Here is a 57,671-nt window from a genome sequence, read left to right on the forward strand (position 1 = left end):
CCGGATGCGATCGCGCTGGTGTTTGGCGATGCGGAGCTGAGCTATGGCGAGCTGAACACGCGCGCCAACAGGCTGGCGAGGGGCTTGCGGGATTACGGTGTCGGCACGGACGTGGTGGTCGGCCTGGCGCTGGAGCGCGGCGTCGCGATGATGGTGGCGCTGCTGGCGGTGCTCAAGGCCGGCGGCGCCTATCTGCCGCTCGATCCGGATTATCCGCCGGAGCGGCTTTCGCACATGCTGCGCGACAGCGGCGCAGCGCTGGTGCTGACGCAGACGTCGTTGCTGGAGCAGTTTGCTCCCGTGCTCAAGGAAACCGGTGCCGAGGCGTGGCTGCTCGACGAGGCGGCTGGCGGTGAGGGTGGTAATGCCGACAATCTTGATCTCACGATCCATCCCGAGAGCCTGGCCTATGTGATCTACACCTCGGGTTCGACCGGCCTGCCCAAGGGCGTGATGGTTCGCCACGACGCGGTGACGAACTTTCTGGCGACGATGTCGGAACAGCCGGGGATGACATCGCAGGACCGCGTGCTGGGCCTGACCTCGCTGTCGTTCGACATTGCGGTGCTGGAACTGTGGCTGCCACTCACGCTGGGGGCGCGCGTGGTGCTGGCGGATCGCGCCGCCGCGCATGATCCGGGTCAGCTCAAGGCGATGGTGGCGGCGCAAGGCGTGACGATGATCCAGGCGACGCCGTCGACCTGGCGGATGCTGCTCGATCACGATGGGCCACAGCTTCCGCAAAGCTGCCGCGTGCTGTGCGGCGGCGAGGCGCTGCCGCCGGATCTTTCGCGTCGGCTGGTAGCGCAGGCCGGCGAGGTCTGGAATCTGTACGGCCCGACCGAGACCACGGTGTGGTCGGCCCGTCATCGCCTCGACGCGCAAGACGATAGGCCTGTGCTGGGCGGCCCGATCGGCAATACCACGCTGCACATCCTGGACAATGATCTCAATCTTGCGCCGGTCGGGGTTGCCGGCGAACTCTATATCGGCGGCGAGGGACTCGCGCGCGGCTATTGGCGGCGCGGCGCGCTGACGGCGGAACGTTTTATTCCCGATCCGTTCGGCACTCCCGGGGCACGGCTTTACCGCACGGGCGACGTCGCGCGGTGGCGGGCCGACGGCGTGATCGAATATATCGGCCGCTCGGATCACCAGGTGAAGATCCGCGGCTTCCGGATCGAGCTCGGCGAGATCGAGGCGCGGCTGATGGAGCAGGCTGCGGTGCGCGCAGCCGTGGTGGTGGCGCGTGAGGTTGGCGCTGGCCGCCAGCTCGTGGGCTATGTCAGCGGCGAGGCGTCGCTGGACGGCTTGGCGCTCAAGACGGCGCTGTCATCGGTGCTGCCGGACTATATGGTGCCGGCGCGGATCGTGGTGCTGGATCGCTTGCCGCTGACGCCGAACGGCAAGATCGACCGCAAGGCGCTGCCGGCGCCGGATCAGCTCGGCGCCGCCGAGCATGTCGCGCCGCGCACGCCAACCGAGGCCGCGCTGGCCGCGATCTGGGCCGACCTGTTGCGCCAGCCCAATGTCGGCGTCACCGACAACTTCTTCGAGCTCGGTGGGGATTCTCTCACCGCCGTTCAACTCATCAGCCGTATCAAGCGCGATCTCGGCCATGACCTGCCGCTGAACCGCCTGTTTGAAATGACGACCGTCGAAACCATGGCTGCCAGCCTCGCCCCGGAGATTCAGGTCGACAAGCGCGGCGATGACATCGCCGCGATGCTCGACATGTTGAAGGAAGTCGAATTTTCCGATGAGTGACACCGCCACCACGCAGAAGCAGCAGCTTCGCGACATCTCGCGGCGATTGATGCGCCTTGATGCGAGCAAGCAGCATGCGTTCCTGACGCAGCTGGCGGCCAAAGGCGTTAACCTGGCCATGCTGCCGATTGCGCGCCAGGAACGGACACGCGCGCCGCTTTCCTTTGCGCAGTCGCGCCTCTGGTTCCTGTGGCGAATGGATCCTGATAGCGCAGCCTACAACATCTCGGCGACCGTGCGGGTGCGCGGTAAACTCGATGTGCATGCGATGCAGCAGGCGTTCGACAGGCTGGTTGTCAGGCACAGCGCACTTCGTACGGTGTTTCGGCAAGAGGGCCGGGATGCCGAGCAGATCGTGCTCGATCCGCAACCGGTCGAGATCAGGCACGTCAAGGTGGACGGCCGCGACCGCGAACAGCAGGCTCACCTGCTGGCGCGCGAGGAAGCCGCGCGCCCCTTCGATCTCGAGGCCGGCCTGCTCATGCGGGCCGCCGTGCTGACGCTGGAAGAGGACGACAGGTTTGTCGTGGTCAGCCTGCACCATATCGTCGCCGATGGCTGGTCGATGGCGGTGCTGGTCGAGGAGTTCTGGCAGCTGTATGCGGCCGTTGCGCGAGGTGAGGCGCCGGCGCTGCCCGAACTTGATGTTGAATACATCGATTATGCCGAATGGCAGCGGCTCTGGATGAGCGTGGTCGACGGCGAGCGACAGATAGATTACTGGACGACGCGCCTTAGGGATCCTGCGGTGCTGCAGCTCCCCATCGATCGGGCGCGGCCGGCGGAGCCCGACCTTGCCGGCGCCGCGGTTCGCATGGAGCTTGATCCGAGGCTCGCCGATGCCCTGCGTGCTTTGGCGCGCACGCACAAGACGACGCTGTTCGCCATCCTGCTGGCGAGCTTCAAGCTGCTGCTCTATCGCTACACCGGCCAATCCGACATCGGCGTCGGTGTGCCGGTTGCCAATCGTCACCGGGACGAGACCCGGGGGATGATCGGACTGTTCGTCAACACCCAGGTGCTGCGCACGCAGCTTGACGGGCGCGCGGCAATCGCGGACTTCATCGCAACCGTCCATGCAGCCACGATCGAAGCCCAGGAGAACCAGGATCTCCCGTTCGAGCGGCTATTGGAGGTACTGCAGCCCAAGCGCAGCCTGAGCCAGAATCCTCTCTTCCAGGTTCTCTACAACCACCAGCGCCGCCGGACATCGGACAATTCGACCGGCCTGACCGGCCTGCAGATCGAAAAAATCGACCCCAATATCGACACCGTCAAGTTCGATCTGGCGCTCGACAGCGAAGAGGGACCGTCAGGAGAGATACGCGCGATATTCACCTACGCAACGGCTCTGTTTGACGCGGCGACGATCGAACGCCTTGCGGCGCATTGGATCACGCTCCTCAAGGCGATGGCTCAGGATTCGTCGCAGTCTATCGCCGGAATCGCGCTGCTTTGCGAGCAGGAACTGACTCAAATCAGGAGCTGGAACGGAGCAGACGCCGGTTCGGCGACGCCGTTCACGCCCGTGCATCAGACGGTAGCCCGCTTTGCCGCGCAAACGCCAGACGCGCCGGCGCTCGTCTTCGGCGACGACGTTATCTCGTATGACGAACTCAACCGTCGCGCTAACCGCCTTGCGCATCGACTGATCCGTCTTGGTGTCACCAGTTCCGACCTGGTCGGCCTGTCGGCGCAACGTTCGCCATCTCTCGTCGTGGCGCTGCTGGCCGTACTGAAGACGGGCGCGGCCTATCTGCCGCTTGATCCCGACCACCCGGTCAAGCGGCAGCTCGCCACCATGCGCGATGCCGGCGTGCGTTTTGTGCTGACGGATACGGCCAGTGAAGCGCTGACCTCGCAACCGTCTGGGGTCAAAGTTGTTCTGCTTGATGTAGTTGATCCTGATCAGGAGACGGAGAGCGATCCTGCGATCGCCGTGGGAACGCAAAGCCTCGCCTATGTGATCTACACGTCGGGTTCGACCGGACTACCGAAAGGTGTCGCGGTCGAGCATGGACCGTTCGCGATGCATTGCGAGGTGACTGCCGGCCTCTACGACATGGACCGGCATTCCCGCGAACTGCACTTCCTGTCCTTTACGTTCGACGGAGCGCATGAACGGCTCTGGACCGCGCTGACCTGCGGCGCCGCGCTGGTGATGCGGGACGAGAATCTATGGTCAGCCGAACAGACGCTGGACGTCATGCGCAAGCAGCGCGTCACCAACGCCGGCTTTCCACCAGCTTACCTGCAGCAGCTCGCCGACTTTGCTGAGTGGCGCGGCGATCCACCGCCGGTCTCGCTCTATTCTTTCGGCGGCGAGGCGATGCCGAAGGCCGGCTTCGACAAGGTCAAGCGCGCGCTCAAGCCAAGGACGTTGATCAATGGTTACGGCCCGACCGAAACCGTGGTGACGCCGCTGGTCTGGAAGGTCGATGCCAGCGAAGAGATTGAGGGCAATTATGCGCCTATCGGTCGCCCGGTCGGCCGGCGGTCTGCCTATGTCCTCGATGCTGATCTGAACATCGTGCCGGTCGGCGTAACCGGCGAACTGTTCATCGGCGGCGAAGGGGTGGCGCGGGGCTACTGGCGGCGCGGCGCGCTGACGGCGGAGCGATTTATCCCCGACCCCTTTGGCGCGCCGGGCATGCGGCTATACCGCACCGGCGATCTGGCCCGATGGCGTCCGGATGGCGTGATCGAATATCTCGGCCGCTCCGATCATCAGGTCAAGATTCGCGGTTTCCGGATTGAGCTTGGCGAAATCGAGGCGTGGCTGATGCGTCAGCCCGGCGTGCAATCGGCGGTCGTCATCGCCCGCGACGCCAGGGCAACCCATCAGCTGGTGGGTTATGTCTGTGGTGAAGGGGCGTTCGACGAGACGGCAATGCGCGCCGCGCTCGCGGACGGGCTGCCGGATTACATGGTGCCGGCCCGCATCATCAGACTTGAAAGCCTGCCGCTCACCGCTCATGGCAAGGTGGACCGTGAGGCGTTGCCGGTCCCCGACATGCACGCCGCCGCTGCACACGTCGCGCCGCGCACCGCGACGGAGACGACGCTTGCCGCGATCTGGGCGGAGCTTCTTGGCCAACCCCTGATTGGCGTCGACGACAACTTCTTCGAACTCGGCGGCGATTCAATCATCTCGCTGCAGATGGTGGGTCGCGCCCGGCAGGCCGGCCTGCTGATCGAGCCGCGTGACGTTTTCCGGCACCAGACATTGCAGGAACTGGCACTGGCGGCGCGTTCGGAACAGGCGATGCCATATGCCGAGCCCGAGAAGGATCTGGCGGGGAGCGAGCACCCGCTGTTGCCGATTCAAATGCGTTTCTTCGGCGAGGACGCCGGCGAACGCCACCACTGGAACCAGGCTGTGCTGCTGATGCCGCAGTCGCGGCTGGATTGGGCGATCGTGGAACGCACGGTCGCCGCTGTCGTGGCGCATCACGATGCGCTGCGTCTGCGTTTCGAAGAGATCGATAGCGTCTGGTGGGCGTCCTATGGCGCCGCGCCCCCGGTCTCCGAAATATTCTGGATTCGAAGCGGCATGCGCGATGCGGCCGAGGTGACGGCGCTGGCGTCAGCGGCCCAGGCGAGCCTGTCATTGCAAGGACCGCTGTTGCGCGTGGTCGGAATGGACCTTGCCGACGGCAGCCAGCGGCTCCTGATATCGGTGCATCATCTCGTCATCGACGGCGTGTCATGGCGGGTGCTGCTGGAAGACGTCGCATCGGTTTACGGCCAGATGGCGCAGGGCGCGGCCTCCGTTGCGTTGACGCCGAAGAGCCAATCCTATTCGTCCTGGGCCGCGCGCTTGAAAGCGCATGCAGGCAGCGTCGAACTGGCGGCCGAACTGCCGTATTGGATCGAACGCAAGCCCAACGCCGATCTGCCCTGCGACAACGATCATGGCGACGTCGATCGGGTTGCCGAGGGCGAGGAAATCTCGCTGACATTCGACGCGGGCCTGACGACGCGGCTGCTCAAGGAAGCGCCGTCCGCCTACCGCACCCAGGTCAACGATCTGCTGCTGGCGGCGTTGGCGCGCGCGGTATCGTGCTGGAGCGGGATTGACGATGTCCTTGTCGAACTCGAAGGCCATGGCCGGGAAGACATCTTCCCGGGTACGGAAATTTCACGCACGGTGGGCTGGTTCACCACCGCGTTCCCTGTTCGCCTGCCTAGAGGTTCGGGCGACGACGCTGCGCTGATCAAGGCCGTCAAGGAAGAGCTGCGGGCGATCCCCGCGCGCGGGCTGGGCTACGGCATTCTGCGCTATCTCGGCACCGAAGCGCAGCGCCATGCGCTTTCCGCAATCCCCGAGCCGCGTATCGTTTTCAATTATCTCGGCCAGTTCGATGCGAGCCTGGGTGAGGGGGCCTCGTTCAAGGTTGCGCCCGAGAGCGCCGGCGCCGCACGCAGTGCGAGCGCCCCGCTTGGCCGCTGGCTCAGCATCAACGGCCAGGTGCGCGACGGACTGCTGCGGCTGTCGTTCATTTTCGGTCGCAAGCGCTACCGGCGCGCGACGGTGGAACGCCTCGCAGAGTATTATGCGGCAGCCCTGCGCGAGCTGGTGGACCATTGCACCGGCGGCGCGCATGGGATTACGCCGTCGGACGTCGAACTCTCCCGTTTGAGCCAGGCCGACCTCGACGTTCTGACTGCGACGATCGATTGTCGTGAGATCGAGGACATCTATCCGCTGTCGCCGATGCAGCAGGGCATGCTGTTCCATGCGTTGCGCGATGGCGAAAGCGGAAATTATGTCAACCAGGTCGGCCTGGAAATCCGTGGCATCGATTCCGGCAGGCTGCGAGCGGCCTGGCAGGAAGTAAGCGCACGGCACGCGGTACTGCGCACTGGTTTCGCCTGGCGCGAACTGTCGGGCGCGGCCCAGCAGGTGGTGTATCGTCATGTGACGCTGCCGTTCGTCGAAGAAGACTGGCGCGAGCGGGCGGCCAGCATGGACCGCAGCGAACTCGAGGCCGCGCTGGCGTTGGCGTCGCAGGCCGAGCGGGCTGAAGGTTTCGATCTGTCGGATGCGCCCTTGCAGCGGGTGCGGCTAATCAGACTCGAGGAAGGCCGCCACTGGCTGATCTGGACGCATCACCACATCCTGCTCGACGGCTGGAGCTCGGCGCGACTGGTGGCCGAGATACTGCAGCACGAACGCGGCGGCCGATTGCCCGCCGTGCACGGCCGTTACCGTGACTATATCGGCTGGCTGCAAAGGCAGGATCGCGACGCATCGGCGGCGTTCTGGCGTACCGCCTTGGCCGAGTTGGACGAGCCGAGCTTCGTGGTGGATGTGCTGGGAGGACCTTCGAGCACAGGCGCAGCCGGTCACGGTTCGCTGGATCTGCTCCTCACTCCTGATCTGACCGCAAGATTACAGGCGTTTGCCAGGCGCGAGCGCGTGACGTTGAACACACTCCTGCAGGGTGCGTGGGCGCAACTGTTGCGGCGTCATACCGGACAGCGCGTTGTGTGTTTCGGAGCGACGGTGTCCGGCAGGCCAGCGGAGATCGCTGGGTCCGAGGAAATGGTCGGCCTCTTTATTAACACGCTGCCGGTAGTCGATCAGGCAGATCCGCAAGCCGAAATCGGCTCTTGGCTTCGCGGCTTGCAGGAGCGCAACATTGATCTGCGCGACCATGGCTGGATGCCGCTCTACGAGATCCAGCGCCTGGCCGGACGATCCGGCCGGCCGCTGTTCGACAGCATCCTGGTGTTCGAGAACTATCCGATCGATGAGGCCCTGCGCGGCGAGAATGAAAGCGGTTCGCGCTTTGGACGGGTCGAGCAGGTCTCGATCACTAATTATGCGCTCACGGTAGCGGTATTCGCCAAGACCGACGGCATCAATCTCGGTTTCCGCTATGACCGCGGCCGGTTCGACCAGGACCAGATAAGATATCTGCAAGCCTGCTTGTCGCGCCTGCTCGCGCAGATCGTGACGGATGCCGCCGCTCCGCTTGGCGAACTCACCGGGCTTGATGGCGATGAGGTCAGGCAAATGCTCGCCTGGAGTGGCGGCGCAATCGAGCTCGACAAGATTTCGGATTTTGGTGGCGGAACCGTTGCCCGCATCGAGGCGCAGGCCGCTGCTTCACCGTCCTCAATTGCGTTGGTCTTCGGCGATCAACGGGTCAGCTATGGCGAGTTGAACGCTCGCGCCAATCGTCTGGCGCGACAGTTGCGGGACCGCGGTATTGGCCGCGACCAGCTGGTGGGTGTCGCGCTGGAACGCAGCGTCGAATTGATCGTTGGTGTGCTCGCCGTCCTCAAGGCCGGCGCGGGCTATCTGCCGCTCGACGCGGATTATCCGGCTGATCGGCTGCTGCATATGCTGCGCGACAGTGACGCCGGGCTGGTGCTTACTCAAAGCCGGCTGCTTGAACGCCTCGCGCCCGTGATTGCGAAAGCGGCCGCGGAGGCCTGGACGATCGACGCGGAGAATAAGGCCGGGGCAGCGGAGCAGGGCAATCTCGATATCGCGCTTGATCCGGCCGGTCTCGCCTATGTGATGTACACGTCGGGATCGACGGGCATGCCAAAGGGCGTTGCCTGCTCGCATGGCGCGCTGGCCGCACGGCTCGGCTGGATGCAGGCGGAATACCGCCTCGATGCCAGCGAGACCCTGCTGCAGAAAACACCGTTCAGCTTCGACGTGTCGGTGTGGGAAATTCTGTGGCCGCTTGCGGTCGGTGCGCGCCTTGCGATCGCCGCGCCGGGTGCACATCGCGAACCGCGGCTTCTCATTGACGCGGTCGTTGCCCACGATGTGACGACGCTGCATTTCGTGCCGCCAATGCTCGAGCATTTTATTGCTGAGCCGGAGGTGGAACGCTGCGTGACGCTCAAGCGGCTGTTTGCCGGCGGCGAAGCCTTGTCTGCGGAGTTGAAGGCGCGCGTGCTCGCAGCCTTCCCCGACGTTCGCTTCGACAACCGCTACGGTCCGACCGAGGCCCTGATCAACGCGACGTTCTGGAATTGCCGCGACGACGGCGCGGTGCGCGTGCCGATCGGGCGACCGATCCCGGGCACGGCCATTCGCATCCTTGACGCCGCGCTGAACCTGGTTCCGGCCGGGGTGATGGGCGAGTTGTTCATCGGCGGCGTCGGGCTGGCGCGCGGCTATTGGAAGCGCCAGGGGTTGACGGCGGAACGGCTCATCCCGGATCCGTTTGGCGGTCCCGGTGAGCGGCTGTACCGGACGGGGGATCTGGCGCGCTGGCGCCCGGACGGCGCCATCGAGTATGTCGGGCGATCCGACCACCAGATCAAGATCCGCGGCTTCCGCATCGAACTCGGAGAGATCGAAGCGCGGCTGCTGGAGCAGCCCGGCGTACGCTCTGCGGTGGTGGTTGCGCGCGAGGTGGGTCTGGCGCGTCAGCTCTTCGGCTACGTTTGCGGGACGGACGAACTTGACGGGACGGACTTGCGCGCGGCGCTGTCGTCCGTTCTGCCGGACTACATGGTGCCGTCGCGAATCGTGACGCTGGAACGGCTGCCGCTGTCGCCGAACGGCAAGGTCGACCGCCGTGCGCTCCCGGCGCCGGACGCGATCGACACCGGCTCGGAGCACCTGGCGCCGCGTACCCCGGCGGAAATGGCGCTCGCGGCGATCTGGGCCGAACTGCTCGGCCGGCCTGTCGTGGGCCTATCCGACAATTTCTTCGAACTCGGCGGCGATTCGATTATCTCGCTGCAAATGGTGAGCCGCGCCCGACGCGCCGGTTACCTGATCGAACCGCGCGATGTGTTCCAGCATCAGACGCTGGAAGCCCTGGCGTTTGCGGCACGTACCGAGCAACTGAGCGAGACGCGCGCCGACCAGGGATTGGTATCCGGTTCGCATCGTCTGCTGCCGATACAGACCCGGTTCTTCGCAGAGGATGTTACAGAACGCGATCACTGGAACCAGGCGGTGCTGCTGCGGTCGAACGACCGGCTTGACTGGGAGGTCATGGGACGCGCGATAGCGGCCGTGCTGGCCCATCACGACGCGTTGCGGCTTCGCTTCGAAGCGAGTGACGGCGTGTGGCGTGCGGAGCATGGTGCCGCGCCGGACGTGGCTGAACTGTTGTGGCTCCGAAGCGCGGTTGATGGTGAAGCCGTCACGGTGCTTGCAGCGTCGGCGCAGGCAAGCCTGTCGCTGGCCAATGGTCCGTTGCTGCGCGCGGTTGGCATCGATGTCGCCGACGGCAGCCAGCGCTTGCTGATCGTGATCCATCATCTGGTTGTGGACGGTGTGTCGTGGCGGGTTCTGCTGGAAGACGTCGCGGCGGCGTACGGCCAGTTGACGCAAGGCAACACGGTTGCGCTTCCGCCGAAGAGCCATGCCTATTCCCTGTGGGGTGCCCGGCTGGAGGCTTATGCGTCGTCGTGCGAACTCGCGGCAGAACTACCCTATTGGGTGGAGCGCAACGGAGTTGCGGATTTTCCGTGCGACGACGATCACGGCGGCATCGACACCATCGCCGACGCCGATGAAATCTCGCTGTCGTTCGACGTAGAACTGACGCAGCGCCTGCTGACGGACGCGCCTTCCGCCTACCGCACGCAAATAAACGACCTTCTCCTCGCCGGCCTGGCGCGCGCCGTCTGGCAATGGAGCGGACAGGACGATGTCCTGGTCGAGCTGGAAGGCCACGGCCGCGAGGATCTGTTCGGCGATATCGATATCTCGCGTACGGTCGGCTGGTTTACGACCGCGTTTCCCGTGCGTCTGGCCGGCGGCTCGCAGGATCCGTCGTTGTTGATCAAGACCGTGAAGGAAGAGCTTCGCGCCATTCCCGGCCGTGGGCTGGGCTACGGCGTGCTGCGCTATCTCGGCTCTGAAGAGCAGCGCGCCGCGTTGTCGAAAGCGGCCGAGCCGAAGATCACGTTCAATTATCTCGGCCAGATCGACGGCGGCGCGGGAGAGGCGTTCGCCATGGCGTCCGAAAGTGCGGGCCCCTCGCGCAGCGCATCGAGCCCTCTGCGGCGCTGGCTCAGCGTCAGCGGCACGGTGCGCGAGGGCCAGTTGCGGCTGTCGTTCGGCTTCGGCCGCAAACGCTATCGGCGCGAGACGGTCGAGCGGCTGGCCGCGTTGTATGAGGCGGCGCTGCGGGAGTTGGTCGATCACTGCACCAGCGGTGCCAGCGGAATCACGCCGTCGGATGTGGCGTTGTCCGGGCTCAGCCAAACCGATCTCGACCGGCTGGAACTCGACTGGCGCCAGATCGAGGATGTCTATCCGTTGTCGCCTATGCAGCAGGGCATGCTGTTCCATGCGATGCACGACGGCGAGAGCGGACTTTATGTCAACCAGGTTGCCGCCGAAATACACGGCCTTGATGCCGGCAAGCTTCGTCTGGCCTGGCAGGCGGTCAGCGACCGCCATGCGGTGCTGCGCACCGGGTTTGTCTGGCGCGACCTGTCGGGTTCGGCGCAACAGGTGGTCTATCGCCACGCCGAGGTGCCGTTCGTCGAGGAGGATTGGCGCGCGCGCCTTGCGGTGCTGGAGCAATCCGGACTGGATGCTGCGCTTTCGGACGTCTCGCGGCAGGAACGCCTCGAAGGCTTTGACCTGTCGCGGCCACCCTTGCAGCGGGTCCGGCTGATTCGTTTGGGAGAAGACCGTCACTGGCTGATCTGGACCCATCATCACATCCTGCTCGATGGATGGAGTTCGGCGCGGCTGATCGCCGAGGTGTTGCAATACAGCGCCGATGGCCGATTGCCAGCCTTGCAGCGCCGCTATCGGGATTACATCGGCTGGCTGCAGAACAGGGATCGCGACGCCGCAGCCGCGTTCTGGCGCACGGCGATGGCGGAACGGGGGGAGCCGGGTCTGCTCTCGGATGGTTCGCCGGAACGCTCGAGCGGAGCAACGCCGGGTCACGGTGCGTTGGCGCTGGAAATGGACGTCGCGTTGACCGCGCGGCTGCAGCAATTTGCGGCGCGGGAGCGCGTGACGCTCAACACATTGGTGCAGGCCGCTTGGGCGCAATTGCTGCGTCAGCATACCGGGCAGGGCACGGTCTGCTTCGGCGTCACCGTGTCGGGGCGGCCGTCGGAGCTCGCAGGCGCCGAAGACATGGTGGGCCTGTTCATCAACACTTTGCCGGTCGTCGACAGCGCCAGTCCGCAGCAGAAAATCGGCGCATGGCTGCGCGAGCTGCAGGATCGCAATCTGACCATGCGCGAATTCGGCTGGACGCCGCTCTATGAAATCCAGCGCCTGGCGGGACGTCCCGGACGGCCGCTGTTCGACAGCATCCTGGTGTTCGAGAATTATCCGGTCGACAGTGCGCTCAAGGAGAAGAACCAGCGCGTCCGTGTCGGCGAGACAAGGATCACCGAGACCAGCAACTATCCGCTGTTCGCGAGCGTCGGTCTCGATGAGCGGCTGCGGCTGGTGCTCAACTATCAGCGTCAACATTTTGACGAGGCGCAGGTGGCGCGGCTGCAGGCCGCCTTCGTGCGGTTGCTGGAGGCGTTGAGCGCTGATGCGGATCGACCGGTCGGTATGATCGCGGCGAACGATCCTGTGGATGAGGCGCTGCTTTTGCGCATGAACAGTACCCGTCGTGACCAACCACGCCGGGGAATTGTCGAGCAGTTCGAAGAGCAGGTCCGCCGATCTCCGGATGCGATCGCGCTGGTGTTTGGCGATGCGGAGCTGAGCTATGGCGAGCTGAACACGCGCGCCAACAGGCTGGCGAGGGGCTTGCGGGATTACGGTGTCGGCACGGACGTGGTGGTCGGCCTGGCGCTGGAGCGTGGCGTCGCGATGATGGTGGCGCTGCTGGCGGTGCTCAAGGCCGGCGGCGCCTATCTGCCGCTCGATCCGGATTATCCGCCGGAGCGGCTTTCGCACATGCTGCGCGACAGCGGCGCAGCGCTGGTGCTGACGCAGACGTCGTTGCTGGAGCAGTTTGCTCCCGTGCTCAAGGAAACCGGTGCCGAGGCGTGGCTGCTCGACGAGGCGGCTGGCGGTGAGGGTGGTAATGCCGACAATCTTGATCTCACGATCCATCCCGAGAGCCTGGCCTATGTGATCTACACCTCGGGTTCGACCGGTCTGCCCAAGGGCGTGATGGTTCGCCACGACGCGGTGACGAACTTTCTGGCGACGATGTCGGAACAGCCGGGGATGACATCGCAGGACCGCGTGCTGGGCCTGACCTCGCTGTCGTTCGACATTGCGGTGCTGGAACTGTGGCTGCCACTCACGCTGGGGGCGCGCGTGGTGCTGGCGGATCGCGCCGCCGCGCATGATCCGGGTCAGCTCAAGGCGATGGTGGCGGCGCAAGGCGTGACGATGATCCAGGCGACGCCGTCGACCTGGCGGATGCTGCTCGATCACGATGGGCCACAGCTTCCGCAAAGCTGCCGCGTGCTGTGCGGCGGCGAGGCGCTGCCGCCGGATCTTTCGCGTCGGCTGGTAGCGCAGGCCGGCGAGGTCTGGAATCTGTACGGCCCGACCGAGACCACGGTGTGGTCGGCCCGTCATCGCCTCGACGCGCAAGACGATAGGCCTGTGCTGGGCGGCCCGATCGGCAATACCACGCTGCACATCCTGGACAATGATCTCAATCTTGCGCCGGTCGGGGTTGCCGGCGAACTCTATATCGGCGGCGAGGGACTCGCGCGCGGCTATTGGCGGCGCGGCGCGCTGACGGCGGAACGTTTTATTCCCGATCCGTTCGGCACTCCCGGGGCACGGCTTTACCGCACGGGCGACGTCGCGCGGTGGCGGGCCGACGGCGTGATCGAATATATCGGCCGCTCGGATCACCAGGTGAAGATCCGCGGCTTCCGGATCGAGCTCGGCGAGATCGAGGCGCGGCTGATGGAGCAGGCTGCGGTGCGCGCAGCCGTGGTGGTGGCGCGTGAGGTTGGCGCTGGCCGCCAACTCGTGGGCTATGTCAGCGGCGAGGCGTCGCTGGACGGGTTGGCGCTCAAGACGGCGCTGTCATCGGTGCTGCCGGATTACATGGTGCCTGCTCGTATCGTCGTGCTGGATCGCTTGCCGCTGACGCCGAACGGCAAGATCGACCGCAAGGCGCTGCCGGCGCCGGATCAGCTCGGCGCCGCCGAGCATGTCGCGCCGCGCACGCCAACCGAGGCCGCGCTGGCCGCGATCTGGGCCGACCTGCTGCGCCAGCCCAATGTGGGCGTCACCGACAATTTCTTCGAGCTCGGTGGGGACTCGATCATTTCGCTGCAAATGGTCAGCCGCGCACGCCGCGAAGGCGTCCTGATCGAGCCGCGTGACTGCTTTCAGCATCAAACGATCGAGACGCTTGCAGCAGTCGCCCGGGAAGTCCGGCTGCCAAAGGAAGCGCCGGCGCCGGTGCGGGGCTCGCTCTCGGGACTGAGCAGCGAACAGCTCGAAAAGCTCGCTCTCGACTGGAGCAGCATCGAGGACATCTACCCGTTGTCGCCGATGCAGCAGGGCATGCTGTTCCACAGCCTGCGTGATGCCGGCAGTGGCGTTTACGTCAATCAAGTCAGCGTTGAAATCCGTGGGCTCGATCCCGAACGCTTCCGGTCGGTATGGCAAGACGTGACCGCGCGTCATCCGATGCTTCGGACCGGCTTCCTGTGGCGCGAGCTATCCGGATCGCCGCTGCAAGCCGTCTATCGCGACGCAGCCGCGCCGTTCGAACAGGAGGACTGGCGCGGGCAAATCGTTACCGACGAACGCATCGCGGCGGCTCTAGCCGGCGAGCGGGCCGCCGAATTTGATCTCTCGGCGCCGCCCCTGCAAAGGGTTCGATTGCTGCGTCTCGAGGACGGCTTCTATCGCCTGATCTGGACCTATCATCACATCCTGATGGACGGCTGGAGCTCGGCGCGCTTTGTCGGCGAAGTGCTGGAGCGTTATTACGGCGGATTGTCCGCGGCGAACCCGACGCATTACCGCGACTATATCGCGTGGCTGGTTGCACAGGACGCGCAGGCGGCCGAACGCTTCTGGCGCGAACAGCTCAAGTCCTTCGACGAGCCGACGCAACTCGCCGATGCCTTCGGGTCTCGTCGTCATCCGGCTTCGGGTCACGCGCGCTGTTACACCCGGCTCGGCGAGACGGCGACCGCGCAGTTGAAGGCGTTCGCTCGCCGTGAGCGGATCACGCTCAATACCATTGTCCAGGGCGTGTGGGCGCTGTTGCTGCAGCGCTACACGGGCCAGCAGGCCGTGACTTTCGGCGTCACCGTCGCCGGTCGCCCGGCAGGCCTCGACGGATCGCAGCAGATGCTCGGTCTCTTCATCAACACGTTGCCCGTGATCGAATCGCCGTCGCTGGCAAGCACAGTCGGAGAATGGCTGCGGGCGCTTCAGGATCGCAACCTGGCGATCCGGGATTATGAGCACACGCCGCTCTACGACATTCAGAGCTGGGCCGGCCGCGGCGGCCAGACGATGTTCGACAGTATCATCGTGTTCGAAAACTATCCGATCGAACGCGGCATGCTGCAGAAGGGGGATGGCTCGCTGCAGTTCGATGGCCTGAAGAATGTCGACGTGACGAACTATCCGATGGACCTGTCGGTGCTCGTCGAGGAAACGCTTCAGGTCGAATATACCTATATGCCGAGCCATTTTACGCCAGCGCAGGCCGAGCAGATCAGGATGCAGTTCGAGCATCTGCTGGCGGCGCTGACGCGGGACGCTTCGGTGCTGCTTGGCGGCATCGATCCGGTCACGACGGTCGATGCCGGTGTTGCCGATAACTGCAATCGCCACGCGGTGCCTGCCGTCGCATTGCCGCTGGTGCATGAGGCGATCAGCGCACATGCGAAGCGTCACCCGGAACGAACAGCACTTACCATCGGCGGGAACGTGCTCTCGTTCGGAGCGTTCGACACCAAAGCCAATCGTCTTGCCCATCACCTGATTGGCCGCGGGCTCAAGCCCGAGCAGCGGGTCGGCGTCGTGGTCGAGCGAACCGAAGCCACGATGCTCGCGCTGCTCGCCGTCCTCAAGGCGGGCGGGGCGTACGTTCCGCTCGATCCGGAGCTTCCGTCCGAGCGACGCAAGTTTGTCATGCGCGATGCCGGGATTTCGTTCCTGCTGACGGGACAGCTCGAAGAGGACCTGGACAATGTTGAAAGAATCTCTCTTTCCACATTCGATTTCGATGCGGGCCCCCACCATGCGCCGCAACCGGATTTGCACCCCGAAAACCTCGCTTATCTGATCTACACCTCCGGTTCGACCGGGACGCCAAAGGGCGTGGCGGTTGCCCACGGGCCGCTTGCGATGCACTGTCACGTCACGGGAAGCCTCTACGAGATCGACGAGGGCTCGTGCGAATTGCATTTCCTGTCGCTGGCTTTCGACGGCGCGCATGAGCGCTGGTTGACGGTGTTGTCGCACGGCGCGCGGCTGCTGATGCGCGATGCGGAGCTGTGGACGCCGGAACAAACCGTCGAAGCTTTGCATGCGCATGGCGTCAGCCATATCGGCCTGCCGCCCGCCTATCTTCAGCAAGTCGCGGAATGGGTCGAGCAGGCGGGCAACCCACCGCCGGTCAAACTGTATTCTTTCGGCGGCGAGGCGATGCCGAAGGCGGGCTTTGACAAGGTCAAGCGCGTTCTGAAGCCGCGCATCCTGATCAACGGTTATGGGCCGACCGAAACCGTGGTCACGCCCCTGGTCTGGAAGGTCGATGGCGCCGCCGAATGCGATACGCCCTACGCGCCGATCGGTCTGCCGGTCGGTGATCGCAGCGCCTATATTCTCGATAGCTCGCTCAATATCATTCCCGCCGGTGTTGCAGGAGAGCTCTATCTCGGAGGCTTTGGGCTGGCGCGCGGCTATCAGGGAAAAGCGGGCATGACGGCCGAACGCTTCGTGCCGGACCCGTTCGCAGCGGCGCCGGGAGCACGACTCTATCGCACCGGCGACCTGGCGCGATGGTGCGAAGACGGCACCATTGAATATCTCGGCCGCAGCGACGACCAGGTCAAGATCAACGGCTTCCGGATCGAACTTGGCGAGATCCAGACCTCGCTTCTTCGGCACAAGGAGATCGAGCAAGCGGCGGTGGTGGCGTTACCGGGCGTTGCCGGAAGCCAGCTCGTTGCCTATGTCGCGCCGAAGGCGGCAAAGGCCTCGTCAGGAGCACCTGCCGAGGCGCTGGTCGACAGATTGACCGATTTCTTGAGGCGGACATTGCCGGTCTATATGGTGCCGGCACGGATCATGGTGCTTGATCGCCTGCCGGTGATGTCGAGCGGAAAGATCGACCGGCGCGCGCTGCCGGCGCCCGATACCGCGGCGCGAAGCTTCGTTGCTCCGCAGGGGGCTGCGGAAACCGCGATGGCGCGCCTGTGGGCCGACATACTCAAGCTGCCGCAAGTCGGCGTCACCGACAATTTCTTCGAACTGGGCGGCAACTCGATCCTCAGCCTCAAGGTCGTTGCCAGGTTGCGTCAGGACAAGAGCTTCGGCATCGAGATCAAGCTTCGCGATCTCCTGCAGAAGCCGACGATCCGGGCGCTGCTGGCAGATACCGGTGACGTGGCTCCCGCCGCTGCAGCGGCGCCGTCGGCATTGCTGCCGCTGAACGTTGCGGTTCCTGGAATGCATCCGGTGTTCTGTGTGCATGGTGGTTTCGGCACCGTCTTCGATTATGGACTGCTGGCGCGGCGCCTCCAAGGGCGCCGGCAGGTGATCGGGTTGCAATCCCGGATGCTTGTCGACAGTTCGTGGAGTGACCGGTCGCTCGAGGCGATGGCTGCGGATTATGCGCGCGAGATCAGACAGGTGCAGCCCCGCGGTCCGTACAGCCTGATCGGCTGGTCGCTCGGAGGGCTTCTCGTCAGCCTTGTTGCAGCCGAGCTCGAACGAAGCGGTGAACGTGTGGATCGTCTTGCCTTGGTCGACAGCTTCGTGCTGCGGACGCACGGCGGATCGAACCGGCAGGAAGCCGTAGCCCACTGGGCCGATGATCTCGCGGGATTGCTGTCGGCCGTTCTTCCGAACGCTGCATCCGGCCGTATCCATCCGCACGTGGAAGCAGCGAAACGCGCCGGCGCGCCGGAGACGTCCGCAAGCGTCCGGCGTCTGGCCGCGCAGATATTGGAAGAGGTGCAGGGACCATTGCCGGACGACACTCTGCTCGGCATCGACGATCTGTCGAGCGCCTTTGCAGTCGGGCGGCACCTGAAAACCCTGACGCAGAACGCCGCGCCGCCGCGTCGTCTCGCGGCCGCGCCGTTGTGCTGGTGGACGTCAGGTCGCCTGACGCAGCGCGATCGGCTGGAGACGCAGCTCCCGAATGCCGTTGATCGCGGCATTGTTGGCGACAACCATTTTACGATCCTCAGGGATGCCGATTTTCTCGATGAGATCTGCGCGCTGCTGGCTCCGGAGGCGACATCGACAACGTCGCAGGACCAGGTGCCGGAACCGGCGGAGTGAACAACCGTATGAGCCTTGATCCCGATATCGCAGCGCTCCTCGAGATGGTCCAGCTTGGGACCGAGAGCGGTGCACGCATTCCGTTTCCGCAACTGACCGCCATACAGGCACGCGCGGATTTCGACGCGTCTTCGCCGCTGCTCGACGTCGCCCCTCCGGCGCTGGCGTTTGAACGCGACCTCGCCCTGCCGACGCGCGATGGGGATGCCATCGCCGCGCGGCTGTACGCCCCGCGGGAGCCGGACGCGCAAAATCCCACGCCAGTTCTGCTTTATATGCACGGCGGCGGCTTTGTCGTCGGAAGTCTCGATTCGCATCAGCCCTTGTGCCGAGGCCTCGCCGCCGATAGCGGTGCGGCGGTGCTGTCGATTGGTTATCGGCTTGCCCCGGAGCATAAATTTCCGACGGCGTTCGAGGATGCCGTCGATGCGCTGGCCTGGATCGGTCGCGAGGGGGAGGTGGCCGGGCTGGACGCGGGCCGCGTTGCCGTTGGCGGCGATAGCGCCGGTGGGACGCTTGCCGCAGCACTGGCGATCGCAGCCAAGGCTGACCCAAGCCTGCCGCAGCCCGTTCTGCAGGTTCTCGCCTACCCAGGCCTGAGCGCACGGCAGACCTCGGATTCCTATAACCGGTATGGCTCGGGCTTTCTGCTCGAGCGGGACACCGTCGATTGGTTCTTCCGGCAATATCTCCGCGACGATTCCGACCGCGACGATTGGCGCTTTGCGCCGCTGGCCGCGCACGATCTCTCCGGGCTGGCGCCGGCGCTTTTTGTGCTTGCCGAATATGATCCGCTGGTGGACGAGGGGCGGGATTATGCGGCACGGCTTCGCGCCGCCGGCGTTGCCGTCGATCTCCAGATCTATCCGGGCATGATCCATGAGTTTTTGCGGATGGGAAATGTCGTTGCCAATGCCTTGCAGGCGCAGGCGGCGATCGGGCGGGCCCTGGCAAACGCTTTTAGCGCCTCCAGCGCCAGGGCTTGGACGGACACGAGGATTGAAGGTATGTCATGATGGCCTTCCGTCCCCTGGCCTTGGCCGCGAGAGCTCTTTGAGCCGATTTCCATGAACAAAAAGCCTGTCATTGCCTCAGATCGCCGGCCGTCGCGCCGCGCCGTTCTCACCGCAGGCGTGAGCCTCGGCGGAGGCGTGCTGCTCGGCAATTGGCCGCTAGGCGCAACGCAAGCCGCCACATCACAGCCCGGGCCGCGCGTTGCCGCGCTCGGTTGGGCCTGTGCACAGACGCTGCTCGCGCTCGGGGTCGTGCCGCTCGTGGTTCCGGAGATCGAGCGCTACGGCAGGCTCGTCGTCGAGCCGGCCGTCCCGTCAAGCGTTCAGGAAATCGGCCTGCGTTCGGAGCCGAATCTCGAGCTGCTGCAGAGTTTCGCGCCTGACATTATCATCATCGATCCCAGTATCACTGCGGCAATACCCCGGCTCAAGCTGATCGCCCCGGTCGAGATTTTCACGATTTTCAAGCCCGGTCGCCATCCTCTGGAAACCGCGCGCAGTTCGACGATGGAGCTCGCACAGCGGGTCGGCGTGCAGGCCGCGTGCGAAGCCTATCTCGCGCGCTTCGATGCAGCGATGGGCGGTTACCGTGAGCAGCTTCGCAACCGCGGCGGCAAGCCGCTCTATCTTGTCAGCGAGATCGCGCGCAACCGTGCGCTGGTGTTCGGTCCGAACAGCCTCTACCAGGAAGTGCTGAACCAGCTCGGATTGAAGAACGCATGGACCGGGCAGAGCGGTCCGTGGGGACATACCAGCGTCGGCCTTGAAGTGCTCGCGGCGGTGCCCGATGCGCGGCTGATCCTGATGAGTTCTCGGGTAGCGGATATCGAAGCTCTGCTCACGTCGAGCCCGGTGTTGCGAACCCTGCCGTTCCTACGGTCGGGGCGGTTGACGGTGCTGGGAAATCAATTCTTCTATGGCGGCGTGCCGGCAGCTGAGCGCTTCGCCCGCCTTCTCGCCGAACGTCTGCCGCAGGAAAAAAATGAGCAAGGTTGAGGCGCTGCCCGCCCGCTCCGGGATCGCGATGCACCCGGCGGTGCTGATCGGGCTGCTGTTTGCAGCAGCGGCTGCGCTGACGTGGCGGCATCTGTCGGGGTTTCTGCCGGCGGGCGCTTGGTTGCCGGTGCTGTGGCGCCCCGAGATCAACGATCCGCAGCAGATGCTGGTGCATTACACGGTGTTTCCGCGCATAGCAGTGGCGCTGCTGGCCGGCGCAGCGCTGGGCCTCGCAGGAACGGTCTGTCAGCAGGTGCTGCGCAATCCGCTTGCTGAACCGAGCACCCTTGGTGTCCTGAACGGAGCCTATCTCGCGCTGTCCGTGACAACCCTGTGGGCGCCGTCGCTGCTCACCTTCGGCCGTGAGTGGATTGCGTTGCTGGGCGGATTCGCTGCGTTTCTGTGCGTGTTCGGTCTCACCTGGCGCCGTGCGCTATCGCCGGTCGTGCTGGTGCTTGCCGGGCTGATCGTTGCTTATTATTGCGCGGTGACGACCCAGGCCCTGATATTGCTGAACCACGAATACCTCATCGGTCTGTTCATCTGGGGCGCGGGTTTCCTCAATCAGCAGGATTGGAACAACGTCGCGTTCCTTGCGCCGCGTTTCATCATTTCCTTCGTCCTGATCGCGGCGATGGTCCGCCCGCTGACCTTGCTCGGCTTCGACGACGAGACTGCGCGCAATCTCGGCCTCGGATTGACCGGCGCGCGGGTCTGCGCGCTTGGCATCGCGATCGCGCTCAGCGCTTCGGTTGTCAGTGTGGTCGGCGTGATGGGCTTCGTGGGCCTTTCCGCGCCGGCCATCGTCATGCTGTCAGGAGCGCGCCGTTTTCGTGACCGGCTGATTTGGGCGCCACTTTGCGGCGCGCTGCTGCTGTGGCTGACGGATGAGCTTGTGCTGCTGATCCCGCCCGGCTATCGCGAAATGCCGGCTGGCGCCGCCACCGCCCTGATCGGCGCGCCGATGTTGCTGCTGTTGCTGCCGCGGCTTCGGGCCACCGCGCCGGTGGGAAACCTCACGCCATCCGTTCCACCACGTCTCGACCATCCCTGGCGGGTGATCCTGTTCGGTCTGGCCTTGCTGCTGCTCGTGGTCTGGATCGCGCTGGCGGTCGGGGTCGGTTCAGAGGGCTGGAGCTGGAGCGGTCTGGCCGGCATCCAGGAGTTTCTGCCGTGGCGCTGGCCGCGCGTGGTGTCGGCCCTGGCTGCGGGGGCCACGCTGGCGGTGGCCGGCACGCTGCTGCAACGCATGACCGGAAACCCAATGGCGGCTCCAGAGGTGATGGGGATCAGCTATGGCGCCGCGATGGGTGTCTTAGTCCTGCTGTACGCGTTGCCCTCTCACACCCGCGCGGCGCAGATCGCAGCCGGCGCGATCGGCGCCTTCAGCGTGCTCGGCCTGGTTCTGCTGTTCAGCCGGCGATCCGAATTCAGCCCGGAGCGTGTGCTGCTGGCGGGCGTCGCCATGAGCGCGGCGTTCGGCGCGATCATGGCCATGGTGCTCGCAACCGGTGACCCCCGCATCGGCATGCTTCTGTCGTTGCTGGCGGGTTCGCTTTATCAGATCGGTCCGACCGAGGCTGCGATACTGGCCGTCGCCGCGATCATCCTGCTGGCACTGGTGCCGATGTTGTCGCGCTGGCTCGATATCCTGCCGCTCGGTCAGGCGGCCTCGCGTTCGGTGGGCGTATCCATGGCGCGAAGCCGAATCATCATCATGCTGCTGACCGCGTTGTTGACCGCGACCGCGACCCTGATGGTCGGGCTCCTAAGCCTGGTCGGCTTCATCGCGCCGCATATGGCGCGGATGATGGGGGCGCAACGCGCGCTTCATCAGGTAGCGCTGGCCGCGCTGATTGGCGCCACCCTGATGGTGTTCGCGGACTGGGCGGGGCGGATGGTGATATTCCCGTTCCAGATGCCGGCCGGCATCTTCGCGATGATGCTCGCTGGTCCTTATCTGGTGTGGCTGTTGCGCCCGCGGCGCGCGTAACGGGCTGCGATGGAAAGGCGGATGATCCGCCCTTTCATCGCGCAAAGCTGATGAGGTGGCTTTGATCCGGAGACGGCATCACCCCCATCGGGATGCCGTAGATGGTTTCGAGTTCGGCCGGCGTCATGATCTTGTCAGGCGCGCCGCGGGTTATCAACTTGCCCGAATGCAGCGCGATGATCTCGTCGCAGAAGCGGGCGGCCATGTTGACGTCGTGGAGAACGACGACGATGCCAAGGTTGCGCTCACGGGCGAGCTGCTGCACCAGCGACAGAACCTCGATCTGATGGGCGATGTCGAGCGCTGAAATCGGCTCGTCGAGCAGCAGGCATTCGGCGTCCTGCGCGACCAGCATGGCGATCCAGACCCGCTGGCGCTCGCCGCCTGACAGTGTGTCGACGAGCCGGTCCGCAAACGGCTCGATGTGGGTGAGCGCCATGGCTTCCGCGACCTTGTTGCGGTCGGTATCGCCAAATCGGCCGAGCGCGCCGTGCCAGGGATAACGGCCGAGCGCGACCAGCTCCTTGACCAGCATGCCGGCGGCGGGCGGGGTCTGCTGCGGCAGGTAGGCCACCTTTCGCGCGTATTCCCGATCGCTCCATTCTCGCAATGGACGCCCTTCAAAGCGGATCGTACCGGAGGAGTTTGGCTGCTGCCGCGCCAGCATCTTCAGCAAGGTCGATTTGCCGGAGCCATTGTGTCCGATCAGGCCGACGACGCTGCGAGCGGGAAGGGTCAGGGTCAGCGGTTCGAGCAACGCGCGGCCTGCCACCGCGAAGCTGACTTGGTCCAGTTCGAACAAGGGCATGGCCGCGTCGCGCGTCGCCGGGGCGGTTTCGGTTGGCAGAACTGCGTGCATGGGGAGCGCCTGGTGGAACTATGTGGTGCAGGGAGAACGCAGCCCGGCCGGTCCACGTATCGGACGTCGGGACGTCATGGCTGACGCAGGCTCCAATACGCGACCGCAAGATGCTGCTCGCGGGAAAGTTTTCGCTCATCGCGCAAATGGTTTCGCAGCGCCTTCAGCGCCTGTGCTTCGCAAGCGACCCATGCAAAGACCTCGCGATGATCGGGCCATCGCAGGGCCTTGACGGCATCGACCAGCAGCTGCGTCGTCCCGGCCGGACGGTCGCCGCGATGCAGCCAGCGAACCGACATGCCGGCTGGCGCGACCAGCGGAACCTCCTCGAGCTGGTCGGCGACTTCGATGAAGACGTCACCCATTGCCGTCGCCGGCAATGTTTCGAGAATGCGCGCGATGGCGGGCAGGGCGGTTTCGTCGCCTGCCAGCATAAACCAGCGCGCCGGACGAATACCTCGCCCGAGCGGGCCGGCCATGCCGCAAATGGCGCCGGCTCGCGCGTTGAGCCCGAATGCGGAGCCAGGTCCGGTATGGTCATGAACCACGAAATCGATATCGATCTCGCGGGTCTGCAGATCGATGCGACGGATCGTGTAGTAGCGGGTGAGAGGCCTGCGGTCCGGTTCGGGCCACATGATACGTCCGTCCGCGGCAGGCCACGGCCATTCAGGCTTGGCGAGGCCCTCCGGTGGAAAGTACAGCCGGACGTGCAGGTCATCGTCATCCAGGAAGCGCGTGATGTCGTCCCCGGTGAAAGTCAGCCGGCGCATGCGGGGCGTGAGATCGATCGCCGCTTTCAGCCGTACCTCGCGGAAATTGGCCAGCGTCCCGCCATCCGATTCATGGCCGGACCAGACGATCGTCGGTGCCTCGTCGCCTGCGAACTCGATGACGTGGGATGCTACGACCGAACGCAGCATTTCGAGGTGACCCTTGTCGTTGGCCTCGACACGAATCCTGAGTGTCTCGGCCTCGACGGCGAGCGAGCTGGTTCCAAACGGCAGTTTCGCCACCATCAGGCCGCCCTGATCCTCGAAGGCGATGTCATGCTCGGCCAGATGATCAATCATTCGGGCAGCAAGACCGGCGGCATCGGCAAGCTGGATGCGGGTTTCGGAGACGAGCGAATCCAAAGTCATTCTCCAGTCGGGCCTGCTCCAGTCGGGCCTGTCCGATGCTGGCCTGCGAGCGCTTCGATTTCCGGGTATCGCGGTCCGATACGGCGGCCGGATCCATGTCCTACGCGCTCTTCGGCTGCGATGCAAAGGGGGTACTACCCGACATTTTATTAACCGCGTTGCCGATCACAAATTAGAATCGATCGAAAAAGACCGGAAAATAACCGCTGGAATAGCCATGCTGCCATCATGTATTCGCATCACTCCAGCAAGGCTGTTCGTGTCACGACGGGCCGTGTAGGTTCGCTTCAGCCATAATCCAGCGCGGCACTCATGATGATCCCACCAAGCGGCCTGACCGCGCAGATATTGCATCTCCTGCGGCCGTATTGGCCGATTGTGCTCGGTGGCGTCGTCCTCGGTATTGTCGGCGGCGCCAGCGTTGCGGGGCTGCTAGCGGTCGTCAATCGTGGCCTCTATGCGTCGCAGAGCGATGTCGTGACGCTGCTTTTTGCCTTTGCGGGCCTGTGTTCGCTGATCCTGATTGGTTCGATCGGTTCCGATATAAGCGCCAATTATGTCGGGCAGCGGATCATTGCCGAGCTTCGGAAGTCGCTTGCGGCCAAGATTCTGGCGGCCCCGATCGACCAACTCGAGATTTACCGCACCCATCGCCTGATCCCGGTTCTCACCCAGGACGTCGACACGATCAGCGATTTCGCGTTCTTCTTCTCGTCCTTCTTCGTGTCCGTCGTCATCACTTTCGGCTGCATGGTTTACCTGGCGGTATTGTCGTGGCCGCTGTTTCTGATCACGGGATTGGTCATCATCCTGGGTTCGCTGGCGCATGCCTTTGCGCGAACGCGAGGGGTTCGGGGCTTCAATGCCGCCCGCGACTCGGAAGATGAGTTGCAGAAGCACTACCGGGCGATCGCGGAGGGCGCGAAGGAATTGCGCCTGAACCGCATCCGCCGGCAGCGCGTGTACGTCGACAAGCTCCAGCGTACCGTCGATCTGATCAGCACGGTGCAGATCAAGTCCATCAATCTCTTCGTCACCGCACGGGCGTTCGGCACGATGCTGTTCTTTGTGGTGATCGGCGTGGCGCTGACGCTGCGCCCATTCCTGTGGCCGGACAGTCCGGCCTCGGTCTCCAGCGGTTTTGTGCTGGTGCTGCTCTATATGCGGGGTCCTATTGACCAGGTGATAGGCATTCTGCCCGCACTCGGCCGCGCACAGGTGGCGATGCGCCGCATCGCTGAGCTCTCAGAACAGTTCTCCACGCCTGAGCAGGATTTGCTGGCTGCGCCTTCGACCGCGCCGGAAGCATCGGCCAGGATCGAATCGATCGAACTGCGAGGGGTATCGTACACCTTCCGCACGGTGCCCGGCAGCAATCCCTTCGTTCTTGGGCCGATTGACCTGCATATCCGCCAAGGGGACATCGTTTTCATTGTCGGCGAAAATGGCAGCGGAAAAACCACGCTGATCAAACTGCTGCTGGGCCTTTATGCCCCGCAGAGCGGCGCGGTGCTGCGCGATGGCCTGCCGGTCGTAACGGAAACCCGCGATGACTACCGGCAGCTCTTCACGACAATATTTTCCGACTACTACCTGTTTGAAGATCTTTTGCAGGGAGCGGGAATGGTGCCCGATATCGCGGAGCGGTACCTTGAGCGATTGGAGGTCGCGCACAAGGTTTCGGTTGAAAATGGCGTATTCACGACGACGGATCTGTCCACCGGCCAGCGCAAGCGGCTGGCTCTGATGAATGCATGGCTCGAGGAGCGGCCCGTTCTGGTGTTCGATGAGTGGGCGGCGGATCAGGATCCGGCATTCCGGCATATCTTCTACACCGAATTGCTGCCCGACCTGAAGCGCCTGGGCAAGACGATCATCGTGATCTCACATGACGACCGTTATTTTGGCGCGGCGGACCACCTTGTGCGGCTCCGGCATGGCAAGATTGTCGCTGGCGAGGCCAAGGTCCATAACGTCATGCAGCCGTCATCTGTTCCAACCGGTGCGCCAATTTAGACCTATTTTATTCTCGCGGAAAATTTGAATCTAAGTTCCGGCACCACCGGCGCGGGCCTTGAGTAGGGCATGCAACGTCCCGGCCTGGTCATTCATTGGTTTTGTAAGGAATCTAAACTGGGTGCGCTGGCATTCCTTGTCATCCTGCACGGGAGTGATTTACATCGCGTGCGTGAGCGAAGATCGCGTCTTGTTTGAAGCAATCACGTCAATACGAGTGCCGGATGAACAAAGCGTCGAGCTCCGCGAAAGATCCTCATGCGTTTCCGGTCGGGCCGCGCGCCGCCGCGACGGTCCTGCAGGACGGTGCGGAGCTGCGGGTCGTTGCAGGTGGCGCTACGATGATGCGTCTGCGTCTCGATGAGCAGCTGGATCATCTGAAGATGCTTGATGCTCCCGACGATCCGCGGCTTGCGGTGCGGGCGGTTTCAGCGGCTGCAGAGGCAATGTTCGGATGGCGCCCGGGTCTCGACCGGATTTTTCTGGATTCGGTCCGGGAGCCGATTGCGCGCGAATTGCTCGACGATGGCCTCGCCGTCGTGGCCGGAAGCAACCTCGTGCTGCTTCCGGATTTGGTCATGCAGCGTCGTGACAACTGGCTGGTCGATGCCGAGCGGTCGCCAATGCCGCAACTGCACGTCATGACGGACGGAAAACGGCATCCGCGGCGTCCGCAAAAGCCGGTGGGGATGGTGTATGCCCGCTTCATCCCCTGGCTCGCCGAGATCATCTCGTTCCGTGTCGCGGATCTGAATGATGATCTTCATTTGCTGCACCGCTGGATGAACGATCCTCGCGTCGACGCCTTCTGGGACGAAGCCGGCGATCTGGAAAAGCATCGCAAGTATCTGTCCACCATTCTGGCCGATCCGCACATGCTGCCGCTGATCGGCTGCTTCGGCGACGCGCCATTCGGCTATTTCGAGGTCTATTGGGCCAAGGAGAACCGTATCGCGCCGTTTTACGATGCCGATGATTACGATCGCGGCTGGCACGTTGTCGTCGGAGAGGACGCCTATCGTGGACGCCGCTACCTCAGCGCATGGCTGCCGTCGCTGATGCACTACATGTTCCTGGATGATTGCCGAACGCAGCGGATCGTCGGCGAGCCGGCGGCGGCGCATTCGCAGCAACTCCGCAACCTTGAACTCTCGGGATTCGCGAGGATCAAGAACTTCGATTTTCCACACAAGCGGGCCACCCTGGTCATGCTGCTGCGCGAGCGCTTCTTTGGTGACCGGCTGTGGCTACCGGCGGCGGCCGATCCGGCACCCACAGCCTAACGCGCGAACGGAGCGCAGCTTTATGTCTCATCAGCTTGCCATCGAGCACGACGTCATTGGCGTCGGATTCGGTCCGTCCAATCTCGCGCTTGCGATCGCGCTGGACGAGTGCGCCAGAAGGTCACGCTTGAAATGCACTCCTCTTTTCGTCGAGAGGCAGCGCCAATTTACCTGGCATGGCGGCATGCTTTTGCCGGGTAGCGATATGCAGATCTCGTTTCTCAAGGATCTGGTTTCGTTGCGTGATCCGACCAGTCCGTTCACCTTTGTGAACTATCTGCACAAGCACGGCCGCTTGCAGGATTTCATCAACTGTCGGACGTTCTATCCGAGCAGGATGGAGTTCAACGATTATCTGCGGTGGGTGGCAGCGCAGTTCAAGTCACAAGCGGCTTACGGCGAAGCCGTCGTTGCCATCGAACCCGTAACAGCGGGGCAGTCGGTGAATTCGTTGCGGGTCTATTCACGCAACTTCGCCGGCGGTGAAACGGTGCGGCTTGCGAAGAACCTTGTCGTGGCGGCGGGAGGTAAGCCCAATATCCCGCAGGTCTTCGCGAAAATCGCCGATGATTCCAGATTGTTCCACTCAAGCCGCTACCTCGATACGGTCGAGTCCGCCGGCCTCGGCGGCAAGGCGGCATGCGTGGCCGTTGTCGGGGGAGGGCAGAGTGCGGTCGAGGTGACGGTCGATCTTCGAAACCGTTTTCCGCACGCGAACATTGACCTGATCTTTCGCGGCCATGCATTAAAGCCGTCCGACAGCAGTCCGTTCGTCAACGAAATCTTCAATCCGGATTACACGGATTTTATCTACGCCCAGCCGGACGAGCGCCGGAATGCGATCGTTCACAATTTTCGAAATACCAACTATGCCGTGGTCGATTCCGATCTGCTCGATCAGTTGTATCGCTTGCTCTACCAGCAGCGCGTCAGCGGCACGACGGGCATCGAATTGCATCCGCGCAGCGAGATCACCAAAGTGCTCGCGGCCGTTGAAGGCATTGAAATCCGAACGGTCGATAAATTCGACGGTCGGGACCGCCGCTCCTGCTACGATGCCGTTATCCTTGCGACCGGCTATGACAGGGAAACGCCACACGCGTTTCTGGAGCCGATACGGCGCTATATCCAGGACGACGTTGTCGACCGCAATTACAGGCTCGCCACGAGCCCTGCGTTTCGGCCGCAAATCCATCTCCAGGGGTATTCCGAGGCCTCTCACGGCCTGAGCGACACGTTGCTCTCCGTTCTGGCCAGCCGTTCGCAGGAAATCGCCGAGTCGCTGCTTTTGACGATCTCGCGCCGCGAACTGATAGCCTAGAGCGTTTTCAAGCGAAGTGGACACCGGTTCGCGTGAAGAAAACGCGTCAAAACAAGAATCTAGAGCCCCGTTCCGATTCCATCGGAACGGAAAAGGCTCTAGCCTTCAGGCGGCGGGGCTATCAGCCGCCATTGCGAGACAGGCCCGAGCGCTGCTGGTAGTGAAAGAACGGCGGGTGATGGGCCTGCGTCGATGATCACCGAGTGCGGTGGAATGATGAATCCATGCGCGGCTGCCTTAAGTATGGCTTCCTTGAGGGTCCAGTAACGAAGAAACAGCCGCGAGCGGAATGCGGCAGGAGTGCTCCACAGGACCTCACGCTCTTCGCGAGCCAGGACGATCTCACTCACGGAATCCAGATCGGGGATTTCTCGCAAGGGCTCGACATCGACACCGACAGGCGAACGCGCAGCAGCGACAGCGACCACACCTCTTGCGTGACTCAGGCTGAAGTCGATGTCCGCCGAGCCTGTGACGAGCATCGGCTTGCCGTGCTCGGACGGCCTGAACCGCAAGGCGTCGGCAGCCTGCCCCACAATGCTCCCCAGTAAAAGGCGGACGCCGGCATGTGCGGCGAGGTAGCTATTTCGATCCTCAATGTGTACGAAGCGCACCAGGCGGCTGGCTTCCTCGCCATCGAGCACCGCGGCAGCTTGCTCGAAGCTGAGCGTGCCCAATCCATCGGTGTCTTGGTCGTGAGAGGGATGCACTGCCGCTAGCCAGAAGGCGATCTCCTCCGGTCTTAACGGCTCGGTCAGGCTTGGGATGCCTGCACTGGTCAACCATCGCACATCCAGGTCTTGTTGCGGTGTGTTGCATTTGGTTGCGATAGACCACGCGACGGTATTTCGTGCATTGGCCGTCGTTAGCGATATTGCGAGTTTGCCCTTTCCAGCGTCGTCGGATAGCGCCATGTCCATCGGCCATTTGGAGAAATTTTGAAGAGTAATGTAAGCTGTCGAGAAATCAAAATTATCCCTTCTCCGGCCTCCCCATGATGGATGGAGCGACAAGGTGCTGACGCCAACCGCCGGACAGATTGCCTGGGCCAACGAGGTCATTGAAGCGATGGCGGCGGCCGAACGCGAAGGGCGCGGGGCGCTCAAGGACCAAGAGCGGTGAGATGACCGCTCTCATGCACATCAAGTTGGCCAGGAAACTGCTCGATCGGGCAGTCAGCATCGGGGGAAAGCCGTGAGCGCACTTGAGGGGATCCGGGTCCTCGACCTCGGCACGTTCATCGCGGGGCCGCATTGCGCCACCATTCTCGGTGAATTCGGTGCCGAGGTTATCAAGATCGAGCCGCCAAAGACCGGCGACTCGCTTCGGCGTCTTGGAACCAATACCGAATGCGGCGATACGCTGGTTTGGCTCTCCGAAGCCCGCAACAAAAAATGCGTCACGCTGAATCTCGGGACCGAGCGCGGGCGGGAACTGCTGAAGCGCCTCGCCGCGAAATGCGACATCATCGTCGAGAATTTTCGGCCCGGCACGTTGGAAAAATGGGGGCTCGGCTATGAGGAGCTCAAAAAGATCAATCCCGGTGCGATCCTGGTGCGCATCTCGGCCTACGGGCAGGATGGACCGATGCGGACGCAGCCGGGCTTTGCCCGCATCGCGCATGCGTTCTCCGGCCTGACCTATCTTGCCGGCGAGCCCGGTGGCATTCCCGTTGTTCCAGGTTCGACATCATTGGCCGACTACATGTCGGGCATGTACGGCGCCATCGGCGCACTGGTCGCGCTGCAAGCCCGCAAAACGACCGGCGAGGGGCAATGCGTTGATCTTGCCCTGTACGAATCGGTGTTTCGCGTGCTCGACGAGATTGCGCCTGCCTATCAGAAGTTCGGCTATGTACGCGAGCGAATGGGCGCGGACGCGGTCAATGTCTGCCCGCACAGCCACTACCAGACCGAGGACGGCAAATGGATCGCGATCGCCTGCACCAGTGATCAGATGTTCGCGCGGCTGGCGGAAGCGATGGGGCAACCGGAACTGGCCTCGGCGGAACGATATGGTCCACAGACGCTGCGGCTGGCGGCCCGCGACGAGGTCAACCGCATCGTCGCCGAATGGGTCGCCTCGCTCGACCTCGACAGCGTCCTTGCGCTTTGTTCGAGGGGAGGCGTGCCGGCCAGTCTGATCTTCAGCATCGCGGATATTTTCGAAGACCCGCAATACCGCGCCCGGGGTAACATCCAAATGACGGACTCGCGCGCCGGCGAGATCGCGGTTCCCGGCGTCGTACCACGGCTGTCGGAAACGCCCGGCGAGATCCGCTGGCTTGGCGCGGGGCTGGGTGCCCAAAACGAGGATATCTACAAAGGTCTGCTCGAACTAAGCAGCGCAGAGATCGAAGATTTACGGTTCTCCGGCGTGATTTAAGTGATCACCACGGCTTGTATCCCCTGAGTGCGCGCTCGACCGTCACATCATAGAGCCGGGCTGCAGCCTTGCTCCGCCGGCAGTTCCTCGGCATTGGGGTCGCCCGGTGCCGTCGCCCAGGCCAGTTCGACGAGCGTCACAATCCGCCGACCTGCACCGTCGAGCTGGCAAACGATGAGGCCCTGCTCTTCGATGTAGGTCAGCAGACGCCGTGCACGGCGCAACGAATGTGAGCCATAGGCCCGGGCAATCGCTGCATCGCCCGGGCAGGGCCAACCTTCCTTCGCGGCGCGGGCGATCATCATGAAGACGCCCTGCATATCCTCCGGCAGAAGGGAGGCGCGGACCGAGACATCCTCCCAGCCGTCATCGTCAGCCATATCGGAGCCGAGCCCGGCGCGGGCGCGCGTCAGCATGCGACGGAAGTCACCCAGGTCCGGCACAGCCGAACCGAGGCCCTCTATTCGGCAGCGGACAACGAACTCCTGATAGAGGACGCCAATGGCACGGAACCCGGCGTCGGGTTCGGCCATGACGGCGCGCAGAATGCGGTCCACGCGCTCATGCCGCTCCGCCAGTGCCTCAGCGCTAAGCGGCTGCTCCACCGATTCGGGACGGATCTCCAGCGCCGCTGACTTCGCCGCCATGAGCTGGCCGAGGAGGTCGGGTGGCGACCGGCGCTGGGGCCGATTATGCTCGGGCGGCGGCGCTGCCAGGATGATGGCGTGTGCGTCCGATGTCGCTTCCGGCAGAGGCATCAGGCGCGGGGTCGCGTTGCGCGGCGTTGTATCCGTCGGACCAATGCGCAGCCCCAGCGGACGGCGAGACAGGGCCGGCCCCAGCGCCATGAATTGGCCGCGCTCCAGATCCCGGAAGGCCTCTGCCTGTCGCCGCTCCATGCCCAGCAGGTCAGCAGCGCGCGCCATGTCGATATCCAGAAAGGTTCGCCCCATGAGGAAATTGGACGCCTCGGCCGCGACGTTCTTGGCGAGTTTTGCCAGTCGCTGGGTGGCGATGATTCCCGCAAGCCCGCGTTTGCGGCCACGGCACATCAGGTTCGTCATGGCGCCGAGCGAGAGTTTGCGCGCCTCGTCCGAAACCTCGCCGGCGACGGCCGGCGCGAACAGCTGCGCCTCATCCACCACCACCAGCATCGGATACCAGTGGTCGCGGGCGGCCTCGAAAAGCCCGCCGAGGAAGGCGGCGGCGCGCCGCATCTGGTTCTCGGCGTCAAGCCCCTCGAGATTGAGCACCGTGGAGACGCGATATATGCGCGCTCGCTCGCCGGCGACCTGCAGGCCCCGCTCGGTATGGTCCTGGGCATCGATCAGGAGGTGGCCGAAACGGTCGGCAAGCGCAACAAAGTCGCCTTCGGGGTCGATGATGGTCTGCTGCACCCAGGGGGCGCTCTGTTCCAGCAACCGGCGCAGCAGATGGGATTTGCCCGAGCCGGAATTGCCCTGCACCAGCAGGCGCGTTGCCAGCAGTTCCTCAAGGTCCAGGTTAGCCGGGGCGCCTGCCGTTGTGTGGCCCATCTCGATCGCAACGGTCATGTCTCGACTCAAAGTCTCCCTGCGGAGGCGGGCTTAACAACCCGACCGCAGCCCGTCGAGCGCCCATTGGTCGGTTACTCACGTTCTCCACGGCTGGTCGAACGCTGGCATGGTCGTGCACTATTGGAAAAGACCGTCATCGTGGCCCACGCGATTCGATGTCTGGACAACGCGAAACCCAATATTGCTGGCAGAGCCGTCCGGGGTCGAGACACCTAATTCATCAATAGAGCCTCGTCCGGTAGCCTTCCTCCATGGTCTGCTCGGCCACTTCAACTGATATGGCCGCCGTCTGCTCGGCGATGATGCGGCCGAGGGTCGGGAAACTGTGGCGTTCGACCTGGGCTTTGGGATCCCACAATTTCGAGCGCATCAGCGCCTTGCCGCAATGGAAATAGCATTCATCGACATGGACCTTGAGCCCGATGATCGGCACGACGTTTTGCACCGCCAGCGGCGTCAGCAGGGCCGGATCCTGGGTGATCTCCGCCTTGCCGTTGATGCGCAGCGTTTCATTGATGCCCGGCACCAGGAAAATCAGGCCGATACCTGGCGAGGCCAGGATGTTGCCGAACGTGTCGACCCGGTTGTTGCCGCGGCGGTCCGGGATCAGCAGCGATTTGTCGTCGAGCACCGCGACGAAGCCCGGCGCGTCACCGCGCGGGCTCGCGTCGGCGTTGCCCTTGCCATCGCTCGATGCGAGGACCAGGAACGGGGAGAGCGCGATGAATTCGCGACAGAACTTGTCGAGATGGTACAGGACCTTCTTCTCGGCGAGCGGGCTTAGCTGCCCGAAATGCGCACGCAGATCTTCTGGCGTCCGGACCAAGGGCTTGCCGCCCGCGCCGTTGCTCTCCATGGCAGACCTCCTCCTGTCTTGTTGCGTTTTTACGCCACCTCGACACCGCACCAACCCGCGACGAACAGCGCCAGCGTCTTGGTGACCTTCTTCACGGATTCGAGTTCTACCCGCTCGTCGAAACCGTGCGCGTTTTCCATCCTGGCGCCGAAGCAGAATGCGGGAACATCGTAATCGAGCCCGTAGAAGCGTGTGTCGGTGAGGCCGGTGAAACAGGCGTCCTCGAGCGGGCCACCGAACACGGCCTCATACGCCGCTGATAGCACCGCCTCGCTGTCCTGCGCGCCGGTCACCTCATAACCCGGCGACAGGAAGCCGGACCAGACGACCTCAGGCGCGTTATCGGCAAGGAACGGATGGGTCCTGGCGGCCTTCGCGACGCAGGCGACGATCTCGGCCTGGCAATCGGCGATCGTCCAGCCGGGCAGGATGCCGATGCGGCAATCGACGTCGCACCAGGCCGGAACGCTCGAGGCCCAGTCGCCGCCCTTGATGATGCCGGGATTGAAATTGAGCGGATGTCTGACCTTGCCGAAAAAGCGATGGCTCCTGGCGCGCTCGTTCCACTCGGCCTCCAGTCCTTCGAGGGCCTGGATCAGGTGATAAGCGGCCTTGATGGCATTCGAGCCGGTGCCGGCGTGCGAGACGTGGACCGGCAATCCGCGAACCTTGAGGCGGAACCAGATCACGCCGACCTGGGCGCGCATCAGCTTCCCGTCGGTGGGTTCGGGGATCAGGCAGGCATCGGCGCGATAGCCGCGCTGGAGCGTGGAGAGGGCGCCGAGCCCGGTGCTTTCCTCCTCGATCACCGACTGCAGATGGATGCGGCCTTTCGGCGCTAGTCCCGCAGCCTTCAATGCATCGAGCGCGTAGAGCGCGGCGATGGTGCCGGACTTCATGTCGCCGGCGCCGCGGCCGTAGAGCCAGCCATCCTCGACGACAGGCCGGAAAGGTGGTCGCTTCCACATGTCGAGCGGGCCGGTTGGCACGACGTCGCAATGGCCCTGCAGGATCAGCGACCGCCCGGTTTCTTCGGCGGGCCTATAGGTTCCGACGACGGTACGGGCGCGCGAGAAATCGGTCTCGACCGGTCCATAGCCGGGCAGCGCCTTCAGGTCGTCCTGGTTGATGATCCAGTCGTCGACCTCGTAGCCACGCTGGCGCAGCAGACGCACGATCATGTCCTGGCACGGTGCTTCCTGGCCGCGCGTGCTCGGTATCGCCGAGAAGGCGATCGTGGTTGCGATCTGCGCCTCGAAGGCGGCCTCGACCGCGGCTTCGATGCGCTCGCGGGCGCCGGCGGGAAGGGGAATGACGTTGCTTTGCGACACGGGTCAGTCCTTGCAGGGTTTCACAACAAGATCGGCAGTGTGTCTCGGGAGCAGCATAGCGCTCTCATCATGCGAGCGCCTCGCGTTGTCGCGCGAAATTTGGCTGGTCGAAGAAGCGGCGCCCCGGTATCGCGTCGAGCAGGTCGCGCGTATAGGCCTCGCGCGGGTTGGTGAACACGGCCGCGGTCGTTCCTTCCTCGACGATGCGGCCATGCTGCAGGACGATGACGCGGTCGGCGATCTCGGCCGCGATGCGCAGATCATGCGTGATGAAGATCATCGCCAGCCGCATTTCGCGCCGCAGTTCGGCGAGCAGCGCCAGCACCTGTGCCTGCACCGAAACGTCAAGCGCGGATACGGCCTCGTCGGCGATCAGCACCTTCGGCCGCAGCGCGAGGGCGCGCGCGATGCAGATGCGCTGGCGCTGGCCGCCCGAAAATTCGTGCGGATAGCGATCGGCGGCCGAGGCGGTCAATCCGACGCGTGCGAGCAATTGCCGCGCCTGCGCCATCGCCTCGTCGCGTGCGGTGCCATAGGCCATCGGGCCGCGCGCCACGGCGTCGCCGACCTTCTGGCGCGGATCGAGGCTGGAGAAGGGGTCCTGGAATATGATCTGGAGACCGCGGCGCGCCTGGCGCAGCGCCTCGCCGCGGAGCAGCCGCAGGTCCTGGTGGCCGAGGCGGATGGCGCCGGAATCGGGCTCCGTCAGCCGCATGATCATGCGACCGAGCGTCGACTTGCCGGAACCGGACTCGCCGACAACAGCCAGCGTCTCGCCTTGATGCAGCGTGAGCGAAATGCCGTCGGCCGCGACCACTTCCCGCGGCGGCTGCAGCCAGCCGCGTTTAACGCGAAAAGTCTTGCGCAGCTCCACGACGTCGAGCAGCGGTGCGGCCTGCGATGCGGTCTCCCGGCTCTTCACATGCGCCTTCGGCACCGCGTCGATCAGTTCGCGGGTGTAGGGATCGCGCGGATTGCGCAACACTTGCTCGACCGAGCCGTGCTCGACGACCTTGCCGTGGCGCAGCACGACGACGCGATCGGCTACGTCGGCCACCACGCCGAAATCATGGGTGATGAGCAGCACGCCCATGCCGCGCTCGCGCCTGAGATCGTCGATCAGGCGGAGAATCTGGCGCTGGGTGGTGACATCGAGCGCGGTCGTCGGCTCGTCCGCGATCAGCAGCTCAGGCTGGTTCGCGGTGGCCATCGCGATCATGACGCGCTGGCGCTGGCCTCCGGAGAGTTCGAACGGATAGCTGTTGGCAAGCAGCGACGGGTTCGGCAGGCCGACCTGGGTCAGCAGCTCCTGCACCCTGGCCTTGATCGCGGCTGCCGGCGGCACCGGTTGCTGGTGCGTGAGGATCGTCTCCTCGATCTGTTCGCCGACGCGTTTCAGCGGATTAAGTGACGACAAGGGCTCCTGGAAGATCATGGCGGCTTTGCCACCGCGCAGCCGGCGCAGGGCGCGGCGATCGAGGGCGGCGGTATCCTGCCCGACCACCTTCACGGCGCCGGACACGATATCGACGCCTTTCGGTAGCAGCGAGAGGATCGCATGCGCGATCATCGATTTGCCGGAACCGGATTCGCCAACCAGGCAGACCACCTCGTTGCGCCCGATCGCAAACGACACGTCCTCGACCGCGAACGGCCGGTCGCCGCCTTCGGGCAGCGCAATCGAGAGCTTCTCGACCGAGAGCACGGATGCCGGGTCCTGCACGCTTGGGTTTGTCATGCGCGGCGCCTCGAGACGCGCGGATTGAGCACGTCGGAGAGGCCCTCGCCGAACAGGTTGATGGCAAGCACGGTGATCAGGATCGCGAGGCCAGGAAAGACGCTCATCCACCAGGCCTGCCGGATGACGGTGCGCCCGGCGCCGATCATGAAACCCCAGGACATCAGGTTCGGATCGCCGAGCCCCATGAAGGAGAGCGCGCTCTCCAGCAGGATCGCGGTCGCGACCGTCAGCGAGACGACGACGAGGATCGGCGAGATCGCGTTCGGCAGGATGTGTCCGAGCACGATGCGGGCCGTGCTCTCGCCCTGGCATAATGCGGCCTCGACAAATTCACGCCCGCGCAAGCGCAGGAATTCGGCGCGCGTCAGCCGCGCGAGCGGCGGCCAGCTCACCGCGCCAATGGTGAGGATGATGGTGAGAAGCGAAGGGCTGAAGGTCGCAACCAGCAGGATCGCCAAAATGAACGCCGGGACTGTCTGGAACAATTCCGTCACCCGCATCAGCACGAGATCGACTTTTCCGCCGAAATAACCTGACATGGCACCGATCACGACGCCGATCGTCATGGCGGCCAGCGCGGATGCGATGCCGATCAGCAGCGAGACGCGCGCGCCGTGCGCCACGCCCGCCGCGACGTCGCGGCCAAGCGTATCGCCGCCGAGCCACATCCCGTCCTCGCCGGGCGGCGTGAAGGGCGTGCCGTTCATCTCCCACGGCGAGACCGGGAATACGACAGGCGCCGTGATCGCGACGATCAGGACGATGATGAGCAGGACGAGCCCCGCCATTCCGCTCGGATGCCGCAGGAAAGCCTTGACTGCGTCCATCAGGCGGCTTCCGTCGTCATGCGCGGATCGATCAGGCGGTAGATCAGGTCGGTCACGAGGTTGAGAGCGATCACGATGACGGACAGGATCAGGAAGATGCCGAGCAGCACCGGATAGTCGCGCTGCAGCACGGCCTCGAAGGTGAGCCGGCCCAGGCCGGGCCAGGCGAACACGGTCTCGATCACGACCGCGCCGCCGACCAGTGCGCCCGCCTGCATGCCCGCGACCGTCACGACCGGCACCAGCGCGTTGCGCAGCATATGGCTGACGACGATGCGCGGGCGCGCCAAGCCCTTGGCCCGCGCCGTCTTGATGAAATCCTGGTGCGAGACCTCGATGATCGAGGAGCGCATCAGGCGGGCGTAGATCGCCAGATAAATCGCGGCGAGCGAAATGACAGGCATGATCATGTGCTTCATGATGTCAAAGATGCGCTCGATTGCCGTGTGCTTCGCGTTGATCGTCTCATAGCCGAACGGCGGCAGCCAGCCGAGCGTCACCGAGAAGACGAGGACGAGCATCAGCCCGAGCCAGAACACCGGCGTGGCGTAAAGCAACAGCGAGAGTACGGTAAAAACCGTGTCCGCAATGCTTCCGGCGACCAGACCCGCGAGCGCGCCGAGCGTCGTGCCGATCAGGAGCGCGAGACAGAACGCCGTCAGCGTAAGCAGCAGCGTTGCGGGCAGGCGCTCCAGGATGAGGTCGAGCACCGGCCGGCGCTGGCGATAGGAATATCCGAGATCCAAAGTCAGCACACGGCCAAGATGCGTGCCGAGCTGCACGAGATAGGGCCTGTCCAGCCCGTATTCCTTGCGCAGATCGTCGAGGATCTTGGGGTCGGCCGCGCCGGATTGCCCGGCCATGACCATGGCCGGATCGCCCGGTGCTGCGCGGACCAGCACGAAGTTGAAGGTCGCGATCACCAGAATGATGGCGACCAGCCGCACAATCCAGGCGGCGACCAAGAGCCCGATTCTTGCGGCGCTCCTGGTCCCCGTCACGATTTGTAGACCGAGCCGAAGGTCTCGTGGGAGCCGATCCCGGTCGTCACGATTTCCTTGAACGCCTTGTCGTAGATGATCGGGTATTCGAGCTCCAGGGTCCAGGCGACGGGCACTTCCTCGACCAGGATCTGCTGCACCTTGGAATAGAGCTCCTGCCGCTTGGCCTCGTCGAGCGCGACCGCGGCTTCCTCGAACAACCGGTCCACCTCGGGGTTTGAATAGCCCTGGGTGTTGGAGAACAGGATGCCCTTCTTGATGTTCGACGAGATGTAGGTGCGGGCGACGCCGAGTGCGGGATCGCCCAGTTGATAGAGCAAATTCTGCGTCATCTCGTAATCCCAGTTGCCAACCTTGTCGGCCCAGCCCGCCATGTCGGTGCCGACCAGAACGAGATCGATGCCGGCCTTGGAGAAGCTCTGGCGGAAGAACTCGCCGGCACGCTGATAGACCTCGCCATAGGGCGGCACGAGGTATTTGATCTCGGCCCGCTTGCCGTTGGCGCCGGGCTTCAGGCCCATCTCGTCGAGCAGCGCAATGGCCTTTTCGACCGAGAAATCGTAGCGCTTTACCTTGGGGTCGTAGAATTTGGTTTTCGACGAGATCGGACCGGTTGCGACCTTGGCGTTGCCGAAATAGACGCGCTTGTTCATCGCGTCGCGGTCGATCAGATGCATCACCGCCTGGCGGAACCGTTTGTCGTTCATCGGCGCGACGCGATTGTTCATCTCGAGCCACTGGTGCGGAGCGAAATATTCGTAGCCCTTGGTGGTGTATTCGAGGTTCTTCTGCGACTTGAAGCGCTGCACGTCAAAGAACTCGACGTCGGACCATTGCACGAGTTGGACCGTGCCATTCTCAAGCGCCAGCGCCCGCGAGGCGCTGTCCGGGATGATGCGGTAGATGATTTCGTCGAGATAGGGTTGGTCCTTGCGGTAGTAGCCATCGTGCCGTACGAGATGGACGTGCGAGCCGCGCACCCATTCCTTCAGCTTGAAGGGGCCGGTGCCGATCGCCTTGTCGTTCATCGGGTTCTTGCGGAACTCGGTTCCCTCGTAGATGTGCTTCGGCACAATTGGCGCCGAGGTGCAGTCGAAGCAGCCGAGGAAAGGCGCGAAAGGCTGCTTCAGCTTGAATACGACAGTCAGCGGATCAGGCGCCTCGGCCGACGCGACGCGCGCGAAATTCTGCCGCGCGCGGGGATGGGTCTCCGTCAGCACCTTCATGCAGCTGAAGACAACGTCCTCTGATGTCATCGGCTTGCCGTCGTGAAAAGTGATGCCCGGGAACAGCTTGAACGTATAGGTGAGGCCATCAGGCGAGATCTCCCACGATTGCGCCATACCCGGCATCGGCTTCAAATCGGCGCCGTATTTCAGCAGGCTCTCGTAGATCTTGCCGCCCAGTGTCAGCGTCGGCTGTTGCTGGTTAAATGCCGTGACGAGGATGGGCGGTTCGGGTTGGATGATCGTGTTGAGCGTGCCGCCCTTTGTCTGACCAGCCGCTCTGGTGATGCCGAGCGGGATGGCCGCACTGGCGGCCAGCATTGCAGCAGTGAATTCGCGCCTGTTCATGGACCAACCCCTTCGTTGCGGATTGCGCCATCGTGACGGAGCGCCGTATTCTGTGCTACACGACAGGGGACAGCGATCATCGCGATCGGGCCATCTGGCCCGGAAGATGCATTGCTGTGAGGAGAGCAGGCATCTCACATCAAGAGTCCAGATGAACATAAATGTAAGAGTCGGCACAGCACCGACCGGCGGCGACAGCCTTGAGCGCCCATGCCACAAGCGATGCGGACCGGTAGCCGCTGCGAACTATGCCGGCCATCTGCAGACGCAGAAGCGGCCGGTCGTCGCTATGGCAGCGACTTATCCCTCCGAGAGCACCAGCACGCGTCATGCGCACCGGCGAGGGCAGTTCATCCTCCAGACCGTCGGCGTCACCTCGATGATGACGGAACGCGGCAATTTCGTCATCCCGCCGGGGCATGGCCTGTGGATTCCCGCAGGAATCGTGCATCAATCGCGCGCCTGGGGCGATATCGAGGCCCAGACCATCTATGTCGAGCCGGATCAGGTGCCGAGCTACCCGGCGACGTGCCGCCTGATCCGCGTTTCGCCGCTGCTAGAGGCGCTGATGGATGAGGCTGTGCGGATGCCGGTGGATTACGACGAGGACGGGCGCGACGGGCAGCTGGTTGATCTCCTGCTAGGCGAGATCGGCCGGATGCCGGAAGTGTTGCTGCACGTGCCGATTCCGCTGGATCCGCGTCTCGCCCGGATCTGCGAAGCTGTGATCGCCGATACCAGCTCCGACCTCACCCTCGACGATTGGGCCGACCGCAGCGGTCTCAGCCGGCGTACGCTGACGCGGATGTTCCGTCGTGAGACCGGCCAGAGCTTTTCGGCCTGGCGCCAGCGCGTCCGGTTGCTGGAAGCGCTTGCCCGCCTCGGCGCCGGCGAATCCGTAACCAACGTCGCGCTCGATGTTGGCTATGACAGCCCGAGCGCCTTCACAGCGATGTTCAGGCGCGAACTTGGTGCCGCGCCGCGCAGCTACCTGCGGTGGGCCGACCAGGAGATTGTGTTGAGATAGCTGGGCACGGTCCGCCCGCGTTGCGAAATTTTGAATATTTCCAGACGCCAATTGTCGCCCATGCGGTGCTGCGGCGGGCGATTGACGATGCAGCCATTGTGACCGGTCTCGCGCTTCCGGTTGATGGCGGCTTCACCCCGCGCTAATCGGCTTCCCTCAAACGCACCGGCTTTCGCGCGGCGGCGTCGCGTGATAGGCGACACATTGCGATTGCTTCGCGGATGTGATCCGCAACGGCTGAAGTCATCAGGGAGACTCCCCAGTTCATGGCACAATGGCGAGACCGGACCACCAGTACCTTTGATTGCGAGAAGACACCGGTGTCCGCGTCGCGCGGCATGGCGGTGACCAATCATCCGTTGGCCTCCGCTGCGGCGCTCGAAATCATGGCGCAGGGCGGCAATGCGATCGACGCCGCAGTCGCCGCGCTGTTCACGCTGACCGTCGTCGAGCCGATGATGGTCGGTATCTTCGGCGGCGGCACCGCGGTGATCAGATTGGCCGATGGCCGCGAACTGGTGATCGATGGTCTTTCCACGGCGCCGGCGATGACGCGGCCGGATAGCTACACGCCGGTTTCCGATAAATGGCCGGACTATATGGAGACCGAGGGGCGAGCCAATCGCGTCGGCCCCAAGGCGATCGCGGTGCCCGGCAATCTGATGGCGTGGTGCGAGATCGCGCAACGTTTCGGCAAGCTTGATCTGTCGACGCTGATGGAGCCGGCCATCCGCCACGCGGCGCGCGGCTTTGAGGTGACGCCTTATCTCGCCACCTGCATCGAAGAAACCGCTGATGATCTGGCGCTCGATCCGGCCATCTCAGCGATATTTCTGCCGGACGGCAAGCCGCTTCGGGCGGGCAGCCGGCTCGTTCAATCCGATTATGCCGCAACGCTGCGCACGATCGCGCAATCAGGTCCCGGCGTCATATACGGCGGCGAACTCGGCCGCGCCATCGCGCGCAAGCTCGAGCAAGCCGGATCGTTCATCCGGCTGGAGGATCTCGCCAGCTACTGCACCGTCGAGCGGGAGCCGGTGCGCGGTACGTATCGCGGCGTCGAGATCATCGGTCCGCCGCCGCCGTGTTCGGGTGGTGTGCATACGATCCAGATTCTCAACATCCTGGAAGCCTACGATATCGCCGCCTCCGGCTTCGGCACGCCGCAAACGCTGCATCTGGTGCTCGAGGCGCTGAAGATCGCCGCCGCCGATCGCCGCGCCGTCACCGCCGATCCGGCATTTTTTGACGTCCCGATCGAAAGGCTGATCTCGAAGGATTATGCGAAACAGCGCCGTGCGGAAATCGATCCGCAACGCGCGGGCGCCTACACGTCGAAAGTGCTGTCGAACGAATCCGCCAACACCACGCATGTCACGATCGCGGACGGCGACGGCAACATCGTTACATCAACGCAGACCATCAACAGCCTGTTCGGCGCGCGTCTGGTGATTCCGGGAACCGGCATCATTCCCAACAACTACATGTTCCTGTTCGATCCGCATCCCGGCCTGGCGCTGTCGTTGATGCCGGGCAAGCGCATCACCAGCGGCATCTCGGCGCTGATCGGCAAGAAGGACGGCAAGCCAATATTCGCGCTGGGGCTGCCGGGTGCGCACCGGATTCCGTCCTGCGTGCTACAGGCGGTGCTCAACATCGTCGATCACGGCATGAGCGTACAGGAAGTCGTCGAGGCGCCGCGCGTTTTCAGCTGGGGGCTCGAGGCCGAGGTCGAACGCGGATTTCCGGAGAGCGTGCGGGCCGACCTCGCTGCGCGGGGGCACGATGTCGTTGCGGTCGATCATGTCGCTGGCGGCATGTGCGCCATCACCTTCGCGCCGGACGGGACGATGACAGGTGCGGGGTGCTGGCGCGCCGACGGCGTGCCGGCCGGAATCGGCGGCGGGCTGGCCCGCGCCAACACGTCGTTCTGGCCCGATCCGCGCCGGGCCAAACCGAGATAATCATCGAGTTTGGGGGACCGAATGGTGGACGTGATCGCGACCTGCGCGATCTTTTCATCGGCGAGCCTTGTAGGTGCTCTGCTGCTTCCTGCGCCATGGCGCCCGGCGGTCCTTGGGGCCAGCGGCCAACGGGGCGCAATGAGTGACTACAAATTATGCAGATCAAACTAAAAAGTCAGCAGATGACGCCGTGACGCTCAATCGAATATGGCAGAGGCGCTGTCATGATCGGAGTGTGCCGCCACGATACGCTGCATCATCTCGACGAATGCGACTTGCTCCCGTTCACTCAAATTGTCGAGTGTGGCGCGGTGTGCGGCGCGGGCCGAGGCCTCGATTTTTGCCAGGAGCGTCGTTCCCGCCGGGGTCAATTTGCAGAGCCGGGCGCGGCGGTCTTCGTCATTAATGGCTCGCTCGACAAAATTGCGGGCCGCCAGTCGCTTCAGCGCTCCGGTCGTCGTCGTCCGATCCAGCGCGATATCGGCCGCCAATGTGGTCTGATCGGCGGTTTTCCGCACCGCAAGCGCCGAAAGCAGGCTGTATTGCAGCGGTGTGATCTCGAACTCGCCGCACGCTTCCTGGAACAGGGCGACATGGATCTGATGCAGCCGCCGGATCAGAAATCCCGGTCGCTGTGACAACGGCCACGGTCGGTGTTTGGTCTCGACGCGACGCCTTTTTGCCTTTTGCAACGCACTCTCCCAGCCCCCGGCACCCGGCGCGGGTTATCCGATTCGAGCGCCGGCGCCATGATTAATCATGGCATGCGCTTTGCTTTTGTAAAATACGAAGTATGCTTCGTATCTCGACAGGAGAGCGGGGATGAACTCCGCCGGCCGAAACACAGGAGATCGCTATGTCTATCAGCGCCAGCTTCGACCAGCTTCTGCGCGGCGGCCGGGTGATCTGCCCGGCCTCAGGCATCGATGGCATCCGTGACGTCGCCATTCGCAGTGGCAAGATCGCGGCCGTGCAGCCCGATATCCTGCCGACCAGCGCCAGAGAGGTGATCGACGTGACTGGCAAGCTGGTATTGCCGGGTCTCATCGACACGCACGCACATGTCTATCAATACGTCACCGGCCGCTTCGGCATGAATGCCGATATGGTGGGCGTGCAGTCCGGCGTGACGACGTTGGTCGATCAGGGTGGTCCGTCATGCATGACGTTGCCGGGCTTCCGGCACTTCGTCGCCGAGCCGGCGAAGTCGCGCGTTTATGCGTTCCTGTCGGCCTATCTGGTGGGCGGGCTCGAGGGTCATTACTATCCCAAGCTCTACAGCCCTGATGGCGTCGACATCGACGCCACGGTGAAGTCGGCCACGTCCAATCTCGACATCGTTCGCGGCATCAAGGCTCATGCCGAGATCGGTGGTTTCGCGCGCTGGGGCATTCGCGTCATCGAGATGGCGTCCGAGATCGGGCGCCGCGCCGATCTGCCGGTCTATGTGCATTTCGGTCAGCTTTGGGGCCTGCCCGAAAGCGGCACCAACGGCGAAGACGTCGACACCATTCTGGAGCGCGTAATCCCCTTGCTGCGCGAGGGCGACGTGCTGGCGCATCCGTTCACGCGCCATCCCGGCGGTTTCGTCAACCGTGAGGGTGAAGTGCATCCCGTGATCCAGGCGGCGCTGGATCGCGGCTTGAAGGTCGATGTCGGTCACGGCAGCCACTTCTCCTATCGTCTCGCCAAGAAGGCGATTGCCGCGGGCATTATTCCGACGACGCTCGGAGCGGACATTCACGGCTACAATACCCACGTGCCTCAGCCTGCCGGCACGCCGGACCAGCACGAGGATGACGAGAATCATCCGTTTGCGGGTCAGGCCAAGTTCAGCCTGGTCCAGGCGATGAGCTCGATGATGGCGCTCGGCCTCACGCTCGAACAGATTGTGCCGATGGTCACCTCGAGCCCGGCCAAGATGCTCGGCCGTGCTGACGAAATCGGAGCCCTCAAGGTCGGCAGGGATGCGGACGTCTCGGTCATTGGACAGCGTACCGGACGATTTGTCCTTTCTGACAACGAGAAGAACGAAGTCATCGCCGAACGCCTGCTGCAGCCCGCGTTCTGTCTACGTGCCGGTACGCGATATGACGCGATCGCGCCAATTCTGCCTCAGGCGGTTGCGGCGTAACGAGGCAGCGTCAGCCGATCGAGGAGAACGCCACAGTGCGCAATGAGCGCGATTTTCCCTCCGCGGACGGTGCGGGCGCCGGACAAGGCGTCGGCGCGCGGTTGCCGCGCAAGGAAGACGACCGCCTGATGCGGGGCCGAGGGCGGTTCGTGGCTGACATTCGTCTCGCCGGGCTCCAGGACGTTGCGTTCGTGCGTAGTCCTTTGGCGCATGCGCGGATCCGCGGAGTACGGGTGCCGGAGCAGCATCGCGCCAGCGTCTTCACAGCGGCCGATCTGGTCGGCGTCAATCCGATTCGTGCCGTGTCAGCGCTGCCGGGCTTCAAGATCTCGGAGCAACCGGTACTCGCCGCCGGCAAGGTGCGTCAGGTCGGCGAACTGGTTGCGATGTGCGTCGCTCCGACGCGTGCCGAAGCCGAAGACATTGCGGCGGCGGTGATGCTTGATCTCGAGCAGCTTCCCGCCGTCTATGACATGCGCAAGGCGCGGGAACCGGATTCGGCCCTGGTACACGAGCATTGGGGCGACAACGTCTTCCTCGAAACCAACTTCGAAGTGGACATCTCGTCCGCACTAGATGCGCCGATTAAGGTGTCGCGGGAGATATCGACCGCGCGGCAGTGCATGTCGCCACTCGAGGGGCGCGGCGTCGTCGCGACCTTCGATCATCGCCTCGATCAACTCACGCTCTATTCCGCCGCCCAGATGCCGCATATCACGCGCAGCGGTCTGGCCGAATGTCTCGGCATGGAGCAGGGCCAAATTCGCGTCATTTCGCCAGATGTCGGCGGTGGCTTCGGGCACAAGGGAATCCTGCTGCCGGAAGAAGTCTGCCTTTCGTGGCTGACGATGCGTTGTGGCCATCCGGTGCGCTGGACGGAGGATCGCCGCGAACATCTCACTGCCAGCTCCAACTGCCGCGAACACCATTACAAGATCACCGTCTATGCCGATCGCGACGGGCGGCTGCGCGGTATCGATTGCGAAGCGACCGTCGATTCCGGCGCTTACTCCTCCTATCCGTTCTCGGCGTGCCTCGAGGCGGCGCAAGTCGCCAGCATCCTGCCTGGCCCTTATTTGATGCCGGCCTATCGCTGCCGAACCTTTTCGGTCGCCACCAACAAATGTCCGATCCTGCCTTATCGCGGTGTGGCCCGCACCGGCGTTTGTTTCGCGCTGGAGCTGATGCTCGATCTGGTCGCGGCGGAGGCGGGGCTGGAGCCCGGCGAAGTGCGCCTGCGCAATCTGGTGCGGCCCGAGCAGATGCCGTTCGACAACATCACCAAAAAGCACTTCGACAGCGGCGATTATCCCGAAGCGATGCGCCGCGCCTTGGCGTCTATCGACGTCGAGGGCGTGCGCGCACGTCAGCGCAAGGGCGAAGCCGACGGCCGCCTTATCGGCGTCGGCGTTTCCATCTATTGCGAGCAGGCCGCGCACGGGACGTCGGTCTATGCCGGCTGGGGCATTCCGATGGTGCCCGGTCACGAGCAGGCGTCCGCGCGGCTAACGCCGGACGGTGGCCTCGAACTGCGGGTCGGCGTGCATTCGCATGGGCAGGGCATGGAGACGACGCTTGCCCAGGTCGCGCACGAGATGCTGGGCGTCGATGTCGCAAGGGTGCGCATCATCCTTGGCGACACCGCGATGACGCCGTACTCCACTGGCACCTGGGGCTCGCGTTCGATGGTGATGGCAGGCGGCGCGGTCGCAACCGCGTGCCGCGAATTGGGAGAGCGCGCCAAACGCATCGGCGCCAAGCTGCTGCAGCATGATCCAGCGGCGGTGGTGCTGCAGAACGGCGAGGTTCAGGGCGTCAACGGTAGCGTTACCTTGAAGGAAATCGCGCACACCTGGTATCGCCGTCCGCAGGATCTGCCGCCCGATGTCGATGCGGGCGGGCTTGAGGTCACATCCGGCTACAAGCCGCAGCGCGATTCCGGAACTTTCAGCTATGCCGCGCATGCCGCGGTGGTCGCGATCGATCCCGATCTCGGCGAGATCGAAATCCTCGATTACGTCATCGTCGAGGACGGCGGCGTTCTCGTCAATCCAATGGTGGTGGACGGCCAGATCTATGGCGGCTTGGCCCAGGGCATCGGCACCGCGCTGTACGAGGAGATGCCGTTCGATGCGGCGGGGCAGCCGCTGGCGACGACGTTAGCGGATTATCTGTTGCCCGGTCCGACCGAAGTGCCTGCGGCGCGTCTCGATCATATGGAGACACCGTCGCCCTATACGCAGTTCGGTGTGAAGGGCATCGGCGAGGGCGGTGCGATCGCTCCGCCCGCTGCGATCGTCAACGCCCTTAACGATGCACTGCGGCCGCTTGGTGCCGAACTGATGCAATCACCCGTTACGCCTTACCGTGTCGTCGAGGCGATTCTGGCGGCGCGCGACGCAGAAAGGCCGGCGGCATGAAACCGGCTCCCTTCGGCTATGAACGCCCGCGCGATTTGCAGGCGGCACTCGCCCTGTTGGGCGGGGCCGAAGTTTCCACCAAGATCATCGCCGGTGGCCAATCGCTGGGTCCGATGCTCAATCTGCGGCTCGTGGAGCCGCAGATGATCGTCGACATCTCCGGGCTTGACGAGCTCAAGCAGGTCGATCGCCGCGGCGACGAACTCGTGCTCGGGGCCTGTGTTACCCACGCTGACATCGAGGATGGACGCATTCCCGATGTTACGCGTGGCGCCATGCAGGGCGTTGCCGGTAACATCGCCTACCGCGCGGTTCGAAATCGCGGCACGGTTGGCGGATCCCTCAGCCATGCCGATCCTGCGGCAGACTGGGTTTCCGCGCTCTCGGCGCTGGGCGCGAAACTGACGCTGCGAAGCCTTGCTGGCGCCCGTACGGTCACGATGGAGGAGTTCATCGTCGGCGCGCTGGAATCGGCGCTGCGGGTTGGTGAGATCGTGGAGACGATCCATGTTCCGGCGAGGCCGGCATCGGCGCATTGGGGATACGTCAAGAGTTGCCGCAAGACGGGCGAGTTCGCGCATGCGATCGGCGCGGTCCTGATCGATCCGAGCGTCGCAACCGCTCGCGTCGTCATCGGCGCGATCGATGCTGCGCCGATCGTCATCACGAATGCGACGGAATTGTTCGGCGGGCGCATTGCCGGTGACTACAAGGAGCGCTTCGACGGGCGTGTGGCTGATCTCCTGCTGGTGAAGGCAGGCGTCGCCAACGCGGCACATCGCCATATTCACGTGAATGTCCTGAAGCGCGCGGTCCGCGAGGCCGCCGCATGAACATGATCGCACTTTCCGTGAACCAGCGTGCAGTGCAGGCTCTCGCAGAGCCTCGTACCAACCTTGCGGATTTCGTCCGTGAAAAACTCGACCTGACCGGCACGCATCTCGGTTGCGAACACGGCGTTTGCGGCGCGTGCACGGTGCTGCTCGACGGCGTGCCGGCGCGCTCGTGCATCACCTATGCCGTTGCCTGCGAAGGGGCGGAGGTCACCACAATCGAAGGCCTCGATGAGGACGATGTTACGTCAGAGCTTCGCTCGGCCTTCACCCGCGAGCATGCGCTGCAATGCGGCTACTGCACGCCGGGAATGCTGGTGTCCGCGCGCGATCTCGTGCTGCGGTTGCCGCAAGCCGACGAGCGCCAGATCCGTGTCGGCTTGAGCGGCAATCTGTGCCGCTGCACCGGCTATGTCGGCATCGTGCGGGCGGTCCAATCCGTGATCGAGGCGCGACGTGTACGCAACATTCCACCCGAACCGGGTGGAGGACGGAAGATCCTCGGGCCCGTCGGCTCGGGCCGAAGCCTGGATCGCGGTACCGATCTCGATGAACGCATGCGGTCGGTCGAAACCGAACAAACCTCGCCCGGAGGAGCCAGTTCGGTCGATTCGATTCCGGACTTCATCCCCGCCACTGTCCTCGAGCAGCAGTTCAGCGTCGCGCATCCGCCCGAACGGGTGTTTGCGATGTTCGGCGACATCGCGGCTGTCGCAGCTTGCCTTGCTGGCGCGTCGTTGACGGCGCCACCGAAGCCGGAGCGTGTCGAAGGGGAAATCCGGGTCAGGATCGGCCCGATCACCGCGACGTTCTCGGGCGCCGCGCGCGTCGAACGCAGCCCGGGCGATATGTCTGGCCGCATCGTCGGCATCGGCAACGACCGGCGCAGCCGGTCTTCGACTCAAGGCGAAATTCGTTATCGGCTGGTGCCGACCGAACAGGGGACGCGAGTCGATCTTTCCATCGGATACACGCTGACGGGAATGCTGGCGCAGGTCGGAAGGCCAGGGCTGGTGCGTGATCTCGCGGCGCGACTGATCGCGGGATTTGCCGGCAATCTCGACCGCCGGCTGTCGGGCACATTGCCGGCAGATGCCGTTGCGGCCGACCTGAACGGAATGACGCTGGGTTTCAGTCTTTTGCGCGAGCGGGTTGCGCGCTGGTTTGGTCGTTTCTCGTCCAACAAGGACGGAGCGGCTTGAGGGATTGACGTTCCGCGCGATGCGGAGCGGCGAGTTTGGACTGCGGATGGATTAACAGCGTCAGATTGGAGAACCACATGACACGGACGTTCAGAATTGTTCCAGCGATTGCGCTGGCGGCTGCTTTGCTGGGTGGCACCGCCGATGCCCAAACCATCAAGATCGGGGTGAATGAACCGCTCACAGGCGCATTCGCTGCTTCCGGTACCTATGTCGTCAACGGCGCCAAGATCGCTGCCGACGAGATCAACGCCAAGGGCGGCATTCTCGGCAAGAAGATCGAACTCGTCATCGAGGACAACAAAAGCAATCCGACGGAAGCGGCCGCCGTCGCCGAAAAACTGATCACCAGCGACAAAGTGCCGGTCCTGATGGGGGCGTGGGGCTCGAGCCTGACGCTGGCCGTGATGCCCAAACTGATGGAGTACGAAGTGCCGATGGTGGTTGAGACCTCATCGTCGGGCAAGATCACGACGACGGGAAATCCCTATGTCTTCCGTATCTCGCCGCCGTCGGCGATCGAGGCTGCCGCCTTCAAGGGGATCGTCGACAAGCTCGAACTGAAGAAGGTCGATTTCCTCATCATCAACAACGACTGGGGACGCGGCACTGCTGAGGATTTCAGCAAGATGATGAAGGAAAAGGGGATCACGGTCGGCGTCGTCGAGACGATGGACCAGGGTGCGCAGGATATGAGCGCGCAGCTTTCCAAGCTCAAGGGCACCGATTCCGAAACCATCATCGTGACGACGGCGGTGGACCAACTGACGCTGATCTTCAAGCAGGCCGCGGCGCTGGGCCTCAAGAAGCGCATCATCACCACTGGCGGCTCGCAGAATCCGGATCAGATCATCGCTCAGGCAGGAGCCGCCGCCAACGGCACCATGCACCTGACGACCTTCCTGCCCTGGTTCCCCGACAAGACGCCGAACCCGGAGGCGACCAACTACTTCATCGCCGAATGGAAGAAGCGCGGGTTCGACTTCGCCGGCTGCACCGAGAGTTTTCGCGGCTATGACGGCATTCGCACCGTGGCAGCCGCAATCGAGAAGGCGGGCAAGGCGGAGCCCGCGGCGATCAAGGCGGCTATGTGGGATATCAACATCAAGGGCCTGAACGGCGACATCGTGTTCCGGAAATCCGGCCCGGCTGGCAAGGAAAGCGGCCAGAGCCAGCCCAACGTCTATCTGATCGAAATCACCGACGGCAAGATCGGCATGAAGACACTTTGACGTCAAATTGCTGACCGGCAAGGGCCGCGGCGAACCCGCGGACCTTGCTGCGTCGGATATTTGGGAGCCACCTTGAGCGAGTTTCTGCAACATCTGATCAACATGCTGGTCCTTGGCGGCACCTATGCCCTGCTGGGCATCGGACTGACGTTGATCTTCGGCATCATGAACGTCGTGAACTTCACGCATGGGGTGCTTTATACGTTCGGCGCCTACATCATGTTCATCGTGGTGCATCAGCTCGGGGTTAACTTCTTCTTGGCGCTGCCGCTCGCCGTGGTGGCGGGCTGGCTGCTTGGCGCGGCGATCGAGCTGATATTGCTGCGGCCGCTGCGCGGCTCCGATATCGACACCACCATGCTTGTCATGATCGGTGCCTGGATCGCGATGCAGTCCGGCGCCCTGTGGATATGGGGCGGTGTGGCGAAATCGGTGACGACGCCGTTTCCCGAGGCGCCGCTGGTGCTCGGTCCGGTCTCCGTGTCCTGGCTTCGGCTGTTCGTGCTCGCCGCAGCAGCCATGCTGATCGTCGTCACCTATCTCCTGATCAACAGGACAAAACTCGGCTGCGCAATGCGGGCGACGTTTCAGGATCATGACACCGCTTCGCTGATGGGCGTCAATGTCGACATGATCTACACCTCGACCTTCGCGATCGGTTCGAGCCTGGCGGCCGCGGCCGGTGCGCTGCTGGGTCCGGTCTACGTGATTTTCCCGCAAATGGGCGATCTCGCCGCCGTCAAGGCGTTCGCGATCGTCATCCTCGGCGGGCTCGGCAACATCACCGGCGCGGTGATTGGTGGTTTCATCCTGGCCTTGGCGGAAGAGCTGGGCGCCGGCTACGTTTCGTCGGGATATCGCGATGCGATGGGCTTCCTGATCATCATTGCGGTTCTGATCTTCAAGCCGACCGGACTTTTCGCGCGCTCGGAGCGCGTCGGATGAGAACAGTGGTCGCTATTCTGACGGTCGTCGCGTTCGCATCCGTGCCGCTGTGGCTACGCGATCCGTACCTGATGAACGCGTTGATCACGACCGGTATCTTCATCATCGGCGCGATGAGCCTCAATCTGCTGCTCGGTTTCACCGGCCAGCTCAGCCTCGGCCACATCGCGTTCTTCGGTATTGGCGCTTACGTCAGTGCCCTGACGTCGCTTGGTTTCGACGCCGGCTTGCCCTTCGGCTTCCGTATTGTTCACGAACCCTGGCCTCCGATCATCGGTTTCGTGCTGGCGATCATCATCGCCGGCTTGTGCGGCTATCTCGTCGGCCTGCTATCGTTTCGTGTTCGCGGCGCGTACTTTGTCATTGTGACGATTTCCTTCGCCGAAGTGGTCCGGCTGGTGGCCCTCAACTGGGTCGAGCTGACGCAGGGACCGCTGGCGCTGACCAATATTCCCTCGATCACGATCGGAATGTCGGGTCTTGGAGATCTTACCCTCCGCACCAAGTTGCAGAATTACTACCTCGTGCTTGCTGTCGCGGTTATCGCCTATGTGCTGATCTCGCGCCTGGTCCATTCACATTTCGGCCGCGCCATGCGCGGGCTGATGGAAAACGAAACGCTGGCGGTGTCTGTCGGCATCGACGTGACGAAAACGCTCACGCTGGCGGCAGTGATCTCGGCGGGGATCGCCGGAGCGGCGGGCAGTCTCTATGCGCACTACATCCGCATTATCGATCCCGAGGTGTTCGCCTTCATCAATACCGTGACGATGGTGATCATGGTCATCACCGGCGGCAAGGGCTCGCTGGCCGGTCCTGTCGTTGGCGGCATGATCTTCGGACTGTTGCCGGTGTTCCTGCGCCCGATCATGGCGCCGGAGGCACAATGGATCGCCTATGGCGGCGTTCTGATCGTGATCCTGTTTGTATTGCCGCGCGGCATCGTGCCATCGCTGGCGCAGCGATTTGCGAAACGGCGGAACCGGGTCGAAGCGGTGGCACCGGTTGCCTTCGTAAAGCGCGACGCCAAGGAGCATGCGTGATGGCGGCTCCGGCGACGGCATTGAAAGTCGAGCAAGTCGCCGTGAGTTTTGGTGGGCTCGTCGCACTCTCGGACATGAATTTTACGGTCGGCGAAGGCGAGATCGTCAGCCTGATCGGGCCCAACGGCGCCGGCAAGACCACGGCGTTCAACGTTGTCACGGGCTTTCTGGATCCAACCCATGGCGCCGTGAGCTATCGCGGAACCGCTCTCAACGGTCTGAAGCCGCATCAGATCGCCGATCTTGGATTGATCCGCACCTTCCAGCGCACCAGTGTCTTCCCGAACGACACGGTTTACGACAATTTGCTGGTCGGGCTGCATCGCCAGGGCAGGGTTGGCCTTCTCGAAGCCATTCTGGGCCTGCCGCGCGCGCGGTCTTCCCAGCGCCGTTTGCGCGAACGCGCCAGCGAATTGATCGAACGGGTGGGCCTTGAACGCCGCGCCAACGATCTTGCAGGGTCGCTGTCCTACGGCGAACAGCGGCTTGTCGGCGTGGCGCTGGCGTTGGCGGCCGAACCGTCGATGCTGCTGCTCGATGAACCGGTCTCCGGCATGAACGCCTCGGAAACCCACACCTTCGTGCAACTGATCCGTAACATCAGGGATCGCGGTGTCACCATCCTGCTTGTCGAGCACGACATGCCGATGGTGATGAGCGTCTCGGACCGCATCGTGGTGCTGAACTACGGCCGGATCATCGCCGAAGGCCCGCCCGAAATGATCCGGAACAATGCGGCCGTCATCGAAGCCTATCTCGGCCAGGGAGCGGCGCGTGCTTGAGATCCGGGACATGGTCTGTGGCTATGGCGGCGTCACGGCGCTGCGCGGCATTTCGCTGGAGGTCAAGGCCGGACAGCTCGTCGCCCTGATCGGCGCCAACGGCGCTGGCAAGAGCACGACGCTGCGCGCGATCTCCGGACTGGTTGCGCCGCGTTCGGGGTCGATGCTGTTCGAAGGCAAGGACATTGCGGGTGCCAAGCCGCCGCGCGTGGTGGCCGCAGGAATCGCGCATTGTCCGGAAGGGCGGCGCGTATTTCCGCATATGACGGTCGAGGAAAATCTCGACATGGGCGCCTATCTGCGCACCGGCTCTGCCGAGATCGCGGCGGACCGCGACCGGATCTATGGCGATTTTCCGCGGCTTGCCGACCGCAAGCGGCAGGCTGCCGGTACCTTGTCGGGCGGTGAGCAGCAAATGCTGGCGATCGGCCGGGCGCTGATGTCGCGGCCGCGGCTGATCATGTTCGACGAGCCTTCCCTTGGACTGGCGCCCAACATCGTCGAGCGGACTTTTGCGATCATCCGCGGCATCCGCGACGCCGGAACGACGGTTCTGCTGGTGGAGCAGAACGCGTTTGCGGCGCTCGAAATGTGCGACCACGCCTATTTGCTGGAAGGCGGCCGTATCGTTCTCTCCGGGCCCGGCGCAGAGATGATCGAGAACGAGCACGTGCGAAAGGCTTATCTTGGCGGATGAGCAGAACCAAACGACGGCCTTGTCAGGCGACGAAAAATGGATGCCGGTCTGCGGTCTCAGCCGGTTGATTTCACAAACGATCGTCTGTGCCCGTGTGACCGGCGTCGATCTGATCCTGGTCTGGAACGAAGGTCGCGTGGTGGCCTGCGAACGAATGTGCCCGCACGAACAGGCCGACCTCAGTCTCGGGCGCCTGTCCGGAGGACGCTTGTGCTGCCCCCGTCATGCGGCCTCGTTCGATCTGCGCAATGGCCAGATTTCCTACGGCTGGTCGAGCCGGCCATTGCGGATCTACCCTGTCCGGATCGGAGACGATCAGGTCTGGATCGACGCCGGGGCGATCAGATCGCCGGCGGCGTAGAGCAGGGCCCAGACACAAAATCGCGAAAACAACCCCATGCAAAGTAGAATGGGCCCCGGTTCGCCGTGTGCTGCTTGTGTTCGGGCACAAGATGAAAAATGGCCCGTCGTCACGGGCCAACCCAATCTCATCCCGCTTTAATCGACCAGCTTTCGGGCGATATCGACGAGCGCGCCGTCAGGACGACGCAGCTCGCCGAGGATGCTGAAATGGTCTACACCTTCGATCGGGACCAGCCTGCCTGGCGCGCCTGCGGCCACGCGTGCTTCGTGAAGCTGGATTGAATCGAAAACCAGCGCCGGCAGTTCGGCCGAACCGTAGGCGATATCGAGCCGTTTATGGACAGCGGGCAGGCGAAGCGGCGACAATTGTGCCACTTCCCGGTCGGTCAGCTTCAGCGCGTTGTTCAGACCGGTATCGCGGATCGGCGCGAGATCGTACACGCCCGAAATCGCCAATCCCGCCGCGACGCGCGGGTGATCGAGCGCCATGGCGACGAGGTGGGCGCCGGCCGACCAGCCCGAGAGGATAACGGGACCGGAGATGCCGTATGCCGCTCCGTTTTGCGCCAGCCAATCGAGCGACTGGGATATCTCCGCCACGATCTGGGTCAACGATGCGTCGGGCGCCAGCGAGTAGCCGGGGATGGCAACCGACCAGCCATGCGCCGCGACGCCTTCGACGAGCATGGCAAATACGTCGCGTGCGTTGCGCTGCCAGTAGCCGCCGTGCAGGAACACCAGGCAGGGGGCTGTCCCTTCGGTCGCCGGATAGAGATCGATCTTCGTCCTTTCGCGGTCGCCATAGGGCACATCCAGAACCGATTTGCGGCTGGCGCGCAGCGCTTCGGAAGCCTGGTTTCGTTCAGCGATCAGCGCCGCGCTGTTCTTTACCGCTGCATTGTTGTCATAGGCAGCGTCGCGCTCGGCTTGCGAAAGCGTGGCCCAGTTCAGCCGGGGATCTGAAGACCTGTCGTTCGTCACTCTCGTATCATTCACACAAATTGTTCCCATTGCCGACGCTTTCTCCTCGGTCAGTATATTCGCGCGGCCGGTCCCAGCAACCGAACTTGCCAAGCTCGCTGATTACGATCGTGCAGATAATCCAACCGACTTCTCTACGTCCCACCCAAAATGGCGCGCGGATTACGGGTCCCGTGCACCGAGAGGTCAACCGGGTACGAATGTGCGCAATTTGGTCTATTTTGGGCGCGCACGTCCGCTATTCATCTCCATTGAGAAAGCAAGATAAGCTACTGAAATGGCGAGGCTATCGCTTTCCGTCCCCCCATGATGGATTGGAGCGAGAGTTAATCTTCTCGAGTGGTTAGAAGGCGGACGTGTGCACGATGCCTGCACCGGGAGATCAAAGAAAATCCAGCGACAACCAGCGTCAGCAGCCTCGCATTCCGATGTGTCGTCGGGTGTGTGTTCCCCGCTGCCGGTCCGGCACACCGAGAGACATTGCGATCGCGCCGCACGGGTCCACGTCGAATCCGGCCTGTCGGTCAGTCGGTACCGCTTTCGTGCACGGCCGAACATCGGATGCGATTGCCGCTTGGTACGGTCGGATTGACTTCCGCTCCAGGTTTTTCGGTGGCAAAATCAGCATCCAGCCAGGGCGGTCCCATTGAACGGCGGCCGCGGCTGGCAATATCGCGAGGATTCACCGCCAGCGGACTTCTCCAATGGCAAGCAAGGTAAGGGCGCATCGCTGCGACTGGGCGATGGGCCGAAAAGAACCGGTCAATATGAAACCAGTATTTGCGGTGCCGCGCCGTGCTCTTGGTGGGACGCGGCTTCAGGTTTCGGTTCTGGGATTCGGAACCGCGCCGCTTGGTGATCTCTACGTGCAACTGGATGACGGCACGGCCATTGACACGGTGAAACGTGCATTCGAGCTGGGCATCAACCTCCTCGACACTTCTCCTCTCTATGGCAACGGCCTTGCCGAACATCGTTGCGGCGCCGCAATCAGGCGCGTGCCGCGCCAGGACATCGTCGTTTGCACCAAGGTCGGTCGCTGGACGGATCCGTTTCGCGGTCGAGGCGACCGTTCCGGTTTTGTAGGAGGGCTGCCGCACCAGGCAGTGGTTGATTATTCCTATGACGGCACGATGCGTTCGGTGGAACAGTCGCTGTTGCGGCTAGGGGTCGACCGGCTGGACCTGTTGCTGATCCATGACGTCGACGTTTGGACTCATGGCGTCGACGCGATCGACGAGCGGTTTCGCGAGGCCATGACTGGCGCGTACGTGGCGCTGGACCGGCTTCGCGCAGAGGGCGTTGTTGCGGGCATCGGGATCGGCGTGAACGAGGCCGAGATGTGCGTGCGTTTCGCGCAAGCCGGTTCATTCGATACCATGCTGCTCGCGGGGCGCTATTCCCTGCTGGAGCAGCCGGCGCTGACGGAGTTTCTGCCGCTTGCGCAACAACAGGGGATCGGTGTGTTGCTCGGCGGTGTATTCAATTCAGGTATTCTGGCAACCGGCGCGGTGAGCGGTGCCAAATACAATTACAGGGATGCGCCACCTGAGATCCTGGCAAGGGTAGCTCGGATCGAAAGCATCTGTGATGCGCATGGCGTTGCCCTGCCAACCGCGGCGTTACATTTTGCCCTGGGCCATCCGGCGGTGGCGAGCGTTGTGCTGGGGGGCCAGAGTCCGCAGGAGGTCGAACGCAACGTAGCCGCGCTGTCCTGCGACGTGCCAGCGGCGCTTTGGGCCGATCTGAAGGCCGAGCGCCTGCTGGCTGCGGAAGCGCCCGTTCCGCTGCCGGTAGCCGGCTGATGCGGATCGATGCGCATCATCATCTGTGGACTCTCGCGCGTGGCGATTATGGTTGGTTGACTCCCGCGCTCGCGCCGATCCACCGCGACTTTTCCCTTTCGGATCTGGCGCCGCACCTCGCTGCCGCGAACATCAGGGGGACGATCCTGGTGC

At 63.7% G+C, this 57,671-nt stretch carries 35 protein-coding genes (1 of these 35 running past the window's edge); 23 read left to right on the top strand and 12 right to left on the bottom strand.

The features are described 5' to 3' along the window. The 5 genes from JQ629_RS28185 to fhuB all read left to right on the top strand — a co-directional run. Positions 1–1,767 (top strand): amino acid adenylation domain-containing protein (locus JQ629_RS28185; protein WP_212415387.1); only part of this gene is annotated, 1,767 nt, incomplete at its 5' end. Beyond that, complete coding sequence (locus JQ629_RS28190; protein WP_212415388.1) at positions 1,760–18,196, top strand: non-ribosomal peptide synthase/polyketide synthase; 16,437 nt, start codon at positions 1,760–1,762, stop codon at positions 18,194–18,196. The genes JQ629_RS28185 and JQ629_RS28190, both read left to right, overlap by 8 nt. Then, positions 18,193–19,212: an alpha/beta hydrolase gene (locus JQ629_RS28195; RefSeq protein WP_349631331.1), complete on the top strand. Its 1,020-nt coding sequence runs from the start codon at positions 18,193–18,195 to the stop codon at positions 19,210–19,212. Before JQ629_RS28190 ends, JQ629_RS28195 begins: the two co-directional genes overlap by 4 nt. Positions 19,213–19,347: 135 nt before the next feature. After that, entirely contained in the window at positions 19,348–20,205 is an 858-nt protein-coding gene (locus JQ629_RS28200; protein ID WP_212415389.1) for an ABC transporter substrate-binding protein, read from the top strand. Further along, positions 20,192–22,198 carry a Fe(3+)-hydroxamate ABC transporter permease FhuB gene (gene fhuB / locus JQ629_RS28205; protein ID WP_212415390.1) on the top strand — a complete coding sequence of 669 codons (2,007 nt, stop codon included), beginning with the start codon at positions 20,192–20,194 and terminating at the stop codon, positions 22,196–22,198. The genes JQ629_RS28200 and fhuB overlap by 14 nt, the downstream gene beginning before the upstream one ends. Before the next feature lie 34 nt (positions 22,199–22,232). Here the strand turns inward: fhuB and JQ629_RS28210 are convergent, their stop codons facing one another. Then, positions 22,233–23,057, bottom strand: a complete 825-nt coding sequence (locus tag JQ629_RS28210) for an ATP-binding cassette domain-containing protein (RefSeq protein WP_249135325.1) — start codon at positions 23,055–23,057, stop codon at positions 22,233–22,235. Positions 23,058–23,131: 74 nt separating this feature from the next. Then, on the bottom strand, positions 23,132–24,193 hold the full coding sequence (locus JQ629_RS28215) for a siderophore-interacting protein (protein ID WP_212415391.1): 1,062 nt from the start codon (positions 24,191–24,193) through the stop codon (positions 23,132–23,134). A 354-nt stretch (positions 24,194–24,547) separates the two neighbouring features. Here JQ629_RS28215 and JQ629_RS28220 point away from each other — a divergent pair, with 354 nt between their 5' ends. The 3 genes from JQ629_RS28220 (at position 24,548) to JQ629_RS28230 (ending at position 28,819) form a co-directional block, all read left to right on the top strand. Then, positions 24,548–26,215 (top strand): cyclic peptide export ABC transporter, encoded by a 1,668-nt coding sequence (locus JQ629_RS28220; protein ID WP_502753392.1) that lies wholly within the window; start codon positions 24,548–24,550, stop codon positions 26,213–26,215. 224 nt (positions 26,216–26,439) lie between these two features. Further along, complete coding sequence (locus JQ629_RS28225; protein ID WP_212415393.1) at positions 26,440–27,498, top strand: GNAT family N-acetyltransferase; 1,059 nt, start codon at positions 26,440–26,442, stop codon at positions 27,496–27,498. Further along, positions 27,449–28,819: a lysine N(6)-hydroxylase/L-ornithine N(5)-oxygenase family protein gene (locus JQ629_RS28230; RefSeq protein WP_349631332.1), complete on the top strand. Its 1,371-nt coding sequence runs from the start codon at positions 27,449–27,451 to the stop codon at positions 28,817–28,819. The genes JQ629_RS28225 and JQ629_RS28230 overlap by 50 nt, the downstream gene beginning before the upstream one ends. A gap of 98 nt (positions 28,820–28,917) precedes the next feature. Here the strand turns inward: JQ629_RS28230 and JQ629_RS28235 are convergent, their stop codons facing one another. Continuing rightward, on the bottom strand, positions 28,918–29,832 hold the full coding sequence (locus tag JQ629_RS28235) for a 4'-phosphopantetheinyl transferase family protein (RefSeq protein WP_212415394.1): 915 nt from the start codon (positions 29,830–29,832) through the stop codon (positions 28,918–28,920). A 181-nt stretch (positions 29,833–30,013) separates the two neighbouring features. Between JQ629_RS28235 and JQ629_RS28240 the strand changes: the two genes are divergently transcribed. Next, positions 30,014–31,204 carry a CaiB/BaiF CoA transferase family protein gene (locus JQ629_RS28240; RefSeq protein ID WP_212415395.1) on the top strand — a complete coding sequence of 397 codons (1,191 nt, stop codon included), beginning with the start codon at positions 30,014–30,016 and terminating at the stop codon, positions 31,202–31,204. A gap of 47 nt (positions 31,205–31,251) precedes the next feature. On the opposite strand, the gene JQ629_RS28245 is transcribed toward JQ629_RS28240, so the two are convergent. The 7 genes from JQ629_RS28245 to JQ629_RS28275 all read right to left on the bottom strand — a co-directional run bounded on the left by JQ629_RS28245 (position 31,252) and on the right by JQ629_RS28275 (position 40,090). Next, a complete protein-coding gene (locus JQ629_RS28245; protein WP_212415396.1) occupies positions 31,252–32,757 on the bottom strand; it encodes a helicase HerA domain-containing protein in 1,506 nt (501 codons plus the stop codon). Positions 32,758–32,980: 223 nt separating this feature from the next. Beyond that, complete coding sequence (locus tag JQ629_RS28250) at positions 32,981–33,616, bottom strand: pyridoxamine 5'-phosphate oxidase family protein (RefSeq protein WP_212415397.1); 636 nt, start codon at positions 33,614–33,616, stop codon at positions 32,981–32,983. A 29-nt stretch (positions 33,617–33,645) separates the two neighbouring features. Continuing rightward, positions 33,646–34,947 carry an ArgE/DapE family deacylase gene (locus tag JQ629_RS28255; RefSeq protein WP_212415398.1) on the bottom strand — a complete coding sequence of 434 codons (1,302 nt, stop codon included), beginning with the start codon at positions 34,945–34,947 and terminating at the stop codon, positions 33,646–33,648. A gap of 67 nt (positions 34,948–35,014) precedes the next feature. Then, positions 35,015–36,685, bottom strand: coding sequence for a dipeptide ABC transporter ATP-binding protein (locus JQ629_RS28260; RefSeq protein WP_212415399.1), 1,671 nt, complete (start codon positions 36,683–36,685; stop codon positions 35,015–35,017). After that, positions 36,682–37,515 carry an ABC transporter permease gene (locus JQ629_RS28265; protein ID WP_212415400.1) on the bottom strand — a complete coding sequence of 278 codons (834 nt, stop codon included), beginning with the start codon at positions 37,513–37,515 and terminating at the stop codon, positions 36,682–36,684. The genes JQ629_RS28260 and JQ629_RS28265 overlap by 4 nt, the downstream gene beginning before the upstream one ends. Continuing rightward, on the bottom strand, positions 37,515–38,516 hold the full coding sequence (locus JQ629_RS28270; protein ID WP_502753394.1) for an ABC transporter permease: 1,002 nt from the start codon (positions 38,514–38,516) through the stop codon (positions 37,515–37,517). Before JQ629_RS28270 ends, JQ629_RS28265 begins: the two co-directional genes overlap by 1 nt. Further along, complete coding sequence (locus tag JQ629_RS28275; RefSeq protein WP_212415401.1) at positions 38,513–40,090, bottom strand: ABC transporter substrate-binding protein; 1,578 nt, start codon at positions 40,088–40,090, stop codon at positions 38,513–38,515. Before JQ629_RS28275 ends, JQ629_RS28270 begins: the two co-directional genes overlap by 4 nt. 151 nt (positions 40,091–40,241) lie before the next feature. Between JQ629_RS28275 and JQ629_RS28280 the strand changes: the two genes are divergently transcribed. Next, positions 40,242–41,117, top strand: a complete 876-nt coding sequence (locus JQ629_RS28280; RefSeq protein ID WP_212415402.1) for an AraC family transcriptional regulator — start codon at positions 40,242–40,244, stop codon at positions 41,115–41,117. Between the two features lie 266 nt (positions 41,118–41,383). Further along, on the top strand, positions 41,384–43,081 hold the full coding sequence (gene ggt / locus JQ629_RS28285) for a gamma-glutamyltransferase (protein WP_249135327.1): 1,698 nt from the start codon (positions 41,384–41,386) through the stop codon (positions 43,079–43,081). 197 nt (positions 43,082–43,278) lie between these two features. On the opposite strand, the gene JQ629_RS28290 is transcribed toward ggt, so the two are convergent. Next, positions 43,279–43,599: a MarR family winged helix-turn-helix transcriptional regulator gene (locus JQ629_RS28290; RefSeq protein ID WP_312012324.1), complete on the bottom strand. Its 321-nt coding sequence runs from the start codon at positions 43,597–43,599 to the stop codon at positions 43,279–43,281. A gap of 338 nt (positions 43,600–43,937) precedes the next feature. Here JQ629_RS28290 and JQ629_RS28295 point away from each other — a divergent pair, with 338 nt between their 5' ends. The 10 genes from JQ629_RS28295 (at position 43,938) to JQ629_RS28340 (ending at position 54,730) form a co-directional block, all read left to right on the top strand. Then, positions 43,938–45,215, top strand: a complete 1,278-nt coding sequence (locus JQ629_RS28295) for an amidohydrolase/deacetylase family metallohydrolase (protein ID WP_212415403.1) — start codon at positions 43,938–43,940, stop codon at positions 45,213–45,215. Between the two features lie 17 nt (positions 45,216–45,232). After that, entirely contained in the window at positions 45,233–47,635 is a 2,403-nt protein-coding gene (locus JQ629_RS28300) for a xanthine dehydrogenase family protein molybdopterin-binding subunit (RefSeq protein ID WP_212415418.1), read from the top strand. Next, complete coding sequence (locus tag JQ629_RS28305) at positions 47,632–48,468, top strand: FAD binding domain-containing protein (protein WP_212415404.1); 837 nt, start codon at positions 47,632–47,634, stop codon at positions 48,466–48,468. Before JQ629_RS28300 ends, JQ629_RS28305 begins: the two co-directional genes overlap by 4 nt. Continuing rightward, the gene (locus tag JQ629_RS28310) at positions 48,465–49,670 is read left to right on the top strand and encodes a xanthine dehydrogenase family Fe-S subunit (protein ID WP_212415405.1); all 1,206 of its coding nucleotides are present in this window, start codon (positions 48,465–48,467) and stop codon (positions 49,668–49,670) included. The genes JQ629_RS28305 and JQ629_RS28310 overlap by 4 nt, the downstream gene beginning before the upstream one ends. Before the next feature lie 77 nt (positions 49,671–49,747). After that, positions 49,748–50,902: an ABC transporter substrate-binding protein gene (locus JQ629_RS28315; protein WP_212415406.1), complete on the top strand. Its 1,155-nt coding sequence runs from the start codon at positions 49,748–49,750 to the stop codon at positions 50,900–50,902. Between the two features lie 72 nt (positions 50,903–50,974). Continuing rightward, on the top strand, positions 50,975–51,847 hold the full coding sequence (locus JQ629_RS28320) for a branched-chain amino acid ABC transporter permease (RefSeq protein ID WP_212269167.1): 873 nt from the start codon (positions 50,975–50,977) through the stop codon (positions 51,845–51,847). Next, the gene (locus tag JQ629_RS28325; RefSeq protein ID WP_212415407.1) at positions 51,844–52,890 is read left to right on the top strand and encodes a branched-chain amino acid ABC transporter permease; all 1,047 of its coding nucleotides are present in this window, start codon (positions 51,844–51,846) and stop codon (positions 52,888–52,890) included. The genes JQ629_RS28320 and JQ629_RS28325 overlap by 4 nt, the downstream gene beginning before the upstream one ends. Next, complete coding sequence (locus JQ629_RS28330; RefSeq protein ID WP_212269165.1) at positions 52,890–53,672, top strand: ABC transporter ATP-binding protein; 783 nt, start codon at positions 52,890–52,892, stop codon at positions 53,670–53,672. Before JQ629_RS28325 ends, JQ629_RS28330 begins: the two co-directional genes overlap by 1 nt. After that, complete coding sequence (locus JQ629_RS28335; protein ID WP_212415408.1) at positions 53,665–54,369, top strand: ABC transporter ATP-binding protein; 705 nt, start codon at positions 53,665–53,667, stop codon at positions 54,367–54,369. Before JQ629_RS28330 ends, JQ629_RS28335 begins: the two co-directional genes overlap by 8 nt. A gap of 40 nt (positions 54,370–54,409) precedes the next feature. After that, positions 54,410–54,730: a Rieske (2Fe-2S) protein gene (locus tag JQ629_RS28340; RefSeq protein ID WP_212415409.1), complete on the top strand. Its 321-nt coding sequence runs from the start codon at positions 54,410–54,412 to the stop codon at positions 54,728–54,730. 137 nt (positions 54,731–54,867) lie between these two features. Here the strand turns inward: JQ629_RS28340 and JQ629_RS28345 are convergent, their stop codons facing one another. After that, on the bottom strand, positions 54,868–55,743 hold the full coding sequence (locus JQ629_RS28345) for an alpha/beta hydrolase (protein WP_212415410.1): 876 nt from the start codon (positions 55,741–55,743) through the stop codon (positions 54,868–54,870). 737 nt (positions 55,744–56,480) lie between these two features. Between JQ629_RS28345 and JQ629_RS28350 the strand changes: the two genes are divergently transcribed. Further along, a complete protein-coding gene (locus JQ629_RS28350; protein ID WP_249135334.1) occupies positions 56,481–57,518 on the top strand; it encodes an aldo/keto reductase in 1,038 nt (345 codons plus the stop codon). Beyond that, positions 57,518–57,671, top strand: partial view of an amidohydrolase family protein gene (locus JQ629_RS28355; protein ID WP_249135329.1) — the beginning only. The gene runs 701 nt beyond the window's last position; the window shows 154 of its 855 coding nt (coding positions 1–154); the start codon lies at positions 57,518–57,520; the stop codon falls past the right edge of the window. The genes JQ629_RS28350 and JQ629_RS28355 overlap by 1 nt, the downstream gene beginning before the upstream one ends.

Origin of the sequence: Bradyrhizobium sp. AUGA SZCCT0222, assembly GCF_018130205.1 — a bacterium.
Taxonomy (GTDB): Bacteria; Pseudomonadota; Alphaproteobacteria; order Rhizobiales; family Xanthobacteraceae; genus Bradyrhizobium.

Bases quoted from the DNA above. Each gene is read 5' to 3' on its own strand.
- JQ629_RS28190 (WP_212415388.1), top strand. From the start codon at position 1,760: ATGAGTGACACCGCCACCACGCAGAAGCAGCAGCTTCGCGACATCTCG.
- fhuB (WP_212415390.1), top strand. From the start codon at position 20,192: ATGAGCAAGGTTGAGGCGCTGCCCGCCCGCTCCGGGATCGCGATGCAC.
- JQ629_RS28210 (WP_249135325.1), bottom strand. From the start codon at position 23,057: ATGCACGCAGTTCTGCCAACCGAAACCGCCCCGGCGACGCGCGACGCG.
- JQ629_RS28225 (WP_212415393.1), top strand. From the start codon at position 26,440: ATGAACAAAGCGTCGAGCTCCGCGAAAGATCCTCATGCGTTTCCGGTC.
- JQ629_RS28245 (WP_212415396.1), bottom strand. From the start codon at position 32,757: ATGACCGTTGCGATCGAGATGGGCCACACAACGGCAGGCGCCCCGGCT.
- JQ629_RS28250 (WP_212415397.1), bottom strand. From the start codon at position 33,616: ATGGAGAGCAACGGCGCGGGCGGCAAGCCCTTGGTCCGGACGCCAGAA.
- JQ629_RS28260 (WP_212415399.1), bottom strand. From the start codon at position 36,685: ATGACAAACCCAAGCGTGCAGGACCCGGCATCCGTGCTCTCGGTCGAG.
- JQ629_RS28265 (WP_212415400.1), bottom strand. From the start codon at position 37,515: ATGGACGCAGTCAAGGCTTTCCTGCGGCATCCGAGCGGAATGGCGGGG.
- JQ629_RS28275 (WP_212415401.1), bottom strand. From the start codon at position 40,090: ATGAACAGGCGCGAATTCACTGCTGCAATGCTGGCCGCCAGTGCGGCC.
- JQ629_RS28280 (WP_212415402.1), top strand. From the start codon at position 40,242: ATGAACATAAATGTAAGAGTCGGCACAGCACCGACCGGCGGCGACAGC.
- ggt (WP_249135327.1), top strand. From the start codon at position 41,384: ATGGCACAATGGCGAGACCGGACCACCAGTACCTTTGATTGCGAGAAG.
- JQ629_RS28295 (WP_212415403.1), top strand. From the start codon at position 43,938: ATGTCTATCAGCGCCAGCTTCGACCAGCTTCTGCGCGGCGGCCGGGTG.
- JQ629_RS28305 (WP_212415404.1), top strand. From the start codon at position 47,632: ATGAAACCGGCTCCCTTCGGCTATGAACGCCCGCGCGATTTGCAGGCG.
- JQ629_RS28310 (WP_212415405.1), top strand. From the start codon at position 48,465: ATGAACATGATCGCACTTTCCGTGAACCAGCGTGCAGTGCAGGCTCTC.
- JQ629_RS28315 (WP_212415406.1), top strand. From the start codon at position 49,748: ATGACACGGACGTTCAGAATTGTTCCAGCGATTGCGCTGGCGGCTGCT.
- JQ629_RS28325 (WP_212415407.1), top strand. From the start codon at position 51,844: ATGAGAACAGTGGTCGCTATTCTGACGGTCGTCGCGTTCGCATCCGTG.
- JQ629_RS28330 (WP_212269165.1), top strand. From the start codon at position 52,890: ATGGCGGCTCCGGCGACGGCATTGAAAGTCGAGCAAGTCGCCGTGAGT.
- JQ629_RS28340 (WP_212415409.1), top strand. From the start codon at position 54,410: ATGCCGGTCTGCGGTCTCAGCCGGTTGATTTCACAAACGATCGTCTGT.
- JQ629_RS28345 (WP_212415410.1), bottom strand. From the start codon at position 55,743: ATGGGAACAATTTGTGTGAATGATACGAGAGTGACGAACGACAGGTCT.
- JQ629_RS28350 (WP_249135334.1), top strand. From the start codon at position 56,481: ATGAAACCAGTATTTGCGGTGCCGCGCCGTGCTCTTGGTGGGACGCGG.